The organism is Chryseobacterium sp. OSA05B, from assembly GCF_019970065.1.
Taxonomy (GTDB): domain Bacteria; phylum Bacteroidota; class Bacteroidia; order Flavobacteriales; family Weeksellaceae; genus Chryseobacterium.
In genome coordinates this window covers 634,385-692,055 of record NZ_JAHXYH010000003.1, presented here as the reverse complement: position 1 = coordinate 692,055, position 57,671 = coordinate 634,385, and the positions used below count along the sequence as shown (strand labels likewise).

The 57,671-nt window shown below is 38.4% G+C and carries 53 protein-coding genes (2 of these 53 running past the window's edge); 30 read left to right on the top strand and 23 right to left on the bottom strand.

Annotated elements, in window-relative coordinates:
• Positions 1-275: the start of an alpha-L-fucosidase gene (locus LC419_RS15350; protein ID WP_223608185.1), read on the bottom strand. 1,570 nt of this gene lie to the left of the window's left edge; 275 of the gene's 1,845 nt are visible here — the first part of the coding sequence; it begins with the start codon at positions 273-275; its stop codon lies off the left edge, out of view.
• A gap of 191 nt (positions 276-466) precedes the next feature.
• Here LC419_RS15350 and LC419_RS15345 point away from each other — a divergent pair, with 191 nt between their 5' ends.
• From LC419_RS15345 to LC419_RS15330, 4 genes are all read left to right on the top strand, one after another.
• Positions 467-676, top strand: coding sequence for a hypothetical protein (locus tag LC419_RS15345; protein ID WP_223608184.1), 210 nt, complete (start codon positions 467-469; stop codon positions 674-676).
• A 3-nt stretch (positions 677-679) separates the two neighbouring features.
• Positions 680-1,771, top strand: a complete 1,092-nt coding sequence (locus LC419_RS15340) for a DUF692 family multinuclear iron-containing protein (RefSeq protein ID WP_223608183.1) — start codon at positions 680-682, stop codon at positions 1,769-1,771.
• Positions 1,772-1,811: 40 nt separating this feature from the next.
• The gene (locus LC419_RS15335) at positions 1,812-2,303 is read left to right on the top strand and encodes a DUF1772 domain-containing protein (RefSeq protein ID WP_223608182.1); all 492 of its coding nucleotides are present in this window, start codon (positions 1,812-1,814) and stop codon (positions 2,301-2,303) included.
• A gap of 317 nt (positions 2,304-2,620) precedes the next feature.
• Positions 2,621-3,250 carry a DUF4082 domain-containing protein gene (locus LC419_RS15330; protein ID WP_223608181.1) on the top strand — a complete coding sequence of 210 codons (630 nt, stop codon included), beginning with the start codon at positions 2,621-2,623 and terminating at the stop codon, positions 3,248-3,250.
• 71 nt (positions 3,251-3,321) lie between these two features.
• Here LC419_RS15330 and rpe read toward each other — a convergent pair whose 3' ends face one another.
• Both rpe and LC419_RS15320 read right to left on the bottom strand, forming a co-directional pair.
• Positions 3,322-3,972 (bottom strand): ribulose-phosphate 3-epimerase, encoded by a 651-nt coding sequence (gene rpe, locus LC419_RS15325; RefSeq protein WP_223608180.1) that lies wholly within the window; start codon positions 3,970-3,972, stop codon positions 3,322-3,324.
• 133 nt (positions 3,973-4,105) lie between these two features.
• On the bottom strand, positions 4,106-5,179 hold the full coding sequence (locus LC419_RS15320; protein WP_223608179.1) for a M42 family peptidase: 1,074 nt from the start codon (positions 5,177-5,179) through the stop codon (positions 4,106-4,108).
• Between the two features lie 51 nt (positions 5,180-5,230).
• Here LC419_RS15320 and LC419_RS15315 point away from each other — a divergent pair, with 51 nt between their 5' ends.
• On the top strand, positions 5,231-5,935 hold the full coding sequence (locus LC419_RS15315; protein WP_223608178.1) for a DUF4294 domain-containing protein: 705 nt from the start codon (positions 5,231-5,233) through the stop codon (positions 5,933-5,935).
• A gap of 30 nt (positions 5,936-5,965) precedes the next feature.
• On the opposite strand, the gene LC419_RS15310 is transcribed toward LC419_RS15315, so the two are convergent.
• Entirely contained in the window at positions 5,966-6,382 is a 417-nt protein-coding gene (locus tag LC419_RS15310; RefSeq protein WP_090024773.1) for an NUDIX domain-containing protein, read from the bottom strand.
• Positions 6,383-6,482: 100 nt separating this feature from the next.
• Positions 6,483-7,181: a tRNA (5-methylaminomethyl-2-thiouridine)(34)-methyltransferase MnmD gene (gene mnmD / locus LC419_RS15305; RefSeq protein ID WP_223608177.1), complete on the bottom strand. Its 699-nt coding sequence runs from the start codon at positions 7,179-7,181 to the stop codon at positions 6,483-6,485.
• 85 nt (positions 7,182-7,266) lie between these two features.
• Here mnmD and LC419_RS15300 point away from each other — a divergent pair, with 85 nt between their 5' ends.
• From LC419_RS15300 to LC419_RS15275, 6 genes are all read left to right on the top strand, one after another.
• On the top strand, positions 7,267-8,340 hold the full coding sequence (locus LC419_RS15300) for a branched-chain amino acid aminotransferase (RefSeq protein ID WP_223608176.1): 1,074 nt from the start codon (positions 7,267-7,269) through the stop codon (positions 8,338-8,340).
• A 105-nt stretch (positions 8,341-8,445) separates the two neighbouring features.
• Positions 8,446-9,726 carry a spondin domain-containing protein gene (locus tag LC419_RS15295; RefSeq protein ID WP_223608175.1) on the top strand — a complete coding sequence of 427 codons (1,281 nt, stop codon included), beginning with the start codon at positions 8,446-8,448 and terminating at the stop codon, positions 9,724-9,726.
• Between the two features lie 800 nt (positions 9,727-10,526).
• A complete protein-coding gene (locus LC419_RS15290; RefSeq protein ID WP_034727537.1) occupies positions 10,527-11,039 on the top strand; it encodes an FKBP-type peptidyl-prolyl cis-trans isomerase in 513 nt (170 codons plus the stop codon).
• Positions 11,040-11,120: 81 nt separating this feature from the next.
• Positions 11,121-12,161: a peptidylprolyl isomerase gene (locus tag LC419_RS15285; protein WP_223608247.1), complete on the top strand. Its 1,041-nt coding sequence runs from the start codon at positions 11,121-11,123 to the stop codon at positions 12,159-12,161.
• Between the two features lie 136 nt (positions 12,162-12,297).
• The gene (locus LC419_RS15280) at positions 12,298-14,091 is read left to right on the top strand and encodes an ATP-dependent endonuclease (RefSeq protein ID WP_223608174.1); all 1,794 of its coding nucleotides are present in this window, start codon (positions 12,298-12,300) and stop codon (positions 14,089-14,091) included.
• A gap of 76 nt (positions 14,092-14,167) precedes the next feature.
• On the top strand, positions 14,168-15,334 hold the full coding sequence (locus tag LC419_RS15275; RefSeq protein ID WP_223608173.1) for a retropepsin-like aspartic protease: 1,167 nt from the start codon (positions 14,168-14,170) through the stop codon (positions 15,332-15,334).
• Positions 15,335-15,702: 368 nt separating this feature from the next.
• Here LC419_RS15275 and LC419_RS15270 read toward each other — a convergent pair whose 3' ends face one another.
• A complete protein-coding gene (locus LC419_RS15270; RefSeq protein ID WP_223608172.1) occupies positions 15,703-15,966 on the bottom strand; it encodes a hypothetical protein in 264 nt (87 codons plus the stop codon).
• A 189-nt stretch (positions 15,967-16,155) separates the two neighbouring features.
• On the opposite strand from LC419_RS15270, the gene LC419_RS15265 reads away from it, so the two are divergent.
• Together LC419_RS15265 and LC419_RS15260 are read left to right on the top strand one after the other, a co-directional pair.
• Positions 16,156-16,353, top strand: coding sequence for a hypothetical protein (locus LC419_RS15265; RefSeq protein ID WP_223608171.1), 198 nt, complete (start codon positions 16,156-16,158; stop codon positions 16,351-16,353).
• Positions 16,354-16,457: 104 nt separating this feature from the next.
• Entirely contained in the window at positions 16,458-16,970 is a 513-nt protein-coding gene (locus tag LC419_RS15260; protein ID WP_223608170.1) for a hypothetical protein, read from the top strand.
• 304 nt (positions 16,971-17,274) lie between these two features.
• On the opposite strand, the gene LC419_RS15255 is transcribed toward LC419_RS15260, so the two are convergent.
• The 7 genes from LC419_RS15255 to LC419_RS15225 all read right to left on the bottom strand — a co-directional run bounded on the left by LC419_RS15255 (position 17,275) and on the right by LC419_RS15225 (position 25,329).
• Entirely contained in the window at positions 17,275-18,633 is a 1,359-nt protein-coding gene (locus LC419_RS15255) for a M20/M25/M40 family metallo-hydrolase (protein WP_223608169.1), read from the bottom strand.
• A gap of 3 nt (positions 18,634-18,636) precedes the next feature.
• The gene (locus tag LC419_RS15250; RefSeq protein WP_223608168.1) at positions 18,637-19,995 is read right to left on the bottom strand and encodes a M28 family peptidase; all 1,359 of its coding nucleotides are present in this window, start codon (positions 19,993-19,995) and stop codon (positions 18,637-18,639) included.
• 1 nt (position 19,996) lies between these two features.
• The gene (locus LC419_RS15245; RefSeq protein WP_223608167.1) at positions 19,997-21,400 is read right to left on the bottom strand and encodes a M20/M25/M40 family metallo-hydrolase; all 1,404 of its coding nucleotides are present in this window, start codon (positions 21,398-21,400) and stop codon (positions 19,997-19,999) included.
• A gap of 55 nt (positions 21,401-21,455) precedes the next feature.
• Positions 21,456-22,700, bottom strand: a complete 1,245-nt coding sequence (locus LC419_RS15240) for a DUF1015 domain-containing protein (protein ID WP_223608166.1) — start codon at positions 22,698-22,700, stop codon at positions 21,456-21,458.
• A gap of 3 nt (positions 22,701-22,703) precedes the next feature.
• Positions 22,704-23,669: a D-2-hydroxyacid dehydrogenase gene (locus tag LC419_RS15235; protein ID WP_223608165.1), complete on the bottom strand. Its 966-nt coding sequence runs from the start codon at positions 23,667-23,669 to the stop codon at positions 22,704-22,706.
• A gap of 123 nt (positions 23,670-23,792) precedes the next feature.
• Positions 23,793-24,857 (bottom strand): 3-phosphoserine/phosphohydroxythreonine transaminase, encoded by a 1,065-nt coding sequence (gene serC, locus LC419_RS15230; protein WP_223608164.1) that lies wholly within the window; start codon positions 24,855-24,857, stop codon positions 23,793-23,795.
• 121 nt (positions 24,858-24,978) lie between these two features.
• On the bottom strand, positions 24,979-25,329 hold the full coding sequence (locus LC419_RS15225; RefSeq protein WP_062652257.1) for a 4Fe-4S dicluster domain-containing protein: 351 nt from the start codon (positions 25,327-25,329) through the stop codon (positions 24,979-24,981).
• Positions 25,330-25,388: 59 nt separating this feature from the next.
• Here LC419_RS15225 and LC419_RS15220 point away from each other — a divergent pair, with 59 nt between their 5' ends.
• From LC419_RS15220 to LC419_RS15210, 3 genes are read left to right on the top strand one after another with little or no spacing between them, the layout of a single operon-like run.
• Positions 25,389-26,423 (top strand): acyl-CoA reductase, encoded by a 1,035-nt coding sequence (locus tag LC419_RS15220; protein ID WP_223608163.1) that lies wholly within the window; start codon positions 25,389-25,391, stop codon positions 26,421-26,423.
• A 46-nt stretch (positions 26,424-26,469) separates the two neighbouring features.
• Positions 26,470-26,913 carry a peptidylprolyl isomerase gene (locus LC419_RS15215; RefSeq protein ID WP_223608162.1) on the top strand — a complete coding sequence of 148 codons (444 nt, stop codon included), beginning with the start codon at positions 26,470-26,472 and terminating at the stop codon, positions 26,911-26,913.
• 28 nt (positions 26,914-26,941) lie between these two features.
• Complete coding sequence (locus LC419_RS15210) at positions 26,942-27,631, top strand: Bax inhibitor-1 family protein (RefSeq protein ID WP_223608161.1); 690 nt, start codon at positions 26,942-26,944, stop codon at positions 27,629-27,631.
• Between the two features lie 475 nt (positions 27,632-28,106).
• On the opposite strand, the gene LC419_RS15205 is transcribed toward LC419_RS15210, so the two are convergent.
• The 4 genes from LC419_RS15205 to LC419_RS15190 all read right to left on the bottom strand — a co-directional run bounded on the left by LC419_RS15205 (position 28,107) and on the right by LC419_RS15190 (position 30,832).
• Positions 28,107-28,355 carry a hypothetical protein gene (locus LC419_RS15205; RefSeq protein ID WP_034727575.1) on the bottom strand — a complete coding sequence of 83 codons (249 nt, stop codon included), beginning with the start codon at positions 28,353-28,355 and terminating at the stop codon, positions 28,107-28,109.
• Positions 28,355-28,663 carry a co-chaperone YbbN gene (locus LC419_RS15200; protein ID WP_034727578.1) on the bottom strand — a complete coding sequence of 103 codons (309 nt, stop codon included), beginning with the start codon at positions 28,661-28,663 and terminating at the stop codon, positions 28,355-28,357. Before LC419_RS15200 ends, LC419_RS15205 begins: the two co-directional genes overlap by 1 nt.
• A gap of 161 nt (positions 28,664-28,824) precedes the next feature.
• Positions 28,825-29,457 carry a peroxiredoxin gene (locus tag LC419_RS15195; RefSeq protein WP_034727580.1) on the bottom strand — a complete coding sequence of 211 codons (633 nt, stop codon included), beginning with the start codon at positions 29,455-29,457 and terminating at the stop codon, positions 28,825-28,827.
• Positions 29,458-29,635: 178 nt separating this feature from the next.
• Entirely contained in the window at positions 29,636-30,832 is a 1,197-nt protein-coding gene (locus tag LC419_RS15190; protein ID WP_223608160.1) for a pyridoxal phosphate-dependent aminotransferase, read from the bottom strand.
• A gap of 165 nt (positions 30,833-30,997) precedes the next feature.
• Between LC419_RS15190 and LC419_RS15185 the strand changes: the two genes are divergently transcribed.
• The 6 genes from LC419_RS15185 to LC419_RS15160 all read left to right on the top strand — a co-directional run bounded on the left by LC419_RS15185 (position 30,998) and on the right by LC419_RS15160 (position 37,727).
• Positions 30,998-31,825, top strand: a complete 828-nt coding sequence (locus tag LC419_RS15185; protein ID WP_223608159.1) for a GLPGLI family protein — start codon at positions 30,998-31,000, stop codon at positions 31,823-31,825.
• Between the two features lie 143 nt (positions 31,826-31,968).
• A complete protein-coding gene (locus LC419_RS15180; RefSeq protein WP_223608158.1) occupies positions 31,969-33,306 on the top strand; it encodes a M20/M25/M40 family metallo-hydrolase in 1,338 nt (445 codons plus the stop codon).
• Positions 33,307-33,395: 89 nt separating this feature from the next.
• Positions 33,396-34,031, top strand: a complete 636-nt coding sequence (gene rsmG / locus LC419_RS15175) for a 16S rRNA (guanine(527)-N(7))-methyltransferase RsmG (protein ID WP_223608157.1) — start codon at positions 33,396-33,398, stop codon at positions 34,029-34,031.
• Between the two features lie 62 nt (positions 34,032-34,093).
• Positions 34,094-34,498, top strand: a complete 405-nt coding sequence (locus LC419_RS15170; protein WP_223608156.1) for a hypothetical protein — start codon at positions 34,094-34,096, stop codon at positions 34,496-34,498.
• A gap of 2 nt (positions 34,499-34,500) precedes the next feature.
• A complete protein-coding gene (locus LC419_RS15165; RefSeq protein ID WP_223608155.1) occupies positions 34,501-35,037 on the top strand; it encodes a DUF922 domain-containing protein in 537 nt (178 codons plus the stop codon).
• Positions 35,034-37,727: a PD-(D/E)XK nuclease family protein gene (locus LC419_RS15160; RefSeq protein ID WP_223608154.1), complete on the top strand. Its 2,694-nt coding sequence runs from the start codon at positions 35,034-35,036 to the stop codon at positions 37,725-37,727. Before LC419_RS15165 ends, LC419_RS15160 begins: the two co-directional genes overlap by 4 nt.
• Before the next feature lie 65 nt (positions 37,728-37,792).
• On the opposite strand, the gene LC419_RS15155 is transcribed toward LC419_RS15160, so the two are convergent.
• The 4 genes from LC419_RS15155 to LC419_RS15140 all read right to left on the bottom strand — a co-directional run bounded on the left by LC419_RS15155 (position 37,793) and on the right by LC419_RS15140 (position 43,211).
• The gene (locus LC419_RS15155) at positions 37,793-39,742 is read right to left on the bottom strand and encodes a T9SS type A sorting domain-containing protein (RefSeq protein WP_223608153.1); all 1,950 of its coding nucleotides are present in this window, start codon (positions 39,740-39,742) and stop codon (positions 37,793-37,795) included.
• 162 nt (positions 39,743-39,904) lie between these two features.
• Entirely contained in the window at positions 39,905-41,083 is a 1,179-nt protein-coding gene (locus tag LC419_RS15150) for an acyl-CoA dehydrogenase family protein (RefSeq protein ID WP_223608152.1), read from the bottom strand.
• Between the two features lie 128 nt (positions 41,084-41,211).
• On the bottom strand, positions 41,212-42,000 hold the full coding sequence (locus LC419_RS15145; RefSeq protein WP_090024748.1) for an NUDIX domain-containing protein: 789 nt from the start codon (positions 41,998-42,000) through the stop codon (positions 41,212-41,214).
• Positions 42,001-42,023: 23 nt separating this feature from the next.
• A complete protein-coding gene (locus tag LC419_RS15140; RefSeq protein WP_223608151.1) occupies positions 42,024-43,211 on the bottom strand; it encodes a sugar MFS transporter in 1,188 nt (395 codons plus the stop codon).
• A gap of 177 nt (positions 43,212-43,388) precedes the next feature.
• Here LC419_RS15140 and LC419_RS15135 point away from each other — a divergent pair, with 177 nt between their 5' ends.
• The 6 genes from LC419_RS15135 (at position 43,389) to LC419_RS15110 (ending at position 53,997) form a co-directional block, all read left to right on the top strand.
• On the top strand, positions 43,389-46,310 hold the full coding sequence (locus LC419_RS15135; RefSeq protein WP_223608150.1) for a TonB-dependent receptor: 2,922 nt from the start codon (positions 43,389-43,391) through the stop codon (positions 46,308-46,310).
• A gap of 11 nt (positions 46,311-46,321) precedes the next feature.
• On the top strand, positions 46,322-47,866 hold the full coding sequence (locus tag LC419_RS15130; RefSeq protein WP_223608149.1) for a RagB/SusD family nutrient uptake outer membrane protein: 1,545 nt from the start codon (positions 46,322-46,324) through the stop codon (positions 47,864-47,866).
• Positions 47,867-47,869: 3 nt separating this feature from the next.
• Positions 47,870-49,297: a glycoside hydrolase family 30 beta sandwich domain-containing protein gene (locus LC419_RS15125; protein WP_223608148.1), complete on the top strand. Its 1,428-nt coding sequence runs from the start codon at positions 47,870-47,872 to the stop codon at positions 49,295-49,297.
• Between the two features lie 9 nt (positions 49,298-49,306).
• Positions 49,307-51,529: a beta-glucosidase BglX gene (gene bglX / locus LC419_RS15120; protein ID WP_223608147.1), complete on the top strand. Its 2,223-nt coding sequence runs from the start codon at positions 49,307-49,309 to the stop codon at positions 51,527-51,529.
• 175 nt (positions 51,530-51,704) lie between these two features.
• A complete protein-coding gene (locus LC419_RS15115; protein ID WP_223608146.1) occupies positions 51,705-52,514 on the top strand; it encodes a family 16 glycosylhydrolase in 810 nt (269 codons plus the stop codon).
• A gap of 43 nt (positions 52,515-52,557) precedes the next feature.
• The gene (locus LC419_RS15110; RefSeq protein ID WP_223608145.1) at positions 52,558-53,997 is read left to right on the top strand and encodes a glycoside hydrolase family 30 beta sandwich domain-containing protein; all 1,440 of its coding nucleotides are present in this window, start codon (positions 52,558-52,560) and stop codon (positions 53,995-53,997) included.
• A gap of 367 nt (positions 53,998-54,364) precedes the next feature.
• Here the strand turns inward: LC419_RS15110 and LC419_RS15105 are convergent, their stop codons facing one another.
• Together LC419_RS15105 and LC419_RS15100 are read right to left on the bottom strand one after the other, a co-directional pair.
• On the bottom strand, positions 54,365-55,180 hold the full coding sequence (locus tag LC419_RS15105) for an enoyl-ACP reductase (protein WP_223608144.1): 816 nt from the start codon (positions 55,178-55,180) through the stop codon (positions 54,365-54,367).
• A 120-nt stretch (positions 55,181-55,300) separates the two neighbouring features.
• The gene (locus LC419_RS15100; RefSeq protein WP_223608143.1) at positions 55,301-55,600 is read right to left on the bottom strand and encodes a hypothetical protein; all 300 of its coding nucleotides are present in this window, start codon (positions 55,598-55,600) and stop codon (positions 55,301-55,303) included.
• Between the two features lie 138 nt (positions 55,601-55,738).
• Here LC419_RS15100 and LC419_RS15095 point away from each other — a divergent pair, with 138 nt between their 5' ends.
• Complete coding sequence (locus LC419_RS15095; RefSeq protein ID WP_223608142.1) at positions 55,739-56,296, top strand: DNA-3-methyladenine glycosylase I; 558 nt, start codon at positions 55,739-55,741, stop codon at positions 56,294-56,296.
• A 268-nt stretch (positions 56,297-56,564) separates the two neighbouring features.
• Positions 56,565-57,671, top strand: the 5' portion of a protein-coding gene (locus LC419_RS15090; protein ID WP_223608141.1) for a hypothetical protein. 261 nt of this gene lie beyond the right edge of the window; 1,107 of the gene's 1,368 nt are visible here — the first part of the coding sequence; the start codon lies at positions 56,565-56,567; the stop codon falls past the right edge of the window.

Here is a 57,671-nt window from a genome sequence, read left to right as displayed (position 1 = left end):
TTGATCAAATTTGTCCATTTATCAGGGCTGTATTGGGAGGCTGAAAACCCGTTCAATTGTTTCATGTAATTCTCATGACTGATATAATTATTGAAGAATGACCATGATTCAGAAATTCCATCCACAGAATAAATGCCCCAGTGGATAAAAATCCCCAGTTTGGCATTTTTAAACCATTCCATTTTTGTGTCGGTTGTGGCCTTTGTTTGGGCTTGAATGGTACATGATAGAGATAATAATCCTAAGAAAAAGGCCTGGATCCTCCTGTTTTTCATTTTCCTTTTTAATTTAAACCTTAAATATAAACAAGAAGATCTGATTTTCGGATAATGAAGTTGAATCTTAGCTTTAATAATGAAAATATGAAGTCTAAACTTTAAATTTAGAAATAATATACATGAAATTATTGTATTTTTAGCATAATCATAAATGGAACACTTATTGTAAGTTTCATTAAAAATAGAGTATGAAAATTCCAACATTAGTAATGGCCAGTTTATTGGCTGTAAGTGTATCCGGACAAACGACGAAACCTGTGAAGAAGGGAACCAAGTCCGTGAAAAAAGTTAAAAAAATGGATTCTCCCAAGACGGTAAAAGCTGAACCGGTAAAGGTAGTGAAAAAAGACACTATTCTGAAATACGGAAGCGGATGTCCGGCCTGTGGAATGGGGTAATCTATGAAAAAGCCGTTGTTAGGGTTGTCTATGATGCCGGAAGCAGATTTTGTTTCCGCGATACTTCCTGTCTTACAGAGTCATTCTGTGGAGGTATTGGAGTGGTCATTTGATGCCTTTTACGATGTGGCAGAACCGGAATGGCTTTCGGGTCTCCTGGATTTTTACGCGGGAAATAACAGGCTTTTAGGCCATGGCGTTTACTATTCTCTTTTCGATGCGAAATGGACGGACCGGCAGGAAATCTGGCTTAAGAAATTAAAAGAAGAAGTAAGCCGAAGAAAATACAGGCATATTACTGAACATTTTGGTTTTATGAATACTGAAAACTTTCACCAGGGTGTTCCGCTACCGGTTCCATTGCTTCCCAAAACCCTTGAGATTGGAAAAGACAGATTGAGCAGGCTTCAGGATGCGATAGAAATCCCCGTGGGAGTAGAAAATCTTGCGTTCTCATTTTCAATAGATGATGTAAAAGAGCAGGGCGAATTTCTGGATAAACTGGTAGAGGATATTGATGGCTTTCTTATTCTGGATCTTCATAATATCTACTGTCAGTCCTGCAATTTTGAAGTTGATATGATGGAAATGATCAGGCTCTATCCGTTAGGAAAAGTGAAAGAAATTCATCTTTCGGGAGGAAGCTGGCAGGAAAGTGCTTACGGGAAGAAGCCGGTAAGGAGAGATACGCATGATGACCGCATTCCGGAAGAAATACTAAAGATACTTCCTGAAGTTCTGATTCAATGTCATCCTGAGTATGTTATTATTGAAAGGCTAGGACATACATTAAATACAGAGGTCGATAAAGAGTTTTTTTTCGATGATTTTAACCGGGTTAAAGAAATTATCGAATTTTCAGATGAACCGGTTGGTGATGAGAAAATTTGGAACAGAAAAAATAGGACTTACTCAAAACCTGTTGAAGATCTGTTGCTTCATGATGAGCAGACAGAACTGACCAGGCTGTTGTTTGAAGGAAATGGTACCGAAGCTATTAAAAACAGTGATTTTCATTATTTCAAACCGGAAGACTGGGATGAAGAAATGATCGTTACTGCACAGCAAATTATCAAAAAATGGAATCCTTACTAGGATTTCTTTTGCTATCTATCACAAATCAAAATATATGAAAATGACAACGGTATTTTTACTAATTACTGCCGTGCTTACGGCTTTGATCGCTGGGCTTTTCTATGCCTATTCATGCTCTGTAGTCCTTGGACTGGGAAAACTTTCGGATACGGAATATCTGAAGTCTATGCAGAGTATTAACCGGGAAATCCTTAATCCGGTATTTTTTCTGAGTTTTATGGGAACTGCAGTTCTGCTTCCGGTAACAACTTTTCTGTTCCGTGGAGACCAGCCGGCTTTTATCTTTCTTCTGTTGGCATCCGCAGCTTATCTGATAGGCGTTTTTGGAGTAACGATTGCCGGAAATGTTCCTTTGAATGATATGCTGGATAAGTTTGATATCACCGGATCTACAGCGGATGCAGTAGAGCAGATGCGCGACAGTTTTGAGAACAGGTGGAATCTTTTAAACAATGTGAGAACTGTATTTTCGGTGATAAGTATTGCTTTGGTGGCCTCTGCATGCATCTGGAGCAAGCATTTGCAGCAATAATTTAAATGATTACGTAGAAATACTGAATGGTATAATTCAGTATTTCTACGGATGCATCATATAGGGTTTTATTAGGACTTTTACATAAGTAATAGCACTGGGAATCTAAAGCACTAAAGTCTTACGACAAAAAAACTAATAACCACATAAGCTCAAATTCCGCAAGAAGAAAGGTAGCTCGAAAGAGCTGCCTTTTTGTTTTTTATCACAATAATGCAAAAACCGGTGCAATAACTCCTCTCAATAAGTGTTTTTCCTGATGTTTTACTTTCGGGTTATTTTAATCTTTGCCCTATCAATTATTAAAATTAAAACCCATGAAACATTTAGAAGTATTTTTCGCTTTGAGATCGTTATCTCTCAAAAATTTATGTAAAGCCATAGCCCTAAGCTCAGTACTGATAACCGCAAGCTGCAGTAAAGATGAAGATGAGCCCATTCCGCAACCCATCGTATACGCTGAAGAGAATCCATTAAATAAATACCATGAAACTACAGGATTTACCACAGTATCCAATTTTGTCAATGCCGGGAATTATGAATTCGGTCTCGTATTTTCTCCTAATGTAAAGGGAAAGATCAATGCCATTACCGTAAAACTGCCGGATGTAAATCCAAACTTGAAAATTACCATCTGGGATTATACTTCTAAAACCGTCTTAAGAACGGAAATGGTGAATGTAGCGGCATCAAACACCTTACTCACGAAAGCGATTGAAGCATTGGCTTTGGAAAAAGACAAAAAGTATATGATTACGATGAATTCCAATGACTGGTACAAGAAGAATAAACCCGATAATACCAATGCGATTTATCCGGTTACTGCAGGAAATATAAAATTCCTGGAATACAGATGGCTGTCCACTTCGTCTCAGGTTTTCCCAACCAATATCTCATTGGATTACAACGGAGGAGATTTAAGCTTTAATTTTCAACAGGTAGACTAATAACCGATATATTTTTAAAAAGAAAAGGCAGCTGATTCAGCTGCCTTTTCGTATGAATACGTTTAAAACGTTTAAATTTTGAGTAATTCAATGGTTCTCTCCGGGCTTTCTGCAGAGAAAACTGCATTTCCGGCAACAAGTACGTCTGCACCTGCGTCGAATAGTTTTGAAGCGTTTTCAAGATTGACTCCGCCATCAATTTCAATTAAAGCTGTAGAGTTATTGCTCAGGATAAGATCTTTGGTTTCCGCAATTTTTTTGTACGTGTTTTCAATGAATTTCTGTCCTCCGAATCCGGGATTTACACTCATTAAAAGAACAAGATCTACATCAGCGATGATATCTTCAAGCATCAATACCGGCGTTGAAGGATTTAAAACAACCCCTGCTTTTGCCCCTCTGCTCTGGATATGGTGAATCGTTCTGTGAAGATGCGTACATGCTTCGTAATGTATAGAGATCAGGTCTGCACCGTGATTAATGAATTCATCTACATACTTATCCGGTTCTACGATCATCAAATGAACGTCTACGAATTTTTTAGCATGCTGCTGAACCGTTTTCATGACAGGAAAACCAAATGAAATGTTGGGTACAAATCTTCCGTCCATCACATCGATGTGGAACCAGTCTGCCTGGGATGCATTCAGCATTTCAATATCTCTTTGCAGATTCCCAAAGTCTGCGGATAAAAGGGAAGGAGCAATAAGCTTCGTTTTCATTTTTACTTTTTATACTTTTTACTTAGATGTAAGATGTAAGATGTAAGATGCAAGATATCAGATGTCAGACTTTTAAAGCAGACAAGTAACTTATTAATGTCTGGAGTCTGATGTCTGAAATCTGGTATCTCAATTAATGATACTTCAGTTTCATCTCCGGCTTAATCTTCAGAAGTGTTTCGTAGATCAGCTTGATCACGTTGCCTACATCTTCTTTAGAGACCATTTCTACCGTTGTATGCATGTAGCGCAAAGGTAAGGAAATTAATGCACTTGGTACGCCGCCGTTAGAGTGGGCAAAGGCATCGGTATCGGTTCCTGTAGACCTGCTGGCAGCGGCTCTCTGGAAAGGAATTTTCTTGGATTTTGCAGTGTCAATAATCAGTTCTCTGATCGTATGGTGAACGCTTGGTGCAAAGAAAACCACAGGTCCGTCGCCGCACTTCTGATCACCTTCTTTCTTCTTTTCGATCATTGGGGTAGTGGTATCATGGGTAACGTCTGTAACGATGGCGATATTTGGTTTAATCGTATCAGCGATCATATCTGCTCCATATAAACCTACTTCTTCCTGTACGGAATTGGTGATATACAGCCCGAATGGAATTGTTTTTTTGTTTTCTTTTAAAAGTCTGGCCACTTCCGCGATCATAAAGCCTCCGATTCTGTTGTCCAATGCTCTGCAGACAAAATATCTGTCGTTCATTTCAAAGAATTCGTCCGGATAAGTGATCATACATCCTACATAAATTCCCATTTCCTCTACCTCCTTCTTGGAAACTGCACCGCAGTCGATGAAGATATTTTCAATTTTCGGAACCGGTTCATTTTGGTTGGTTCTGGTGTGGATGGCCGGCCATCCGAAGACTCCTTTTACAATTCCGTTTTCACCATGGATATGAACGACTTTTGAAGGCGCAATGGTTTGATCCGAGCCTCCGTTTCGAATTACATAGATCAATCCGTCATCTGTAATGTAATTGACGTACCAAGAGATCTCATCGGCATGAGCTTCAATTACTACTTTAAATTCGGCCTCCGGATTGACTATCCCATAGCAAGTTCCGTAATGATCCACTTCGATTTTATCTACATAAGGTCTGATGTAGTCCATCCATATTTTTTGTCCTTTATGTTCGTAACCTGTTGGTGAAGAAGTGTTTAGATAATTTTCTAAAAATTTTAAAGATTTCTTTTCAAATTTCATAAAAGGGAATGATTTTTGCGTGTAATTTTTGTTATTATAAGTGTAAAAATAATGAATTTTACTAAGATTGTCTGTCTTTTTATCTTCTTTTTGGGAGTCAGTGTTTTTGGTCAGAAGGATTCTATTGTAGCAAAACCTCTCAACCAATATCCTGCTGAATCTTTAAAAACTGATGAGTTCGGTAATAAGTACTATTATGATGAACGTCAAAAGATCAAGGTTTACGAAATTAATGGCGAACCTGTAGTAGTGCTTGACGAGTTGGTTCTTGTCAATAAACCGCGGTTTAATAATCAGTTGGATAAAAATTACTATTATTTCCTTAATAAGAAGCTGAACAGGGTATATCCGCTGTTTCTCACTGCACTTCAGCAGTACAGAGATATTCAGGCTGACATGAATGATCTGGACAGTAAGGCTAAAAGAAAATTTGTAAGAGAAAGGCAAAATATACTTGCAGACCAGTATGAAAAACAGCTGAGAGATCTTACAACAACAGAAGGTCAGGTTTTTGCAAAATTGATGAACAGGGCTACCGGCCAGAGTGTTTACGAAATTATTAAAGAACTAAGAGGAGGGTTTAATGCCTTCTGGTGGAATATCAAAGGAAAGATGGCAGACATTGATCTTAAAGACCGTTATAATCCGCACAAGAACAGAACAGACGAGTTCATAGAATCATTGCTGCAGTCCAATTGGAATTCAGGGTATTTACAACCTTATCCCGGAGCCGCAGATTTTAAAATCAAAAAGTAAAAAATCAATATAAAAATTCCTGTAAGTAGCTTACAGGAATTTTTCTTTTAATTTATCAAATACGATTCTGTCGATCGGAAGTGGAAAAGGATTGTCCGGTGTGTCGATATCGATCCATTCTGTTTTTTCAATACACGGATCAAGGATCAGGAAATCTTCTTCGGTGGTGATATTGACTATATAATATATGGTAAGCAGCTGTTCATTTTCTCTGAAACGGGAAACCAGGAAGTCTTCCTGCGTATAAAAATGTTCCACGACTTCTATCTTTACATTCAGCTCTTCATCAAATTCACGGTGAAGACATTCTATAAGGCCTTCCCCGAATTCCAGACCTCCTCCCGGAAATTTCATTAAAGGTTCACCGGCATATTCTTCAAACAGCGTCAGTACTTTTTTATCTTTTACTGCACACGCATACACTCTAATGTTGATCTTATCAATCATATATACTATTTTGTATAGCTAAAATAAGGAAATAAGTGGAAAGGGCCAATAAAGGAATTTGCAAATTTGTCTGTGGGCTCCATGGGCTTGCTTTCGCTTCCTAGCTTTCAATGTTTTCCTGATCTTCCATTTTTATAGCGTTAATCATCTCGCGTTTCCCTGGAGGCCCTTGTTTCTTCTCAACTTTAAAATGAAGCTCCTGGAGGATTCTTCTGACGCTTCCTTTGGATGAGTAAGTTGTTAACAAACCGTTAACGGACATTTTGTCGGCAACCATTTCAAACAGAGGTTTTTCCCAAAGGTCAGGCTGTACTCTCGCTCCAAAACAGTCGAAATAGACAAGGTTGATTTTTGGTAAGTCTATGGTTTTCAGGTCAAAGAAGTCGCATTCTATCTTTTTTAGATTAAAACCGGTAATGATTTCAGTGGATTTTCCCCATTCAGCCTGATGAATTTTTTGATAAATATTCTTGAATTCCGGGTTATCAAAATGCTCAAAGTAGGCGAGATCATTAATTTCAGATTCATTTATGGGGTATTTTTCCAGTGAAAAATAGTTGATGACATGATTTTTGTCAGTTTTTAAATATTCATTAATTGTCACCAAAACATTCAAACCTGTTCCAAAACCGAGTTCTAGAATATTAATTTCGTAATCATTTAATTGATTTAATCCATTTTTGATAAACACATGTTCTGCTTCCTGAAGCGCTCCATGATGAGAATGGTAGTTTTCATTTAATTCATTGATAAACAATGTTTTACTACCGTCGTTCGTGGTCTTAATCTCTCTTTTCAAGCTATTTTTTTGTCAAATTTACTCCAAAATTTTTATATTTAGAAAATTATGTTAAATTTGTAGAACATCGTAAAAATTTTTAAAAATGATAATTCAAAAAACTGAAAACTCCAGACTTTCGGACTTTGATCCGAACAATTTTTCATTTGGAAGTACTTTTATTGACCATATGGTGATATGTGAGTATGAAAATGGAAAATGGGGTGATGTAAAATTGGTTCCTTACGGTCCTATACCATTTACTCCGGCCATGATGGGTGTAAACTACGGACAAGCTTGTTTTGAAGGTATGAAAGCTTATAAAGACAAAGACGGGCAGGTTTTCCTTTTCAGGCCAGAAAAGAATTTTGAACGCATCAATAAATCAGCAAGCCGTCTGGCAATGCCTGAAGTAACTGAGGAAATGTTTTTAGACGGATTAAAGGCATTAGTGGATATCGACAGAAACTGGATTCCACAGGGAGAAGGAATGTCTTTATATATCAGACCTTTGATTTTTGCTACGGAGGAAGCTCTGAAAGCAAGAGTTGCTAATAAATATATGTTTGCCATCGTTGCAACACCGGCAAAAAGTTACTATTCAGAACCTGTTTCTGTAAAAATTTCAGATCATTATTCAAGAGCTGCCAGCGGAGGAGTAGGTTCAGCTAAAGCAGCAGGGAACTATGCCGCTTCTTTCTATCCTACACAGCTTGCTATCGAAGAAGGATATGAGCAGATCATCTGGACGGATGACGCTACCCACGAATATTTCGAGGAAAGTGGAACAATGAACGTATTTGTAAGAATTAACGATACGATCTATACACCACCAACTTCTGAAAAAATCCTTGACGGAGTAACAAGAGACAGCTTCATCCAATTGGCTAAGAAAAGAGGAATTGAAGTGAAAATAGAGCCTGTAGCAGTGAAAACTGTGGTAGAAGCTCAGAAAAACGGAACATTGAAAGAAGTTTGGGGTGTTGGAACAGCAGTGGTAACGACTATATTCCAGGCTTTGGGATATCAGGGCGTGAAGCTTGAACTTCCAAGACTATCTGATGAGGAAAGCTATGCAGCTCTTCTTAAAAAAGATCTTACAGACCTTCAGAACAACCTTAGCGAAGATCCATTCGGATGGAGAGTTGTGGTTGAAAAAGATGTTTTGGAGACTGTTTAATGTAAACATTATTTGATTCAATAATAGGACCGGCGGAAATTTATTCTGCCGGTTTTTTTATTTTCTCGTTAAATATTGGTAATTTTTCAGAAAATTTAGAATACTATGCAATTTGTAAAGTTCAAACGACCTCTTGGTCTGCTTTCTTTAATGAGCGTTTTAGCTTTTTCCTCATGCAGCAGTGATGATGATGGTGAGATGGCAGTCAATGACTCAGCCGTAATCACGGTAGAAAATGTCATTGAAAGTAAATCTCTGTCACAGTTCGGAACTTTCCAGAATGCGGGATCATCACCTGTTCTCAATCCGGGAGAATCCACTTCTTTTAGTTTTTACGCAGGAAAAGGACAGACGGTAAGTTTTGCAGCGATGTACGGAAACAGTAATGATCTGTTTTTTGCGCCTGCCAATCCGGGCATAAAATTGTACCGGGACAATGGTGATCCGGTTACGGGGAACGTTTCTTCACAGATCAGACTTTGGGATAACGGGACACGTATCAATCAGCCTACAGGTCCTGCTGTTACGCATCCAGGCGTTGCGGAAACTACTCCAAAGAATATTATAGAAACTGCATTGACGACTCCTGCTTCACAATTGCTGAAAGCTGAACTGACTCATGACGGAGGCACGAAATTTACTTTGAAACTGACCAATACCTCTGGCGGTACAGCTAATGAAACGCCTATCAGTGCTGGTGTATGGGCAATATCTCATAGCTCAGGAACGACCATTGTAAAAGAAGATCCTATTTTTTCATCAGGAAAACTGTCAGCCAACGGATTGACCGATCTTGCTGAAACCGGAAAAGTAACCCCTTTAACCCAGTATCTTACCGGTATTACAGGTCCTGCGTCTGCTTTCTCGCCGGTTTTGGTCGTAGTATACAGCGGTAATGATAATCCTATCTTTAAAACAGGAGAAAATGACCGCGGACAAGGTCTGAAGGAGCTTTCCCAACAAGGGAATGCAGATGTTCTGGCGAATTTCCTTAAAACAAAACCCGGCGTAAAAGAAGTATTTGTTCTTAAAGATCAGGCGACCAATATTTTACAGCCCAGAATCAACGGTAACAATGGCGGTAAAGCCTCGCAGACGATTTCGGCTCGTAAAGGAGACCGTATTGCATTAGTGATGATGTACGGACAATCCAATGACTGGTTCATTGCAGCTACTAATAATGGAGTAGACGGTTCAACAAGAGGAGATATCTCTTCCATCATGGGGCTTTTTGACAGCGGAACACTGGTGAGCTCTTATCCAGGTGCTCATATCGGATCCCAGCCGGCGCAAACGGAAAGCCAGCCGGTAGAGCAGCTAGCCAACCCGAACCCTTTCAATACACTTCCTTCGCTGCCACAGATGATTAAAGTGACCATTCAATAATATTTGAATTAGATAAAATATAGAATCACCTCTTTACGGGGTGATTTTTTGGTTTAAATAACCTGAGTTTGAAATAAGAACCAAGAACCAAGAACCAAGATACAAGATACAAGATACAAGAGTCATGACATCGAATAAGAAATTTAGATGATATGACTTAAAAAAAGATAAAAATAAAACCGCATAGAAAAGCATTTGAGCTTTTTAAGGATAAGGCAGTAGAAAATATTTTCAATCATCTGTGTTCCTGTTTGAAATCAGTGGTGAAAAATAATAGCTACAAAGTAGTGATAAAAGTTTTTTTACATATTAGTTATTTTTAATTTGGATGGATTTGGGAAAGAAAAGTCAATAGAAATTCAAAAGTAAGGATTTGCGTCATCTGTGAAATCTGCGGGAGATTTTTTGAACCACTAAGATCAATGAAAAGCATAAGGGAAATTAAGAGAAAACCAATAGATTTTTTTGAGCTATATATCGCTTAAGGCGAAGCTCATCTTAAATATTCTTAAAACTAAAAAAGACTTAATGGTTTAAAAAAGTTCCTCGCAGATCAAACAAATTCAGCCTATTTTCTGTAAAACCTAAGTGTATTTTTTTTTGCGGTAGAACCATTAAATTTTAAATAAATTTCAACGTTTCAAAAAAACTTTTATGGTTAAAATTTTTAAAACCTTGATTTTTTTAATCTTTAAATCATCTATAACCCCATCCTCCGGAAATACTTCATCATTTTCTCCAAAATTTTTTAAAACCGATTGAACAATATTTCCCCGAAATGCGTATTTTCGCAAAAGTTTATGAAAAAATTACTCTTCATATCAGCAGTATGCCTGCTAAGCTGCAACCGGAAAGCACCCGAGGCACATCCTCCCGTTGGCGGAGTATTGAGCCAGAAAGATTTGGATGTTTCCAAGGAAAGGATGAGGAATCTGAATACGATAGAACGAGGCCAGATCCAGGATTGGATCAAGGGTCAGTCTGTGAAGTATTATCCTACGCAGCTTAATTACTGGGTAACGGTTGAAGGTTTTGATCAGAGAACAAGAAGGGCAGATGATACGCCGATCTCTTATTCTTATGATCTGTATGATTTTGATGAAACCAAGATCTACGATAAACCTTTTGAAAGAAGAGATGCCAGATTCGGGCATTTTGATGAACTGAAAGCGGTAGAGAATGCTTTGCGTTTTATGCATGATGGAGAGGAAGTAACGCTTTTGGTCCCTTCTTCACTGGCCTACGGGACTTTTGGAGACGAAAAGAATATAGACAACGATATACCATTAATCATAAAATTAAAAGCTCTATAAATAATGAAATTGTTTAACAAGAATATAATTCTGGCAGCGGCAAGTATCTCGCTGATGAGTTGTACCCCAATCTATAAAAAAATGAACGTAGACAAAGAAACTTACGAAGGTCTTAATGACGGACTTTATGCAAATCTTCAGACTTCTAAAGGAAACCTGATCGTGCAGTTCGAAGACAAAAAAGCACCAGTAACTGTAGCCAATTTTATCGGTCTTGCAGAAGGGAAAATAGATAACAAAGCTAAGGCGAAAGGAGTTCCTTATTACGACGGAACTATTTTCCACAGAGTGATCAAAGATTTCATGATTCAGGGAGGTGATCCTCAGGGAACAGGAATGGGAGATCCCGGATATAAATTCGAGGACGAGAAAAACGACCTTAAACATACAGGAAAAGGAATCCTTTCTATGGCGAATTCCGGACCTAACACGAACGGTTCCCAGTTCTTCATCACTGAAGTAGCTACTCCTTGGTTAGACGGAAGACACACGATCTTCGGAAAAGTAGTGAAAGGTAACGATGTAATTGATGCGATCGCTAATGTAGAAAAAGGGGCTCAGGACAAGCCTAAAACAGATATCGTTTTAGAGAAAGTTTCTATTTTCGGAAAAGGTGATGCTTACAAAAACTACGATGCAGCAAAAACTTTCACGGAAGGAAAAGCTAAAATCGCAGAAAACAATAAAGCATACATCGCTAAAGAAGAAGCTGACAAAAAGAAAAAAGAAGAAGAATTCAAAGCGAACCAGGACAAAATGGTAGAAAACCTTAAAGCTGGAATGCAGAAAACTGAATCAGGATTATACTACAAAATCACAAAAACAGTAGCAGGTGCAAAAGCTCCTAAATCTGGTGACAATGTATCTGTACACTATGCAGGTAAATTAATCGACGGTACAGAATTCGATTCTTCATTCAAAAGAAACGAGCCTATCGAAATTCCAATCGGAATGGGAAGAGTAATCAAAGGATGGGATGAAGGAATCCTATTGCTTAAAGAAGGCGAAACAGCTACCTTATTGATCCCACCGGCTATGGCTTACGGAGAAAGAGGAGCAGGAGGAGTTATTCCACCAAACGCCTGGTTAGTTTTCGATGTTGAGCTTGTGAAAGTACAGTAATTGAGAATTTAAAATATGAAAGCCGTCCGTGAGGACGGCTTTTTTTTGTTTTTATATTGGAAATTCCGTAGAAATACGGATAGCCGTAATTTTCTCTGTTTTTATATTTATAATTTAGAGTATAAAAGATTATTAAATGAAATTACATTCCTTAAAAATTTCTGGGTATAAAAGACTAAAAGAAATTCAAGTATTATTTGGTGATGCGACATTTTTAATTGGACAAAACAATTGTGGGAAAAGCTCTATATTAAAAGCAGTCGATATACTTTTGTCAGGAAAGAAGCAATTGACAACAAATGATTATCACTCAATATTGGATGGAGAAAAGGGTGAAATAAAAGTTGATACAAATGTTATTACTCTTGAAGCTGAATTTAGAAACTTACCAATTGAGTCAAATAAATGGAGAGGTTTTAAGGGACGCATTTTTAATTATGAGATAGCGGAAGGTTCTCAAGAAACAGGATTGTCAGTTGTATATAGAAAAACTTACGAGTTGGGAAAGGATGTGATCATTGAATTTAAATCGAAAGTAAGAAAGATAAAAGAAGATTTTGAAAGCTGCAAAAAGCCTCAAGACTTTATTGATAAGGGTATTGAAGGAAGTTTGATGCAAAACTATTTTACTGAGCTTGATAAAAATATAACTATTAAGCAACTAGAGAAATTAGAAGAAATTGATGAAATTTGGGAAGTATCGGATGAGGAAACTTGGTTCAAAAACCCAGGAGGAATTCCAGGGAATGTACTTAAAATGTTACCAAGGTTCTTGTTAATTCCCATTGATGTTGGGGCTCATGAAATACAAGGAGCAGGAAATGGGGTGTTAAATAAAACACTAACTGAACTATTTGAAACTGTGCGAGAAAATTCAGATAACTTTAAGGGGGCTCAAGGATATCTTGAAAGCCTAGCAAAGGAACTAGACCCTTCTGATAATGAATCTGAATTTGGTAAAATGATGACTGATTTGAATAACGTACTTTCAAGTATTTTCCCAGATTCTAAGCTGCATGCTAGTACAAACTTGAGTGAGCCTTCGACTTTGAAACCATCTTTTAAAGTTGAAATGTCAAGTAATATTAAAACAGCAGTTGATGACCAAGGAACAGGAATGATTAGAGCAGCTGTTTTTGGAATGTTAAGATATAGACAAATGTGGTTGTCAAAAAAAGAAGATGAACATGCTCGATCAATTATAATATGCTTTGAAGAGCCTGAAACATATTTGCATCCAAGTGCAGCAAATCAAATGAGAGATGCTATATATGAGCTAAGTTCAGGATTATCCCAAATTGTTGCTTCAACACATTCGCCTTATCTAATAGATATCTCTAGAAAACCGAGACAAATTCTAAATAGACTACATAACAATAATAACCATGTAGATTGCCACACTTTCAGTGTAAGTGAGAAGTTTATTAAACTACAAGAAGATGATAAACAATATGTAAAAATGATTCTTAAAATTGATAATTATATTTCTCGAATATTTTTTACCAAGAATGTTATTATTATTGAAGGAGATACTGAGGATGTTTTGATTAAAGAAAGCTTAAGAAGATTAGACCGATCAAAATATTTAAAGATTTTGGCTGATTTTGAAGTGATAAAAGCAAGAGGGAAAGCAACGATAATTAGTTTAGTTAAATATTTGAAGTCCTTAGGAATCGATCCAATTGTAATTCATGACAATGACTTGAATGTTGCAAATGCTGCTAGATTTAATCAAAATATTTTAGAGGCTGTAGGAAATAAAGGAAAGATAATAAAAATGGATAACACGATAGAAGATGAAATTGGATATAAGTCAACGTATGAAAAACCATTTCATGCTTATAAACAAACTGAAAATTGGAAAGATTGGGACGATTTGCCTGAAAACTGGAAAAATAAGATGATAGAGATTTTTGCACCATACATTTAATTTTGGAAAATCTATTTACTAGTAATAAAATTTCTTTTAAATTACAAATTTCCCTACTTTCGTGTAAAGTAATTTCATGAAAAAAATCCTCTACACCCTTCTCATTCTCTCCACAACCACCATTTCCGCCCAAGGAAAGAAATTCTTCAAAAGTGGGGAAGTGCAGCTTCAGAATCCGGTAGAAAAAATTAACCTGAGATTTGCGAATGATCTGCCTTTTGTACAGGTAAGCATCAACGGGAAGTCCTACAATTTTCTTTTTGATACCGGTGCTCCTACCGTGATTTCTACGGCGGTTTATACTGAACTGGGCTTAGAGAAAAAACACAGAAGTACCGTAAAGGATTCACAGAAAAATAAACACGAACAGATTTTTACCATTCTGCCGGAAATGACTGTTGATAAAGCTGTTTTCAAGGATGTAGGTGCTGTGGTGATGGATTTCAGTATTTCTGAACTGAGCTGTTTTAAAATAGACGGTATTCTGGGAGCTAACCAAATGGCCAAGCTGTTCTGGAAAATCAATTACTCGGAAAACTCAATGGAAGCGTCAAAAGATCTTGCTCAGTTTAATCCTGCAGACTTTGATATTGTTATTCCTTTCAGTCCTAGAGCGCAGAAAACCCCTGTCGTAGAAACCGATTTACAGGGCAAAAAAATTGATCTCACTTTCGATACCGGATTTTCCGGAAGATTAAAAATCGCAGATAACGCGTATAATGCAGAAAAAGCTTTAAAGAGTGTAGAAGTATACGGAACGAACTCAGTGGGCGCTTACGGGGCTGCAAAGCCTGCTCCGGGCTATATTTTCAGGACAGCAGGTTTGTCTTTGGGCAACGAAAGCTTTTCAAATGAAATTATCGCCACCGGAAGCACAAGCCTGATCGGAAATGATTTCTTTAAAAACTTTATTTTCATCCTCGACTGGACCGGAAATAAAATCTACATGAAACGCATCAAAAATGAACCCGCCAAACTGGAGTCTTTCGGCTTCGGATACCGCTTTATAGATGCAAAACCTACCGTTGCTTTCGTATTCCAGGAAGAGAACTTCCCACTGAAAGTAGGAGATGCAATCATCAGCATCAACAATACCAATCTGGAAAATCTGGACAAAGATGGTGCTTGCCACTATTTCCTGAACAGAGTTGAAAGCGGGCAGAATGCCATCAATGTGAAGATCAGACGAGATGGAAAGGTGATGGAGGTGAAATTGGAGAAGAAGGAGTTTCTGAAAGTGTGATTTGATGTTTGAGTGTTTGAGAGTTTTAGGGTTTTAGGGTTTTAGGGTTCGTGCGTATATGCCTTTTGTGGTTGAAAAAATATAAAAGTCTTTAGATTGTACCAATATTTTTAAACTTTAACTATTAATATTTTAATCTTTTAATAGTGTTTAAGGTAAGCTTTACTTTAAGTGGAATCGCTTAAAAAAATCGTTTGATTTTTGTCTTAATTTTCCTTATTATCTTCATTGATCTTAATGGTTTAAAATAATTCAATCTGGAAAATCTGCAGGAGGTTAAAAATATATGGAAATCACACAAAGCCGTAGATCATAAAAAAAACCGTTCAAATTGCTTGAACGGTTTTCTAGTAAAATTGAAATTAAAGTTATGCGTGTCTGGATTTCTTCCTCATTTGGGAAGAATTCATTTTTCTGGTAAGGGAGCTGATAAATACAAGTCCAAATCCCAGATAAGCTGCAAATGCAGTTAGATATACTACTAAGCTGTTAAAGCCTGGTTTGGTAGCATAGATAAAATATACCAATACGGAAAAAACAGCAAAGCTTAACAGGAGCATCAGGCTCCAGATATTCATTTTTGCGGCATCTTCATTTCTCTTAAAAATCATTTCAAAAAAGTCTCTCATCATAATCACTTTTTAAGGGTTATACATCTTTTTTCCGCTCTTCGATAGAACGGTCCGGAATTATTCCGTTATACATTAATAGCGCACGGATCATGGTTATACTTGGCTAAGGTCATGATCATATGGCCGTTTGATTGTCTTACATCAGGGTATACTTTAAGCTACCCAGAAAGTTTTAATTAAGAAGCAGTATTGAATCCGAATAAAGGATCCATGAGCTTTGACACCGTACACAGGTTCATCGTAAAAATGGAATTGATAAGAGGTTTATCGCTTCCGTTGTATACGGTATCTAAGGAAAAAGGAGGATATCAATATGATGATAGCCTTATTCCGGCTCAGCGGAAACTGAATATTCCGCGGAAACTTTTTCTCATCGTTTGTGCTTAAATAATTTTTTTTCAATGATTTAGCTTGCGAATTTCATGCCAAAGTGAAGTTTTTAGCTTGTTTTTGTTGTTAAGTAACTTTAAGTTTGCATAAATCTACCATAAGTGACTCCGGAAAGTTTAGAAGAAAATATACAGAGTATTGCTGCCAGACTTATAAAACTGGCAGAAGAACAATGTTGGAATAAAATATCCCATCAACTTACTTTTATCGTTTCAGATTTTAATGAATTCGGAGAAGACTTTCAGGAAAGGCGACAATTGAGGAATAAGATCAACAGATATAAAGCACCGTTGCCATTAGATGCTGTTATTGAAGTAGTAAAGAAAGAGTATCAGGATCTGTATGATATTAATCTTTACATTTTTAAAGCATTACGGAAAGAAACGATTATCGAAATTCAGTATTACAGAAAATCAAATATGGAGCCCGATGATTATGAGAAAATAAAAGATAATCCCCCAATGCTTCATGCTAAAATTACCAAGCCCGGTTATTCTTTGGAAGGAGAGAAGTTTGATGTTAACTGGGAATCGGGTGGTGGATTGAGGCATTACTGGAAAAGTATTCTTTATGAATTCAAATACAGAAGAATGATGAAAAAGCTGAAAAAGTAAGAACGGTATAAAATCTGTGAAATTATTTAACCACAAAAGTCTCAAAAGTTTTTTAACACTTTAGCTATTTTTAAGGTGAATACTTCGAAAACAGGGAGTTCACATAAGTCTTTTAAAAATCAAAGATTTTTTTACTTACAATACGTAAATCTGCGCGATCTGAGGAATCTGCGGGAGATTTTTCAGACAAAGATTAAATAAAAAAATCAACAAGTTAATCATGGAAAGTCGTTAGTTTCTTCAAAATCAACTTGTTGACAGTATCTTTCACTTGTAAAGGCAAAAGTATTTTAAAGGTAAAATCTTACCAGTTCTTATCAATCATATAAACAATCTGCGTCATCGCCGTAGCACCCAAAAGAAGCTCTCTTCTGTTCACCTTTTCAAATGTATCCTCTTCTGTGTGGTGGATGTCAAAATACCTCTGGGAATCAGGAACTAATTCAGCCGTAGGAACTCCCATATCGTGAAGCGGGTAAATATCCGTCCCCGAATATCTGCCTTCAAAATTGTAAACGCCATAAGGCAGGAACAATCCAGCCCAGCTTTTGATCTGATTTCTTTTTTGGTCATCCATTTCCAGAGAAATACCTCTAGGAGCAAAACCTCCGGCATCAGATTCCAGGGCAAAAAGATGTTTCTCGTTTTTTTCTTTCACTGTTTTTCCATACTGGATGCCACCTTTTACACCGTTTTCTTCATTAGCGAAACAAACAACTCTGATCGTATGATTGTTTTTAAGGCCTAATTTTTTAAACGTTCTTAGAACTTCAATGCTCTGAACAATTCCGGCACCGTCGTCATGTGCTCCTTCCCCTACATCCCACGAATCGAGATGTCCTCCGACTACGATCACGCTCTGGTCTTTTTTACCCGTTATTTCACCAATAACAGAATGGGAGAGCTTCTCGTCCTTCATTCCACAATTGGAGTTCAGTTTTGCGGTTATTTTCTGCGATTTTAAAAGCGCTTCAAGCTCGTCTGCTGTTGTACTTCCGATAGCTATAGCCGGAATCTTCAACACTTTATCCTCATAGCGCATCGCTCCGGTGTGTGGAACATCGTCAAAAGCTGAGGACAGGGATCTTACTATGGCAAATTTTCCGCCTTTTTTAGCCGTTAATGAAGCAGCCGTTACCCTGTATTTGGCAGCATCGCCGTAGCCTCTGAATGTTTCCACAAAAGACTGATTGAAAGCATAGTTAAAGAACACAATCTTATCCTTTACTTGATCTGCCGAAAGCTTGTCATATTCTTCCATAGATTTCACGATGATAATCTCACCGGAAACATCTTTTCCGCCTGTTCCTTCTGAATTTCCAAGGGAAAGCATCTTCAGGTTTTTCCATTTTCCGTCTGGTGTTTTGATCTGCAGGGATTCTTTTCCTCTGGTCCATACCGGAACCATTACTTCCTGAAGCCATACTTTATCGGCACCGGCATCACGAAGCTTCTGTTCTGCCCATTTTACAGCTTTATCGTACGCTGTGGAACCGCTGAGACGGTGGCCAATGTTTTTGCTTAAATCCCTAAGCTCTGTGTAGCCTTTTCCGTTGTTCAGGATTTCCGTAGAAATTTTACTGAACTGTATCGAATCTTCTTTAGACTGGCCAAAAGCAGCCATTCCTAAAAATAATAATGAAGTTCCAATTATCTTTTTCATAGTTTACCAGTTTTTATCGATCATATAAATAAGTTGAGTCATGACCGCTGCACCCAGAAGGAGCTCTCTGCGGTTGACTTTTTCAAAGGTGTCTTCTTCCGTATGGTGAATGTCAAAATAACGTTGAGGATCAGGAACTAGTTCTGCCGTAGGAACTCCCATTTCATGCAGCGGAGCAATATCTGAACCTGAGTATTTTCCCTCAAAATTATAGACTCCGTAAGGCAGGAACAGATTAACCCAGCTTTGGATCTGTTTTCTGTTGTTGTCATTCATTTCCAGGGAGATTCCTCTCGGAGAAAAACCTCCGGCGTCAGATTCTATCGCAAAAAGATGCTTTTCATTGCTTTCTTTTGCTGTTTTTCCGTATTGCTTTCCACCTTTTGTACCGTTTTCTTCATTGGCAAAACAGACCGCTCTGATAGTATGGTTATTTTGAATGCCTAATTTCTTAAACGTTCGTAAAACCTCAATACTCTGCACTATGCCGGCACCATCGTCATGAGCGCCTTCCCCTACATCCCAGGAATCGAGATGTCCCCCGACTACGATAACGCTCTGGTCCTTTTTACCCATGATTTCACCAATCACAGAATGGGAAAGTTTCTCACCTTTCATGCCACAGTTAGAGTTGAGTTTTGCTATAACTTTTTTGTCTTTTAATAATAATTCCAACTCATCAGCTGTTGTATTTCCGATAGTCACAGCAGGAACTTTTGAAATATTATCATCATACCGCATATTACCGGTGTGGGGAATATCGTCAAATGCTGATGATAAAGATCTTATGACCGCAAACTTTCCGCCTTTCTGAGCCGTTAAATTAGCCGCCGAACGTCGGTAAGCTGAGGCTTCTCTGTAAGAAATAAAAGTTTGCACATGTGATTGATTAAAAGGGTAGTTAAAGAATACAATCTTATCCTTTACTTGATATGCAGGAAGCTTGTCATATTCTTCTAAAGATCTTACCATAATAATCTCGCCCGATACATCTTTTCCGCCTGTCCCTTCAGAATTTCCCAGCGAAAGCATTTTTAGTTTCTTCCATGTTCCATCCGTTGTTTTGATCTGCAAAGATTCTTTTCCTCTGACCCAAACCGGAATCATCACTTCCTGAAGCCATACTTTATCAGCTCCGGCATCACGTAATTTCTGTTCTGCCCATTTCACCGATTTTTCATAAGTTTCACTTCCGCTCAGACGGTTTCCAATGTTTTTGGTAAGGTCTTTTAAGTCGGTATAGCCTTTTCCGTTGTTCAGGATTTCTGTTGAGATCTTACTGAACTGGATGGAGTCTTCTTTTGACTGCCCGAAAACAGCCATTCCTGCTAATAAAAGGGAAAGAATGACAGTCTTTTTCATGCTACCAGTTTTTATCGATCATAAAGATGAGCTGTGTCATGGCAACAGCACCCAAAAGAAGTTCTCTTTTGTTCACTTTATCAAAAGTATCTTGTTCAGAGTGATGGAAATCGAAGTACCTTTGAGTATCTACCACCAGTTCAGCCAAAGGAATATCCAGCTTTTTCAGTGGTGATATATCCTGAATAGCTTCAGTCTGGTCAAAATCATAAATCCCGTAAGGAAGGAAATAATTCTTCCATTCGAAAATCTGCTTTCGTCTTTGTGGCGGCATATCTAATGAAAATCCTCTTGGTGAATAGCCTCCCGCATCTGTTCCTAAAGCAAAAACATGTTTTTCATCCCTTTTTTTCACATAGGCTGCATACATCTCGCGTCCTTGTCCTCCGTTTTCGCTGTTGGCATAAAAGACAACTCTTATCGTATGATTATTTTCAACACCAAGCGCTTTGAATGTTCTTAAAACTTCAATGCACTGTGCAATACCGGTTCCGTCATCAACAGCGCCTTCCCCAAAATCCCACGAGTCTAATTGAGCTCCTAAAACGATTACTTTAGCATCCTTTTTACCTTGAATTTCAGCAATAATATTGGGATTGGTGGTATCGCCCTTTGACTGTGCAGTCATATTTATTTTGGCAGTAACCTTTTGATTTTTAAGTAATTTTTCTAATTCGTCAGCAGATCTTACTCCAATGGATAGGGCAGGAATTCTTACTTTGTCATCAGGTTCGTAATACACCATTTTTGCATGGGGTGTATCATCCATTGCAGTTGTTAATGATCTTATAATTAAGGCTTTTGCTCCTGTTTTTGCAATCACGGAAGCTGAAATTAATTTGGATTTTGCGGTTGCTAGATAAGAATCATTTGTATTAATGATCTTTGGATCCATTGGAAGATTAGCGAAAACTATTTTACCTTTCAATTGCCCTACGGACATGGCATTAAGTTCGGAAGTTGAATTGATTAAGACAATATCCCCCGTGAGATCTTTTCCGCCTGTTCCTTCAGAATTTCCGAAAGAGAGCATTCTGATGTTTTTCCAATCCCCATTAGCCGTTTTTATCTCCAGGGATTCTTTTCCCCTAATCCATACCGGAGCTTTAGCTTCCATTCTCCAGATCATTTCAATGCCGATAGATTTGAGCTTTTTTTCTGCCCATTCCACCGCTTTTATATAACCGGAAGTCCCACTGAATCGTGGACCGATTCCTTTGGTAAGCTCGCCGAGATTTTCATAAGCTGCGCCGTTGGTCATGATCTCGTCCGAGATCTTTTTAAATTCATCGTGATAGTTGAATTTCGCCGTGGTCGCCTTTTTTACAGGTTTTTTCTGTGGCTTTTTTTGAGAAAATAAAAATCCACTCAAAAAGAGTGGAAGTATAATGAAGATTTTTTTCATTTTTTATTTACCTTTCTTTTTCCGCTTATAAAAGTAGGGAAAAATTAGTAATTTATTAAGGTTTCATATCGTACATTAACAGTGCTGTAACCAATTTCGGTTCGATGAATGTACATTTTGGAGGCATGCTCAGCTTCAGGTCTGAAATTTTAATCATATCATTGAAACTCACCGGATAGATTCCGAAGCCTACTTTTCCTTCACCATTGTCTATTTTTTCCTTTAAATAATTAATACCCTGAAGGTTGGAAGTTCCTTTTGCGTAGGAGATCTTCTCAGAGCTGTCCGAATTTTCTATTTTAAGGATATTTTTGAAAATGTATTTGTCTAAAAGATGGTGGTCAAGATTGTCCAGCGACATCTCTCTTGAACGGAGATCATGCTTCACGTGAAGCGAGTAGAACTTACCGTCCAGGTACATTGAAATATGGAATTTCTGAGAAGGGAAATAAGATGTTTCGCCTTTTTCGTGGATTAGGAAGTACTGGTCCAGCTCTTTTAAAAATTCTTCACTGGAAAGTCCGTTAAGATCACTCAAAATCCTGTTGTAATCGTGAATCTTGATGGACTGGTTGGATACGATGAAACTGTATACAAAATTATAGGCTTCCGTACCGTTGTGTCTCTTGTTTTTCTCTTTATGATGCTTGGCATTCAGGGCGGTAGATCCGATCCTGTGGTGGCCATCTGCAATGTAGAAAGAGTCGATCTGATCGATTACTTCTTTGAATTGCTGAAGTTTCAGACGGTTGTCTATTCTCCATATTTTATGTCTGATCCCGATAGAATCGATATGGTTGAAAATAGGAACATTCTTCTCTTCATGATTCATCAGAAGTTCAATCTTGGAATTCGAAGGGTAGGTAAGAAGCACCGGTTCAGCCTGAAGGCTTACTTTTTCCAGATAATGAGCCAGTTTTTCCTTTTTCTGAGGAATGGTACTTTCATGTCTTTTGATCTTTCCGTTCCAGAAATCTTCAATACTGGCTAATCCAAGCAAGCCTCTGAAAATCTGTTTGTTGGGATAGATCTGCTCATAAAGATAGTACGCAGAACTGTCCTGGATCAGTTTCTTTTCATCCAGAAGTTCTTCAAACGTTGAACGGATCTTCCTTAAATTCCGGTCAATATCTTTGGATTTACTTACAACATAGGGTTTAATCATGTTGATGTAAGTATTTTCAACTTGAGCTTTCTCTGCAATCTCCTCTTGGGTGAAATTGTCCAGCGGATGCGTAGGGAAAGTGCTCTCAAAGTCTTTATGAGGTCTGATTCCACGGAAAGGTTTAAAAACAGGCATATTTTATCTTATGGTTTCTTTTTGTAGCTTAATAATTTGTTCTGCAAGTTCTGCGCCGATTTTTTCCTGAGCATCCACTGTGTTTCCTCCTACGTGCGGAGAAAGGGATAGTGCAGGGTTCATCAGCAAAGGTAGTTCCGGACTTGGCTCGTTTTCAAAAACGTCCAGTGCCGCTCCCGCCACTTTTTCAGATTCGATGAAATCCAGAAGAGTTACTTCATTGATGACACCGCCTCTTGCAGTATTCACGATGTAGACGCCGTCTTTCATTTTTTCAAACTGAGGCGTGTCTATGATATATTCATTCGTTTTTGGGGTATTGATGCTGATGAAGTCGGTATCTTTAAGGAAAGCATCCATATCATTGGTGGAAGTGATCTCAAAATTTAGACTTTGTCCGTCAAAAAAGTCCAGGGTAAGAACTTTTGTCTTCGGGTTTTTTGTCAATACTTTGATTTTCATTCCCAGTGCGATTCCTATTTTCACCACTTCCTGACCTATACTTCCAAAGCCGATCACTCCAAGTGTTTTTCCTGAAAGTTCATATGCTTTACTGAATGACTTTTTCATGGCATTGAAATGAGTTTCCCCTTCCAATGGCATCAGCCGGTTCGATTCGTGAAGGAATCTTGCCAATGCGAAAAAGTGTCCGAAAACAAGTTCAGCTACTGATTTTGAAGATGCTGTAGGCGTGTTGATCACTTTGATGCCTTTGCTTTTAGCATAGTCTACGTCAATATTATCCATTCCGATACCTCCGCGTCCTATGATTTTTAGGCTGGGGCATGCATCGATCATGTCCTGTCTTACTTTCGTCGCGCTTCTTACCAAAAGAATATCCACGTTGTTTTCATTAATGAAATTGATCACGTGGTCCTGTGCCACTCTATTGGGCAGGACTTCAAATCCTGCTTCTGTAAGGGCCAGTTCTCCTGTTTTTGAGATTCCGTCGTTTGCTAAAACTTTCATGTGTTATTTAGATTTAAAGATTGAAAAATTCAGCTGTTTAATCAGTATTAAATCGGGGCGCAAATTAATAAATTTTTATTAACTGCTCTCAATCTTTCAATCTTTGAATTTTTTATGCTTAAATTATTTAATTGATCTCATTACGTCAACAAGAACCTGCACACTTTCAATAGGTAAAGCATTGTATAAGCTAGCTCTGTATCCGCCCAGACTTCTGTGTCCGTTCAGTCCGCTGATTCCTGCAGCTTTCCATGCATTGTCAAATTCTTCTTTTTTGCTTTCGTCGATCAGTTTAAAAGAAACATTCATAAGAGAACGGTCTTCTTTTACGCAGAACGTTTCAAAAAGAGGATTGCTGTCAATCTCATCGTACAACAGTTTTGCTTTCGCTTCATTTCTTGCTTCTGCTGCTGCAATACCACCATTCTTCTCTAAGTACTTTAACGTAAGAAGGGAAGCATAAACCGGGAAAACCGGAGGTGTATTGTACATAGATTCTTTAGAGATGTGCTGAGAATAATCAAGGATAGACAACATGTTTTCTCTTCCTGTCTTTCCAAGAATTTCTTTTTTGATCACTACCAAAGTTACCCCTGCAGGTCCCATGTTTTTCTGAGCCCCGGCATAGATCAGATCAAATTTAGAAAAATCCAGCTGTCTTGAAAAAATATCAGAACTCATATCGCAAACCATCAGCGTATCCACTTCCGGGAAAGATTTCATCTGAGTTCCGTAGATGGTATTGTTTGAGGTACAGTGGAAATAATCATATTCTGAACCTACCATATAATCTTTAGGAATGAAAGAATAGTTTTCTTCTTTGGAAGAACCTACCACATCTACAGTTCCTAGTTTTTTAGCTTCTTTTACAGCACCTGCCGCCCAAGTTCCCGTATCGGTGTAAGCAGCTTTTCCGCCTACTTTCAACAGGTTGTAAGGAACCATCGCAAACTGCAGGCTTGCACCGCCTCCTAAATAAAGTACTTCATAATCATCGCCAAGGTTCATCAGTCTTTTCACAATGGCACGCGCTTCGTCCATTACAGCAACAAAATCCTTGCTTCTGTGCGAAATTTCAAGAAGAGACAATCCAATACCGTTAAAATCTAAAATAGCTTCTGCTGATTTTTCGAATACCTCCTGAGGTAAGATGCATGGCCCTGCGCTGAAGTTGTGCTTTTTGCTCATATTTTTACTTTTTTGGTTGTGCAAGAATTTTACGGACTTGCGGTTTTGTTATTGATATTTTACTAGATTCTTTGAGATTTGTAGTTAAAAAAACCGCCTCAACGCTGAGACGGAGCCTTTATTATTCACCGTGTAAGAAAGCTTTTTTGTTAAGCAGCGCTTCATCAGATTCTACGTGGTCTTCATCAGGAACACAACAATCTACCGGGCAAACCGCTGCACACTGAGGTTCTTCATGGAATCCTTTACATTCCGTACATTTATCGGTTACAATGAAATATACATCATCACTCACAGGTTCCTGCGGCGAATCTGCGTCTACAGTAAGTCCTGACGGCATGGTCACGGTACCTGCCAGAGCGGTACCTTCAGAAGCTTTCCAGTCTACGGCCCCTTCATATATGGCATTATTTGGGCATTCCGGTTCACAGGCACCGCAATTAATGCATTCATCAGTTATTTTAATAGCCATCGCTAATTTTTTTTAAATTTGCACAAAATTACAAAATATTCCCCAATTTAAAAGTAATAATGAATATCGAAAATCAAGTTTTAGGACTTATTAAGTTAAGCGAGTATATAAAAGAGTTTTTAGCAAAGGATTCCGCGGATTATAATGATCATGATAACGAGTTTGAATCGCTGTTGAAAAGGTCTGAAATAGAAAATCCGTGGTTTACCATGGAAAATCAGAAGTTTGCGCTCACAGAGTGGACTCATCTTCTGACTCAGGAAAATATAAATAACTGGATCGGAAATTATTCCGTTTCCAAAGTTCCCAAAAGAGTAGGACTGATTCTGGCAGGGAATATTCCTCTGGTTGGGCTTCACGATGTGATATCCGTGGTCTTAAGCGGTCATATTCCATTGATCAAATTATCTTCAAAGGACAAGCGGATGGTTCCGTTCCTTTTGGAAAAATGGAATGAATTTTCCGGAGGTGCCATTCAGTTTGAATTTGTTGAAAAATTGGAGAATTTTGATGCGGTAATCGCGACGGGAAGTAACAATACTGCGAGATATCTTGAGTATTATTTCAAAAACCATCTAAGCATCATCAGAAAGAACAGAACGTCTGCTGCCGTTCTGAAAGGAGATGAGACTCCTGAAGAACTTCAGCTTCTGGCCGAAGATATTTTCAGATATTTCGGACTTGGATGCAGAAATGTGACAAGAATTTTTATTCCGGAGGATTTTGTAATCGACAGATTGTTTGAAAGTTTTACAGGATTCGAAGATATTATCAACCATCATAAGTATGCCAACAATTATGATTACAACAGAGCGGTTTACCTTCTGAACCGTGATCTGTTCTGGGATAATAACTTTGTGATGCTGAAAGAGGATGATAAGCTTTTCAGTCCGCTTTCCGTGATCAATTTCAGCAGATACTCATCACTTGATGAAGTGAAAAATTTTATCACTGAGAATGAGCAGGATATTCAATGTATCGTAGCCAAAGATGAGCTTGGATTGGATTCCATTCCTTTTGGAGAGGCTCAGCATCCGGCTCTGGATACCTATGCCGATAATGTGGATACAATGAAATTTTTGGAAGTGGTCTGATTTTCGTATCTTAACTCACTTATTTCACCAAATACCAAAATAGATTATGAAGAAAATATTTTTAGGACTTACGTTGCTTGCGGCACAGCTGATGTTTGCTCAGAAAGTGACCGGAGTTAAGGTTGAAAAGGCGCAAAAAGAGGTGCCTTCACAGCTGAGCAAAGAGAAGATTAATTTGTATAATGACAATTTTCTCAAGTTTGTTGAAGCACTTAAATCTTCTGACCGACCGGCTATAGATGCGCTTCTTTCAGATAAAGTGAAAGAAATCGTGACGGATGATGTTCTGAAAAAGGTGAAGGAAGGCTTTGAAGTGAACAAAAAGCTGGAAATTTTAAAAACGGGCTACCACAAATTAATGGACGGGTCCAGTTTGCCTAGCATCAATTATAAATACGCCGGAGAGTCTTCCTCAAAAGAGGTAATTATGGCCGTATTTGAAGAGGATGGAAAGATCCTTGGAGTGCTGCCGGCGAAGAAAGATAAATAATTAATTCAAACAATAAAAAATACTAACTATGATGACAGATGTGTTAGTTGCTCATTCCTCGGATGTGGAAAAGGCGGCTTTTTACAGAAAAACGTACTTACATGTTGCTTTATCAATCCTTGCATTTATCGGGGTTGAAACTATTTTATTGAAAACGGTTCCGGTAGAAATTATTGCGATGATGTTCGGGCAGAAATATACATGGCTGCTGATCATCGGTGTTTTCTGGCTGGCTTCTATGCTGGCTTCCAAATGGTCGCTTTCGCAGAGCAGAACCACACAGTATTTCGGATTAGGTTTTTACATCATTCTGGAAGCTCTGATCTTTATGCCCATGCTTTATATAGCAGCGGGAATGCAGGGTGGAGGAAATATTATTTTCCAGGCTGCGATGCTTACGATTGCGATGTTTGCAGGACTTTCACTGATCGCATTTACTTCTAAAAGAGATTTTTCATTCTTAAGAAATATCATTATTATCGGAGGTTTTCTTTCGATTGGATTGATTGTAGCGGGAGCTATTTTCGGATTCAATTTAGGGCTTTGGTTCTCAGTAGGAATGATGGTATTGGCTTCTGCAAGTATCCTGTATGAAACCAGCAAGCTTAAAAATGTTTATACAACGGGACAATATGTGGGAGCTTCTTTACAGCTTTTCGCCTCTATTATGCTGTTGTTCTGGTATATTCTTAGAATCTTTATGAGCAGAAGAAGTTAATTCCAGTTATAAGTTTTAAGTGATGAATGATGAATTTTAGACATTATTCTAACTTCAGTATACAATCCTGGTGATTCATTCATAAGGATTTTTTTATTTGTAATTTTTAAATCTTTGAATGCTTCAATCTTTCAATTTTTAACCACAAATAGCACAAATGATTCCACAAATATCACAATTGACAGGCTAGAATATTTGTGTCATTAGTGTAAAAAATTAGTGTCATTAGTGTTTTAATAAAACATTTGAACCCAAAAAAATCCTGATGACATTCATCGGGATTTTTAATAGGATTCTTTAATCTATATAAACAACGGCAACCGCATCAGCAATGGCATATTACAGAAGCTTTGAAGCACGTGTTATCAATTAAAATTAAAGAATGGAGAAAATATAGTATCGAGGAAAGCCTCAGTAGTATTGTATTTTAATCTTTTATTAATTAAATCTTTAAATGATCAAATAAAGAAAAAAACTATTTATCAATAGATCCTAAGACCTTCTGTGCAAAAGAATTTAAAGCGTCTTTTTCGCTCATTCCGTTCTGAACGCTGGCGTGTACTTCCAAAGCACCACAGATATTGGTGATCAGTTCTCCTGCTACGTTTAGATCTTCTTCACTGGTTCCTCTGAATTCGCAGAAGCTTTCTAAAACCTCTAACGTTTTTTCAAGGTTCTCAGGAGTCTGGTTCTGATAAAACTGTCTGATTACGGGTAATTTCATTATTGTAATTCGTTAAAAAGGTTAATTAAACTTTCTGCCTGGTTGCTCTGTACCTGGTTTACCAATTCACCGTTTTTGAAAACTGCGAAAGTAGGAAGGTTGTCTACGGTAGCTAATTTTCGGCTTTCAGGAAGCTTTTCAGCATCTACGTACAGAAATGGAATTTCTTCGTTTTCTGAGGCTAATTTTTTGAATTTAGGCTTCATGATTCTGCAGTTTCCGCACCATGTGGCGCCATACTGAACCACTACTTTTTCATTATCGTTAACGATATTTTGTAAGGTATCTTCTGTTAATTCTGTGTACATGTTGTTGATGTGTTAATGAGATGATTTGATGATGTGTTATTTGAAAGGTGTCAATAAGCAAATTGGGTATTTTGCCTGATCTGTAAAAAGGAATGAGATAATTTGAAATGATCAGCAAAGTTCATCGGCAAATTATCTCATTGCCATATTAACACATTATATTAGTTCTTAGCTAAGTATTCTGCAGTAGAAGTTCTGTCTGCTTTCATAGCATCTTTTCCTTCTTCCCAGTTGGCAGGACATACTTCACCGTGTTTCTGAACGTGTGTGTAAGCGTCGATCAGTCTTAAATATTCTTTCACGTTTCTTCCTAATGGCATATCGTTTACAGACTCATGGAAGATTTTTCCAGTTTCGTCGATAAGATAAGTTGCTCTGTACGTTACATTAGAACCTGTGAAAGTTTCCTCTCCATCTTCATTATATTCGAAATCCTGGTCTACGATTCCTAAGATGTTAGCCAGCTGTCTGTGAGTGTCAGCTAAAAGCGGGTAAGTTACCCCTTCGATACCTCCGTTATCTTTTGCTGTGTTCAACCATGCAAAGTGTACCTCGTTAGTATCACAAGAAGCACCGATTACTTTAGTGTTTCTTTTAGCGAATTCACCTAAAGCATCCTGGAAAGCGTGAAGCTCTGTAGGGCATACGAAAGTGAAATCTTTTGGATACCAGAATAAGATTACTTTTTGCTGGTTAGAAGTAGCTTCTTCAAGGATGTTGATTCTAAGATCGTCACCCATTTCAGACATAGCATCGATTGTTACATTTGGGAATTTTTTTCCTACTAAAGACATAATTTTCTGTTTTTATATTTAAATTTCTAGTGCAAATATATAAATATTCCATCTATCGAACAAATGAATATCGATAAATAAAATCTATAATTGTTTTTAATGTTTTTAAAGAAAAAAGCCCTGAAATCAGAGCTTTTTGTTTAGTTTATATTAAATTTTTAACAAGTCTAAATTAAATTTATGAATTGAAAGGGGCCAACAATTCCTTGATTCTTTTCATCGCTTCTCTAAGGTCTTCTTCAGAAGCTGCGTAAGAGAAACGGATGCATTCAGGACTTCCGAAAGAAACTCCGCCTACGCAGCCTACATGAGCGTGCTCCAGTAAGAACATAGCGAAATCATCAGAATCTTTAATCTCCGTACCATTCAGTGTTTTTCCGATATAATGGGAAACATCCGGGAAGAAGTAGAAAGCTGCTTTTGGAAGCACCACTTTAAATCCTGGAATTTCTTTCATGAGATCATAGACAATATCTCTCCTTTTCTGGAAAGCATCGATCATGTATTTGTATTCCGAAGGATCTGTTTTTAAAGCGGTAATGGAAGCTCTCTGTGCCATTGTATTGGCTCCGCTGGTCATTTGCCCCTGGATCTTTTCACAAGCTTTAGCCAGCCATTCCGGACAGGCTGAATACCCGATTCTCCACCCTGTCATCGCAAATGCCTTAGACATTCCGTTGATCACGGCAGTCTGCTCATATACTTCCGGGAACTGAGCGATAGAAGTGGTTTTCGTTTCGTAATTGATGTACTCATAGATCTCATCTGAAATCACGGTCACATGAGGATGTTTGGCAATGACTTTCGCCATAGACTTAAGCTCGTCATACGTATAATACCCACCGGATGGGTTACACGGAGAACTGAAAAGAATCGCTTTTGTTTTATCTGTGATAAATTCTTCAAGCTGCTCAGCCGTTATTTTGAAATCTGTAACATAAGAAGTCGGAAGCATGACGGAAGTTCCGCCCATCATTTTCACCATTTCATCGTAGCTTACCCAATATGGAGCAGGAAGCAGTACTGCATCACCGTCATTGATCACTGATGCTAGTACATTCAGGATCGCCTGTTTGGCTCCGTTGGAAACGCAGATCTGCGAAGGCTTATATTCAAGATTGTTGTCTCTTTTTAATTTATAGGCTACTGCTTCACGAAGTTCAAGAAACCCTGGAACAGGAGAGTAGTGGCTGTAATTTTGGTTGATGGCATCAAAAGCGGCCTGTTTTATATTATCCGGCACATCAAAATCCGGTTCGCCGAGGGTAAGACTGATCACATCAATGCCGGCGGCCTTCATTTCTCTTGCTTTGTTTGACATGACGAAAGTCTGTGAGTAACCTAATCTCTTTACTCTATCTGAAAGTTTATCCATGTGGGTCTTTTTGAATTTTAACAAATATATAATAAAAACGTTTCGCCGGGAAATAAAAGTGAGGCCGGAAAAAAAGATTTTTGTCAGGTTTCAATTTATTCACTAGATTTGGAAATGGCTGATTCAGCCTGTGTTCAGGAGTGTTTTAACAATATATCATTAACAATGTACAGACTTTTGTTTCTATTATGGGCTTCTTTTTTTTCTGCCCAGAGCTACCGTTTTGTTTACGAATACAAAATGAAACCCGATGCCGCGAAGAAAGATTCAGTAATAATGGATTATATGAATCTCGATACGGACGGGAAAAAGTCGTATTTCCAGAATGGAGTAAAATATGAACGGGATTCTACTTATAACGCGGATAAAAGCTATCCGGCTCTTTTGAAAAGCAGGCAGTACGACCGTAATTTGAATTATACTGTAGAAAAAGATTATGCTAAAAAGACGATTAATTTTTACGACAAATACAAAACCGTAAGCATTATAACCTCGGATAATGAAGCTCCGAAGTGGAACATTGAGAACGATTTCAAAAAAATCAATAATATGAACTGTCAGAAAGCAGTAGCCGATTATAAAGGCAGAAAATGGGAAGCGTGGTTCAGCAAAGATTTTCCGGTAAATGACGGTCCTTATAAATTCAGCGGACTTCCAGGGCTTGTTGTCTCTGTGAAAGACAGCGAAAATGATCACGTTTTTGATTTGGTTCAAATTAAAAAAATAAGTACAGTGACTTCTTTTGTTCCTAAAAATAATAAGCAGATGACCCATACTGAATACAGAAAGCTTATTAAGAACTACACCTTCACATCGGCGGATGATATTGCGGGGATGAATGTAGATTCCAAAACAGGTGTCATCGGGCTGGAACTGAAAGACGGTTATGTAACCAAACTGGATTACAATGAACTCAAGAAAAGCGGAAAACAGATGGATGCTTTGATTGCGAAGAAATTAATGATGACCAATAACCCCATTGAAAAAGATTAAAAATAAACAGAGGCTGCCTAAAGGCAGTCTTTTTTATGTCCGTACAACAGTTTAACAAAATTTGATCTTTGTAAAAATCTTGTATGAAATGGTATTAGGGAAATCCTATATTTTGTATATTTAATCCTTCTTATATCCATCCTATGAAATATTCTCTTCTTCTGTTGCTGATTCCTTTTGTCGGTTTTTCACAGACCCGTTCAAAAGACGATGAAATAAAGAAATACGTTTCTGAAGTAAGTTCAGATTCTTTACAATCCTATATCAACAAGCTTGTCGGATTTCATACCAGGCATACTTTAAGCGCAGTAGATGATAAGAATCAGGGTATAGGAGCGGCAAGGAACTGGGTGCTCGGAAAATTTAAAGAATATGCCAAAAATTCCGGCGGGAGAATGGAAGTGTATCTTCAGCAGGAAGATATTCAGCCCGATGGAAAAAGGTTAGACAAGGTGACCAATCTGGGAAATCCTGTGGCTTTTCTGAAAGGCACAGATCCCAATGATAAAAGAATTTTCCTGATTTCCGCGCACCTGGATTCACGGGTGACGGATGTAATGAACAGGACCTCATTTGCTCCCGGCGCCAATGATGACGGCAGTGGAGTAAGCGCAGTCATAGAATCGGCAAGAATTCTTAGCAGGTCTTCATTTCCGGCTTCTGTTATTTTCGTGACTTTTTCGGGAGAAGAACAGTCGTTGCTTGGATCTAAACTTCTGGCAGAGAAAGCTAAAAAAGAAAACCTGCAGATAGAAGCTGTCCTGAATAATGATATGATCGGAAATCCTAAAGCCGGAGAAACCGGAGAAGTCAATAACCGGACCCTGAGGGTTTTCAGTGAAGGATTGCCTTACGCAGGGCTTGATAAAAAAGCTATGAGCATAAGAAATATCGGCCTTGAGAATGATGGCGAATCCCGGCAATTAGCCCGTTATATCAAAGAAATTGCAGAAAAATATGTGAAAGGACTTGAAGTAAAACTGATTTACAGAAACGACAGGTTCCTGCGCGGAGGCGATCATTCCAGCTTTGTCAATGAAGGCTTTCCTTCTGTGAGACTTACTGAATATTATGAAAATTATGACCATCAGCATCAGGATGTAAGAGTAGAAAATAACAAACAATATGGTGATCTTCCCGAGTTTATAGACTACAACTATCTGAAAAGAAATGTGGCCGCAAATATTGCCGTTCTGGCCAGTCTTGCCAAAGCCACTTCAAAACCGGAACGGGTAGAAATAAAAGTCAAGGAACTCACCAATTCTACCACGTTGCAGTGGGAAAAGCCAAAATCTGGGATGCCGGCAGGATATTTTATTCTCGTGAGAGAAACGGATAGTCCTGTATGGCAGAAAAAGATATGGACTAAAGAACTGACCATTAAAATTCCGCTTTCCAAGGATAACTATATTTTTGCTGTACAGACTGTCGATCAGTTCGGAAATCTGAGCATTCCTGTTATTCCGGGTATTGCGAGATAATCAGAAAAGATAAATTAAAGTCCGGCCTGGACAACTCGATTTGAATACAATAGAAATAAAACTTATTTTTGCGGATTATAATAATTCATATGGCAGCGACGTTACTATTAAAATACTTTCCGGATCTTACAGAGAAGCAGATCGAGCAGTTTAACCAATTGGAAAAACTGTATAATGAATGGAATGAAAAAATCAATGTGATCTCCAGAAAAGATATGGAATCGCTGTATGAAAAGCACGTTCTGCATTCTTTGGGAATTGCGAAAGTAATGGAATTTGCTCCCGGTACAAAAGTTCTGGACATCGGAACCGGCGGAGGTTTCCCGGGGATTCCACTGGCGATTTTGTTTCCGGAGACCCAATTTACGCTGGTAGATTCTATCGGGAAGAAGATCACTGTGGTGAAAGCAGTGGCAGAAGGAATTGGACTGACGAATCTTACGGCTATTCACGGAAGAGCGGAAAAGGTGAAAGAAAAATTCCATTTTGTAGTGAGTCGAGCAGTAACCCAAATGCCGGAATTCCTGAGATGGCTGAAAGGAAAGTTTGAAAAAGAACAGATCAATCCCAAACATAACGGAGTTTTATATTTAAAAGGCGGAGATCTTGCTGAAGAACTGGCCGGAATTAAATGTGAAATATTCAATCTTAAAAACTATTTTGATGAAGAGTTTTTTGATACTAAAAAAGTGATTTATGTATCAAAAGGTAATTTTAGTTCTTAATTTTATAAAATTGAAAGATAATTTTTGCTGAATTTTTATTAATAATCGGTAAATTAGAGGGTATGAAAAATCTTTTGAAATTTGGATTTTCCGTATTGTTTTCAGGACTGGTTTTTGTCTCCTGTGAAGATGATGATTACCAGACCATACAGTCCATAGCCAAAATAAAGATCGACAGTGTGAAGGTCATGAAAGATACCATGGATGTGTATACAATACAGAGCATTAAGACGTATTCTACTTATCCGTCCCAATGTGAAGGGTTTTACGGATATGATTATATTCAAGACAGCAGCCTTGGAAGATCTGTTACCGCTTACAAATATACTGCCGAAGGCCCTTGCGCGCAATCTGCTCATGTAGGAGCAAGCCAGATCAATTTTAGTCCGCGACAGACCGGAACTTATACTTTTAAGTTTTGGAACGGAGGCAACAACTGGATCACCAAAACAATTGTAGTTGAATAATAATGAAACTGATTTCACTTTTTTGCCTGCTTGCTGTAAATACCCTGTTTGGACAGAAAATAATCTGGCAGGAAGATAGGAAACTGGTTTGGGATGACTTTAAAAGTCCGGTAAACAGGAAAAATAATCCTGATGTAGCCGCCTACACCCATTGCGGCTGGGAATATTCTGTAGTGAAATCTACCAATCCCAAATCTCCTGTGAAAATTGAAATCACGGCTATTTTCAATGTAGACAGATCCTGGAAAGATACCAGAAAGATGAATGACTATATCCTCCTTCATGAGCAGAAACATTTCGATATCGCTGAACTATTTGCCCGGAGATTCAGGAAAGAAGTGGAGGAACGGATTAAGACCTCCGGTGATTACGATAAAAATTTTAAAGCACTGTATCAAAAAATATCAAACGATTATAAGAATTTTCAGATCTCCTATGACAAGATCACAGAGCATGGGATGAATAAAGAAAAACAGGCAGAATATAATGCCCTCATCGCCGAACAAATAGACCACTTAAAAAGCTATAAAGCCTCTTGAAATTCCTCAATAAGATTATCCACGAACTGCTGGCCCAAAATCCGGACCTGTCTGAGTTTAACATCGTTCTGCCCGGAAAGCGTCCCATCGTATTCATCAGGCAGATTCTGGAAGAAAATAATTATTCAGGATTCCTTCCCAACTTTTTTACGGTAGAAGAGCTGATCGACAGGATTGCAGATAAACAGCCGGTTCAGGGGATCTCTCTGTGGCTTTTTGCTTTCGATGTCTACCGAAACCTTGGTCTTATCCCGAAAGATGATTTTGCAGACTTTTTAAAGTGGTTTCCAACCCTTCAGAAGGACTGGGATGATATCCTGAAGTTCTCTGATAGTGATGAAGCCGTTCTGCAGTATATGTTTGATGAAGAACGGATCAAAGAGTGGGCCCAGGATCTGGGCGAAGATGATGACGTTCCGCGTAAGAAATTTCTTAATTTCTGGCAGAATATGAACATTTTTCTTCCTATCTTAAAGAAAAAACTGAAAGAAAAGAATTGGGCAACTTCCGGGATGATTCACGAAACCGCCAAAGCGAAGATTGTAGATTTTGCTAAAAACACTTCCGAACATTTTGTTTTCTGTGGTTTCAATGCCTTTACGCCAGTGGAAGAGAAGCTGGTAAGAAGCCTGCTGCAGTGGAATAAAGCGCAGTGTTTTTTCCAAGCGGACCGTTATTATTTTGATGATGAAAGACAGGAAGCAGGAAAATTCCTCCGAAACCATAAAATGTGGAAAGAATTTGATGATGACAGGGCTTTTCAGTGGATTGAGGATGATTTTAACCAGCCTAAAAATATAAAAGTCTATGAAGTTTCCGGCAATGTAACGCAGACGAAAGTGCTGCCTGAAATTTTTAAGGAAATTGAAAACAAGACCTATTCCAATACGGCAGTGGTGTTGCTGGATGAAAATTTACTTCCTGCCAGTCTGGATGTGATGTATGAGGTTGATAATCTGAATATAACCATGGGATTTCCGCTGAAGAATCTTTCCTTTTCCAATGCGGTAAAACAGCTTTTTTATCTTCAGAAACAACTGGAGAAAAACAAGTCTTCCTATTACTACAGAGATATTTTCCCAATCCTTGAAGAGCTTCCGAAATCCGCTGAAGATGAAACGATTATCAGTAATTTTAGGACGAAAATAGAGGAGAGGAATATTGTTTATATATCAAGAAAGCTTTTAGAAGAACTTCTGAGTGGTCTTTCGTACTATGGTCTTCTTAAAAAAGCGGATCACACCGGAGTTTATCTGGATATGCTGATCAGTTTCTGCCGCGATATCAAGTGGCTGGAAATCGATGATATTCAGTATGAAAACGTTTCCCACTTTGAAAATGCCTTCAGGATCATTAAAAACCAGGTGAGTCCATATGATTTTGAAATTAAAATGGAAACGCTGGAAATTCTGATCAACCAGCATGTGAATTCTGAAAGTATAGATTTTCAGGGGGAACCACTCCGCGGACTTCAGATCATGGGGCTTCTTGAAACCCGTCTCTTAAACTTTGAAAACGTGATTATGCTTTCCGTGAATGAAGGGAAGCTTCCGTTGGGGAATTCGCAGAACACCTATATTCCGTTTGATATCAGAAGGTATTTTGATCTTCATACGTTCCTGGAAAATGACAGTATTTACGCCTATCACTTTTACAGACTTATTCAGGATTCTCAAAATGTCCATTTGCTGTACAATGCACTCAGCTCCGGAGTGAATACCGGTGAGAAGAGCCGCTTTATTACACAGATAGAAATGGAGAGTTCCCACCCGATAGAACATCTTATTATTGAGAATTCTTCCGAGCCGATTGCTTCCATGCCGATAGAAATCCAAAAGACGGAAATTGTAATGGAAAGACTTGAGAAGTGGAAAGAAAAAGTATCTGCATCTCATCTTACGAGCTACCTTTATAATCCAATTGATTTTTATCTTTCGAAGATATTAAAGACGTCGGAAACTGATGAAATTGAAGAAGAACTGTCGGTTAAAAACTACGGAAATTTAGTTCACTATTCACTTCAAGAAGTATATGAATTGCTTAAAGGTAAGGTTTTAAAAGAAAAGGATTTACAGAATTCAATTAAAGATATAGATCAATACATCAATGTGGCGATTGAAAAGCTGAAGCACCAGCCAGAGTTCTACGAAAAAGGAATGAATTACATCCACAGAGCGATCGCCAAAAAAGTGATTGAAAATGTTCTCAACCATGATCTGGAACTGGTGAAAAGCGGTAATACGCTGGAGATTTTAGACATTGAAAAAAGATTTGAAAATGTAGATTTTTATCTTGAGCCCAATGATAAAATCTCGTTCTTTGGGTTTATTGACAGAATAGATCGCCTGAATGGAACCTTGAGAATTATCGATTATAAGACCGCAAAAATCAAAAATCTTACGGTAAAAATAGACGAAAACAACGTCACGGACTATTTCCATAACAGTGAAAGAAAACAGGCTCTGCAGCTTTGTATTTATCATTATGTGGTACAGAATCTTCCGGAATTCTGGGGACTTCCTATCGAAACGGGAATCTGGAGTTTTGCAGAAGCTAAAAAAGGAGTCGTTTCATTACAGTTTGAGAAAGGAAGTATTGATGATGCGATGATGTCTGTGAAAAATCTGATTCTCGAAATTCTGAATCCCGATCTCAGCTTTATTGAAAATATCAAGACGTATTCGAATTAAAAAAATGCACCTCATTGCTGAAGTGCACTCAATTTGAAATGAAGAAATATATAAGTGTGATTGTCTTATAGTTTTACTTTTTTGTTAGTGATTTTTCCGCTCGCATCACTCATTTGAACTACATAAATTCCTGTTTCCAGGCTTTTTGATTCAAATTCTGATTTGTTGACTTCCTGTTGCAGAATCAGTGCACCGGAAATGCTGTAGATGCTGATGTTCTTAATGCCATTGTCTGCTCTTGCAACGATCTGACGGTTTCTCGTAAATATTTCAGATTTATTGGCTAATGAACGGTTTGTCAGTGTTTTTTTGAACTGCAGATTGTAATATTGAGTCACGATTTCGAATGTATTGTTTTGATTTTCAATGTCTTTTATGCTGATTCCTCCATCTGAAGCGTATTGTTCCTGAGATACTGTTTTTAACAGGTTTTTATTTTCATCAAAAACATTAACTGCAATAAGTTCTTCCTGAGGCAGTTTCAGTTTTAAAAGATCATTGTTTTCAGACTGTATAAGCTCATTTTCAGGAACTTCTATAGGTGTACTTTTGACATAAGGAAGTAATTTCTGATCATTGTTTTCCTGTATCTTAAGCAGATAAACACCATCTTTCAATGCCGATAAATTGTTTCCTGCCGCTGATTTGCTTGCTGCTTCTTCCTGATTGAAATCTGTAATGCCAACCAGCTTCATGTTTCCAAGATCCGGTTTTAATTGAGAAGAGTAGAGCGAAGTTACGGTTTCCGGGTTAGTATTTCCCTGCTGTTTTGAAGTCAAAATAGCCCACTGGTTCAGAAGACCTCCGCTTCTGAGGGTGTTGAATTTCGCATTGGATGCCAGAGTAAAAGGAACAATTCCTCCCACATGTCCCAAAGGTCCCCAAAAGAATGAATCCAGTTTGTATTTGTTCAGATCCCACCAGGCGTAGTAGCCACGCTGTACATCAATGGTTTTAGTGGTATTCTCAGGCGGAATAGCAAGATCCACCGAAGAATGTCCTAAAGTCATTGGCGTCTTGTTATACCAGTCATACACATCCTTTGGTTTCATGCATCGTCTGAGGTTATTGTTTGGATTATTGGTGACGTCATTGATGAAATTCTGAGTGAAAAGATTTCTCCAGATGACAGGGCCCCAAAGAAGGCCTCCGTTGTCCTGAACGACATGATAGTTGTATTTATCCAGATATTCCGGAGAGATAACCTCTGAAATACTGGTATTGTAAGTTTTAAACCCGGTATTGTTGCAGGTGTGAAGTACATTGGCAAGGAAAGAAGTGAACGGATAAAAATCTTTTTCCAGAACTCCTTTGTTTAAAGTGACGCCTGAAAAATCATAAGGTCCGTCTCCCATATAGGCATACTTGAATTTCAGATTGGTAGGATTCGAAGTATTTAGTTTTTTTAAGGTCGACATCGCAGCATGAGCCCCTTGAGAATAACCTGCCAGGAAATATTCATCATAACGTTTGATTCCCTGTTGAGCTAAAACTTTGTTGGCTGCAGTAACGAAATCTATCGTTGCTCCTGCTTCTGTAGCATAATCTACATACGGGTGAACTCCATCTCCTGTTCCCATACCAACGTAGTCAGGAGCCATTAAAATATATCCGTTAAGGACGTAAGAAAGTTCTACAACAAAACCAGCGGTTAAAGCCCCTTTAAAGTTGGAAGGAACATTATCCCTGCTGTCTGTCGTTCCGTGGTCAGAAACGACGGTAGAGAGCTTAAAATTGACGTTGGGGTACATCAGGAGTCCCGTAGCTTTTACGAGGACGTTATTTTCATTTTTTGTGTAATAGGTAATTTTGTACCCTTTAAGGCCTACATTGAACCCATTAAGGTAACTGACGAAATCAGGAGCATTCTGCTCGCCGAGGCTGTTGGCTATAAAATTAACAACACCCTGCGGAGTCAGATCCAGTTTTTGTTCAACGTTCACAAGATCTCCTGCCTGTTGGGCAAAAAAGAACGGAGCCGTTAAACCTAATAAAAGCGTGGATAGTTTTTTCATATCAATATTTTTTATTGAGATTAAATTAAATATTTTCAACAAAACCGTTAGAATATTAATACATCAATAATTATTCATTGAATACAAGTTCCCTGCAAAGTGAGTAAAAGAAGGAGTCCGGCCATTCGGCCGGACTCCTTTCCCTTATATTTTAGCTTTTAATTAAAAAGCGTTGATTCCTGTAATATCTAAACCGGTGATCAGTAAGTGTACATCATGTGTACCTTCGTAAGTGATCACAGATTCAAGGTTGGCTGCGTGTCTCATCATCGGGAATTCACCCATGATTCCCATTCCGCCAAGGATCTGTCTTGATTCTCTTGCAATATCAATCGCCATTTTCACGTTGTTACGTTTAGCCATTGAGATCTGTGCAGGACTTGCCTTGTGGTCATTTTTAAGATTTCCTAACTGAAGACAAAGCAATTGTGCTTTGGTGATTTCCGTTAAGAATTCAGCTAATTTCTTCTGCTGAAGCTGGAAAGAACCGATTGGCTTTCCGAACTGCTTTCTTTCTTTGGAATATTGAACGGCTGTACAGTAGCAGTCAATCGCTGCGCCGATTACGCCCCAGGAAATACCATATCTTGCAGAATTCAGACAAGATAAAGGTCCTTTCAGCCCGGTTACACCCGGAAGTAAGTTTTCTTTAGGAACTTTTACGTCATTAAATACCAGTTCTCCGGTTTTCGATGCTCTTAAGCTCCATTTATTATGAGTTTCAGGCGTTGTAAAGCCCTCCATTCCTCTTTCAACGATCAGTCCCTGAATTTTTCCTTCTTCGTTTTTTGCCCAGATTACGGCAATGTCGCAGATAGGGGAATTCGTGATCCACATTTTGGCACCGTTCAGAAGGTAATGGTCACCCATATCTTTGAAATACGTTTCCATAGAGCTTGGGTCAGACCCGTGGTTAGGCTCTGTCAATCCGAAAGAACCTATCATTTCTCCCGCCGCAAGATGAGGAAGATATTTTTTCTTCTGTTCCTCAGAACCGAATTCATTAATTGGGAACATCACCAGCGAGCTCTGTACCGAAGCAGCAGAACGCACCGCTGAATCTCCTCTTTCCAATTCCTGCATAATCAAACCGTAAGAAATCTGATCTAACCCTGAACCGCCGTATTCAACTGGAATATATGGACCTAAAGCCCCGATTTTCCCCAATTCTTTCATTAAGCCCGGAATATCGGTATGATTTTGCGCGGCCTGATCAATCTGCGGCATTACAAAACTCTCCACCCAATCTCTTACCGATTGACGGATCAGTTTGTGTTCTTCAGTAAGTAAAGCATCAATTCCGTAGTAGTCTGGAATGCTTGTAAGAGGATAATATGACATGATTTTTTGATTTGTCTAAAAGTAATACTTTTCGTGTGGTTTGAAAAATTTTTTTGAAAATCTTTATTGCCTTTGATTTTCAGTTAGATAAATAAAGGTAGGGAGGATTTTACTCAAAATAAGGTCTCCTAAGATTCCTCATCATTAGAGATAGGATACTGATTGGCAGCATTGTGTACTTTACTTTTGAACTTATACAGATACGGAGCTTTGTTCGCTGAACCATCGTAAAGCTTCTCCAACCTGTCCAGAATATTTAAGCTTAATATTTTGCGCTGGAAATTGTTTCTCCTGAATTTCTGTCCCAAAATAGTTTCATACAGCGACTGAAGATCTTTCATGGTAAATTTCTCAGGGAGAAGATTGCTGGCAGCCACCTCGGTATTGATATTCATACGAAGGTATTCAAGGCCGGTTTCTATGACCCTGTCATGATCAAAAGCCATCTTGGGCAATTTATTGACCTCGAACCATTCACAGCTTTCGTTGAAGGCATCCGGAAAAGTATTAGCAATGGAAAAATCGATAAGGCTGCAATATCCCACTGTAATGAACCTTTGAAAGATCCAGTGATCTTTGGGAACCTCAATTCCTTTATTATTAAGAAGAATCTGGTGTACATTATTCTCCGTACGGTCGATTCTCCCAAATGTATGGAACTGTTTCAGGAAAAGGTTTTGAAGGTGGGTCCTTTCATATAAGACTCTGGCAGCAGCTTCACGGAGATCCTCATCATTAAAAACAAAACCGCCCGGAAGCGACCACAGATCCAGATCGTGGTACTTTAAAAGCAAAACCTTCAAAATATTATTGTGAAAACCAAATATTGTGCAGTCAACAGATACGTGTGCTACAAAATCTTTTGTATCAATAAGTTCCTGAAGGGTTTCTTTGTTTTTTGTGTCTTTGATTTTCATGGGAGTAAAAATAAAATTATTTTCTATAATTTCTTTCCTGCAAGCTTAAAATATATTAAACTCACCGTAAAAAGCACAGAAACAGCAAGTAATATGTACAATGGATAGTAATTTAACAGCTGTTTTCCGAACAAAACGGCCATGATAATAGAACTGACGGAGCTACCCAGGGATGAAAAAATCACAATTAGGGATGTGAACAGGTTGATTTTTTCTTTGTCAATCTTAGCAATCATCTTTGAATTGATCACAGGGTAGAGCGGTGAAAGAAAAAGCCCGATGACAGGAAATAAAAACAAAATAATACTGGAATTGACAGAATCGAAATACTGGATTCCCAAGATTACGAGGAGCACTGCGATAATCATGGAAATACATAGGATATAATATCTGTTTAATGAAAACCTGTGGATGAGATTGGCCGTTACCGTTCTTCCCGCATAAGAAAAAAGGGCAAGAAAAGAAGTGGCCTGCAGCGCAAAGAATGAATTGACATTCAGATGGTTTTTGTAAAAGGAGGGAAGCCATGAATTAAATCCCTGTTCTACAAAAACGATAAAGAAAACAACGCCCAGAAATATTAAAGTGGCAGGAGTAGCAAATACTGAAAGTTCTGAAATAAGACTTTTACGCTCCGTTTTTTGGGCTTCTGAGATATTTAACTTAGAGAACAGATAGATCGTTACGGCACAAAGCACAGAAATAGACAGAAAACCGAATTTCCAGAACTCAGAATACTGACTCGAGATCAGCCATCCGAATCCGGTATTGACTACAAAAATTCCTATCATAAAGGAAGCTTCTACACTGTTCATCATTTTGGCAAGCGACTTCTCATCCGAAATATTATTCCTGATAATCCCGAAAACACAAATCTTACCGACCGCAAAACAAGTCCCGATAATCGCAAACCAAACTTTATAAAACCAAAAATCCTGAACAAAAGGGAGCAGGCATGAGCATATTCCAACAATAACCAAAGCTGAAATCAATGCTTTCTTAGTGCCCGTTTTGCTGATGAAATTTACGGCAAAAAGTGAAATAAATGCGATGGGCAGATCCTTGAATGATTCCAGAAAACCCAGCTTTTCATAAGTGATTTTTTCCTCCGAAAGTTGAAGAATCACAATGCCCATACAGTTTAAGACCATTGAGAAAATAAGGAAGGTCAGTTTCAGAGGAAGGGAGATCCGGGGAAGGTTGGCTGTCATTTTGGGGACTTTTTAGATTGAGTTTTTAAGATAATTTTAAGAATTATGACGCGAATATAGGGCTTTGAAGTCCCAAAAATAAACGAAAAATTAAAATAATTGTGAATACAATGTTAATTAATTAAAAAAAAATATATTTTTATTGTCTCAATTTGAGAATTAAAAAACTAACTGTATATGAATCTAAGAATATCAAGAAACCTGGGGGTGGTTGCTGTGCTGTATTTTACAGCAAATTTCAATGCCCAGACCGGCGTAAAGGACACAGTTCCGAAAGAGAATAAAATCGAGGAGGTCGTGATGATTGGTTACGGCAGTCAGAAAAAAAGCAATGTAACGGGAGCCATCTCAAGCATAAAAGCTTCCGACATTGAAAATTCTCCTACGGCGGGAAGACCTGAGCAAATCATGCAGGGGCGTGCTGCCGGTATAAGTGTAGTATCCAACTCAGGGCAACCTGGAACCGCCGCTACAGTACGTGTACGTGGAATCACAAGTTTTGGTGCCGGAAGTAATGATCCATTGTGGGTGGTAGACGGAATTGTAGTAGACAACATCGGATGGCTGAATCAATCTGACATTGAAGGAATGGAAATTCTGAAAGATGGTGCTTCTGCTGCTATTTATGGTGTTTCAGCTGCGAAAGGGGTCGTTTTGATTACGACTAAAAAAGGAGCAAAAGGAAGAATGAATCTTTCTTATAATGGTTTCTTTGGAGTGGGAAGTGCCGCAAAAAAGCTGGATCTTCTGAACGCAACACAATATGGGAATATCATGAATGAAGTGATTGCCAATGATAATATGTATAATAATGTCAATCCTCCTAATCCTCCCATGTTTGCTAATCCAAACGCATTGGGAACGGGAACGGATTGGCAGAAACAGATTTTCAATTCGGCACAGCGTCAGTCTCATGAATTTAGTATCAGTGGAGGAAACGATAAATCTACCTTCTATACTTCATTTGGATATTATGATCAGCAGGGTATTGTATTGAGAGATATTTCAAATTATAAGAGAATTAATGCCCGATTTAATTCAACACATAAAGTTTTTGACTTTTTAACCATAGGACAGACTTTTGCTTATACTAATACAAAGTCTCAGGGAATTAGTGATAATAATGAATTTGGGGGACCTTTAAGTTCTGCCATTAATCTCGATCCTGTTACCCCTGTTTTAGCTACAGATCTTAGTCAGCCGGTTTATACGAATAATCCCAATATTGTAAGGGATGCCAATGGAAACCCGTATGGAATTTCACCCTATGTGAGTAAAGAGATGTCTAATCCATTAGCATTTCAGGAAACGCAAAGAGGTAGATACAAATGGTCTGATGATATTGTGGCCAATGTTTTTGGTGAACTTAAAATAAATAAAAATCTTAATTTTAAAACTACCGTAAATGGTAAACTGTCTTATTGGGGAAATCAAGCCTTTACTCCATCAGCGTTTCTAAGTACCGCAAACAACAATCTATCTAATAGTTTGTTCAGAGAACTTCAAAAAAAATTCGAATGGAATACAGAGAACACCCTTACATATCAAAATAAATTTGGAGATCACAATTTAAGTGTTTTACTAGGTCAGGGGTATTACGAATATAACATTAGTTACGGACAGAATGCGACATTCAAAAATCTTCCGACGAATGATTGGCAAGAAGCTTCGTTTAATTTTGATGTTGGGGAATCTAATAAAACATCCAATGCATGGGATGGAAAACAAACCCATAAAGCGTCTTATTTTGCAAGAGTAGTTTACGATTATAATAACAGATATCTTTTCACAGGTACCATCCGTAGAGATGGATCATCAAAATTCGGAAGCAATAACCACTGGGGTAATTTTCCGGCCATGTCTTTAGGATGGAATGTTTCCAATGAAAGTTTCTGGCCGGAGAACAAAGTTGTTACCAGCTTTAAGTTGAGAGGTGGATACGGTGTATTGGGAAATGATGCCATTGATGATTTTGCATTTGCCAATTTCCTTGTTCCGGGTAGTAATTATACTTTCGGAGATAATATTATTCATGTAGGATATGCACCGAGTACATTGGAGAATCGTGATCTGAAGTGGGAAAGAACATCGCAATTTAACATTGCGGCAGATTTTAAGATTTTCAGAAACTTTGATGTAAGCGTTGATGTTTACAGAAAAAAGAGTACTGACATCTTGAGAAGAGTTGAGCTTCCCGGTTATCTGGGACTGAGCAAAAACCCTTTTAGAAATATTGGGGATATGAATAACGACGGGATTGAAGTGACTGTAGGCTATAAGAAGAACTGGGGTGATTTTGGAATATCTGCAAACGGTAATTTTGCCTACGTAAAAAATGAAATTTTAAGACTGGAAGGAAACAGAGAGTATGTTAATTTTGCTGGTTTCCAAACATTGGGTACTGTGTCCAGGTTACAGGTTGGAGAATCTTATGGTTCTTTTTATGGCTATAGAAATATTGGTGTGTTCCAAAATCAGGCAGAAATTGATGCTTACAGAAATTCAAACGGACAGCTACTTCAGGATAAGGCAAAACCGGGAGATTTTAAAAGAGAAGATGTCAATGGTGACGGAGTCATTGATATCAAGGACTACGTTAACTTAGGTAATTCTGTACCAAAATATACATTTGGTTTTACGCTAAACATGAATTATAAGAATTTTGATTTAATGGTATTTACACAGGGACAGGCCGGAAATAAAATTTTCCAGGGTTTGAGAAGGCTTGATATCCCGGAATCAAATTATCAGACCTCAATTTTAGACCGGTGGACCGGTGAGGGAACTTCTAATACAGTAGCAAGAGTAACCAAAGATGATCCTAACCAAAACTATACAGCAATGTCTGATTATTATTTGCAAAAAGGGGATTATCTGCGTATCAAATTAGTTCAGGTAGGCTATACACTTTCTAAAGATATCTCAAAAACGGTCGGAGTTTCCAAAATAAGATTTTATGTTACGGGAGAGAATCTGGTTACTTTCACGAAGTACACCGGTTATGATCCTGAAATTGCAGGAGCCGATACCTTTGGTATAGACAGGGCTTTCTATCCACAGGCAAGAACCTTCCTTTTTGGTGCTAATGTTCAATTTTAATCAGTAAAAAAATGAAAAACAAAAATTTTATATATAAAAGTATTTCCGTTTTAATGCTTACGGGAATTAGCTTTGGAGCTGTTTCTTGTAACGATAGTAATCTGGAAGATGTTAAAAATACAGGAACCTTCGATTCAAATAATTATTTTAAAAACGAAGAGCAGTCTTTCGCGGGCCTTGTTGCGACGTACGATATGATGAGAAAATATTCGGGCGGATTTGAAAATATGGTCACATTCTTCAATGGCGCTTCTGATGATTTCTATTCCGGTGGTGGAAATTCCTCGGATGGGGCAGGTATTCAGGGGTTTTCGAACTATACATTGAATCCGGTGATTATGCCGGCCAGCTATTGGAGAGATTATTATCAGGGAATTGCAAATGCAAATCTTTTATTGGATAGAATTCCCGATGCCAATATGAATGATCAGACAAGAAAAAGATTTATAGCAGAAGCAAAAGTCTTGAGGTCATTATATTATTTTGAGTTACTGAGAATGTTTAAAAATATTCCTTTAATAACAAAACCTGTTTTAGCAACAGACGATTACTATAATATTCCTCAGGAAGATCCGGCAAAAGTCTACGCACAGATAGAAAATGATATTTTGTCAGCAATTGGAGATCTGCCAATGACTATTGCTTCCAATAATCTCAACGAAATTGGTAGAATTACACAAGGTTCAGCGAGAGCGATCTTAGGGAAAATTTATTTGTATGATAAGAAAAACCCGGAAGCTGCTGCTCAATTTGAACAAGTCAACGGGACACCTGGCCAAACAAGCCAGTATGGATATAAGCTGGTTCCCAATTTTTCCAGCCTTTGGGTGATAGATAATAAATTTACGACAGAATCCATCTTGGAAGCAATGCATACCAATAAAGGAAACGGAATCTGGGATAACTGGGGATCTGGTAAAGATGAAGGGAATGCAGTCAATCAGATGGTGGGAATCATTTCTTATGGAACCAATACAAGCATTCCAAATAATGATGCGCCAAGTATTCATTCCGGCTGGGGGTTTAACCCTGTCACAGATGATCTGTTTAACTTTATGCAAGGTGATCCACGTCTTGATGCAACGATTTTTAACGCTAAAAGCTTAAAGCAACAAAATAAAATTAGTTATTCTCCCGGGTTTAGAGATACAGGGTATTTCCTGAATAAATATTTACCAAGAAAAGCTGATGAATCTACTCAACCGGGAAATACAGAACTTAATTTCCGTCAGAATTATATCGCCATTAGATTAGCAGACACCTATTTGATGGAAGCTGAAGCATTAGGCGGTGCAGGAGGAAGAGCTCAGGCATTATTGGATGCGGTGAGAGGCAGAGTAGGACTTACTTCAGTACCGGTTTCTATGCAGGCGATCAAAGATGAAAGAAGAAGAGAATTGGCAGGAGAAGGACACAGATGGTTCGATCTGGTAAGATGGGGAGATGCACCGGCTAAGTTGGGAACAAGAGGATTTAAGGCAGGCAAGAACGAAATTCTTCCCATTCCTTTTAATGAATTGATCAACACGGCTTTAAAACAAAATCCTCTCTATTAAAACATGAAGTTTCACAGTTTATATAGTTTCTTTTTTAAAGGTACCGCGCTGCTTTGCGGCGTGGTACTTTTTCCTTTATCGTGCGCTTCGGTAGGAGCTGATAAGGAAAGTGACGTGCAGTCCTGGCTTACCAAAGGCAATGAAAGTGTAAAATTACAACAGCAAACTCCGGTTAAATTTGGGGCGAATACCAACAGCTGGCAGAATATTGAAATTGATGACACTCAAAAGTTTCAATATGTTGACGGTTTTGGGTATACCCTGACAGGAGGAAGCGTAGAAGTAATCAACCGCCTTTCAGCGGCAAAGAGGAAAGCTTTACTGAACGAACTTTTCGGAAATGATAAAAATTCAATCTCCATCAGTTATCTGAGATTAAGCATCGGAGCTTCCGATCTTGATGGCAGGGTTTTCTCTTATGATGACCTTCCGGAAGGACAAACGGATCCGACTCTTTCAAAATTCAGTCTGGCAAATGAAAAGGAGCTGATTGCCATGTTGAAAGAGATTTTAGCGATTAATCCTAAAATTAAAATCATTGCAGCGCCCTGGTCACCTCCGGTTTGGATGAAAGATAGCGGGAAATCAAAAGGCGGAAGCTTAAAACCCGAATTCTACAGCGTATATGCTGACTATTTTGCAAAATACATCCTTGGAATGAAAAAAGAGGGAATTACCATTGATGCAGTCACGCCTCAGAATGAACCGCTTCATCCGGGAAATAATCCAAGTCTCTTGATGCTGTCTGAGCAGCAAAGAGATTTCATCAAAGGTCATTTAGGCCCGGTGTTTAAAAAGAATGGTATCAAAACAAAAATTGTAGTCTACGATCACAACTGCAACAAACCAGAATATGCCATTGATATTCTGAAAGATCCAGAGGCCTATCAATACATTGACGGCTCAGCCTTCCATTTATATGAGGGAGATATTTCAGCTTTAAGCACGGTGCACAACGCGTTTCCGGATAAAAATTTGTATTTTACCGAGCAGTGGACGGGATCGAAGGGCACTTTTAACGAAGACCTGAACTGGCACGTTAAAAATGTAATCATCGGTTCTATGAGAAACTGGAGCAGTATTGCTTTGGAATGGAATGTAGCGAATGATCCGCAGTACAAACCTCACACAGAGGGCGGATGTACGGAATGTAAAGGAGCAATAACCGTTTCGGACAGTGAAAATTTCACCAGAAATGTTTCCTATTACATCATTGCGCACGCTTCCAAATTCGTGCCTGCAGGTTCTCAGCGTATTGCTTCTACACAAACAGAAACCCTTTCTACGGCGGCATTTAAAACCCCGGCCGGAAAAACTGTATTGATTATCCAGAATGGAAACACTGCAGAAGAAAGTTTTAATATCAAATATAATGGAAAGACCGCTCCCGTCATTCTTTCAGGAAATTCGGCGGCGACTTATGTTTTTTAATATAATCGTATGAAAAAAGTATATTTCTTACTGGCCTGCTCAGCGCTGGGGATGAATGCTTACGGGCAGAAAACGGTGGATCAGAAAGTGGCTGAGCTGCTTTCTAAAATGACCCTGGAGGAAAAGGTAGGGCAAATGGTGCAGTACAGCGGATTTGAATATGCTACCGGACCTCAGAAATCCAATTCTGCAGCCGTTTTGGAAGAAATAAAAAAAGGAAAAGTAGGTTCTATGCTGAATGTAGCCGGTGCGGATGAAACGAGAGCTTTCCAGAAGCTGGCTCAACAATCCAGACTGAAAATTCCTTTACTGTTCGGGCAGGATGTTATTCACGGATACAGAACTACTTTTCCTGTCAATTTAGGTCAGGCAGCAAGTTGGGATCTGGGTTTGATAGAAAAATCAGAAAGAATTGCAGCGACAGAAGCCTCGGCATATGGTATTCACTGGACTTTTGCACCCATGGTGGATGTTGCCAGAGATCCGAGATGGGGCAGAGTAATGGAAGGTTCCGGAGAAGATACGTATCTGGGAACTCAAATTGGTTTGGCCCGAATTAAAGGATTTCAGGGTAAAGGTTTGGGAAGTCTTGATGCTGTAATGGCCTGTGCCAAACACTTTGCGGCTTATGGGGCAGCAGTCGGCGGAAGAGATTACAATTCTGTGGATATGAGTTTAAGACAACTGCATGAAATTTATTTGCCACCATTTAAAGCTGCGGCCAGTGCAGGAGTAGCCACATTCATGAATTCATTCAATGATATCAACGGAATCCCTGCCACAGCCAACCAGTACATTCAAAGAGAACTGTTAAAAGGAAAGTGGAATTACAAAGGTTTTGTGGTTTCAGACTGGGGAAGTATTGGGGAAATGATTCCTCACGGATATGCCAAAGATGCTAACGAAGCCGCTGAAAAAGCCATTTTTGGCGGAAGTGATATGGATATGGAAAGCCGCGTGTATATGACGGAACTTCCCAAATTGGTCAAGGAAGGAAAAGTAGATACAAAATGGGTAGATGATGCAGCAGGCAGGATTTTAGCTAAAAAATTCGATATGGGACTTTTCGATGATCCTTACCGATTCAGCAATGAAAAGAGACAGAAAGAACAGACTGATAATCAGGAAAACAGAAAGTTCGGAAGAGAATTCGGTTCTAAAAGTATTGTTCTTCTTAAAAACCAGGGAAATATTCTTCCGCTTTCAAAAACGTTGAAGACGGTTGCTCTAATCGGACCCTTCGGAAAAGAGACCGTTGCCAATCATGGATTTTGGTCCATTGCATTTAAAGATGACAATCAAAGGATCGTTTCGCAGTTTGACGGCATTAAAAATCAACTGGATAAAAATTCAACCTTATTATATGCAAAAGGCTGTAATGTCGATGATCAGGACAAATCTATGTTTGCAGAAGCAGTAGAAACAGCGAAAAAAGCAGACGTAGTCATTATGACTTTAGGTGAAGGTCATGCCATGAGCGGTGAAGCAAAAAGCAGAAGCAGCATTGGTTTTACAGGGGTTCAGGAAGAGTTGCTTAAAGAAATTGTAAAGACCGGAAAACCAATCGTTTTAATGATCAACGCCGGAAGACCTCTGATCTTCAACTGGGCTGCGGATCATATTCCGGCTATAACCTATAACTGGTGGCTGGGAACTGAAGCAGGAAATTCTATTGCTGATGTTCTGTTTGGAGCTGTGAATCCCGGTGGAAAACTTCCGATGAGCTTCCCGAGAACTGAAGGGCAGATCCCGGTTTATTACAATTATTACAATACGGGAAGACCTGCCAAAAACAATACAGACAGAAATTATGTTTCAGCCTACATCGATCTTGATAATGATCCTAAATTTCCGTTTGGCTACGGTTTGAGCTATACTGATTTTAAATATTCCGATATGGTTTTAAATTCTGCAAGCCTTAAAGGAAATCAGACATTGAATATCAGCGTGACGGTTTCCAATACCGGAAAATACGACGGGGAAGAAGTAGTGCAGCTGTATATCAGGGATCTATTCGGAAAAGTAGTGAGACCAGTGAAAGAATTAAAAGGCTTCCAAAAGGTGGTCATTAAAAAAGGAGAAAGCAGAAAAATAGATTTTAAACTGACTCCGGAAGATCTGAAATTCTTTGATGATGCATTGAATTTTGACTGGGAAAGCGGAGAATTCGACATCATGATCGGAACTGATTCTCAAAATGTACAGACCAAAAGAATCACTTGGACAAAATAAAATGTTAAACAGGAGCTTCAAACCTTTGCTAGAAAATATTTACAGAAAATAAATTCACAGATTAGAATTCAATAGAAAACGAAATATATTCAATAGGGGCGGACTTTAACCCGCTTAGCTTAATGCAACGAAAAAGAAAACGGCTTCAGCCAAAACCTGAAATATTGCTGCATCAATGAAAATCAAACTCCAACATATCATTCAACTCTGCGTCACCGGACTAATCCTATTGTCCGTGTCAGACTGCGCTTCCAACAGAGCAAATTTGGGGAAGAAACTGATCTGGAGTGATGAATTTAACGGAAAAGGTCTTCCGGATTCATTGAAGTGGAACTATGATGTAGGTGGAGATGGTTATGGAAATGATGAAGCTCAGTTTTACACCAAAAACAGACTTGAAAATGCCAGAATGGAAGGTGGAAATCTTGTTATTGAAGCCAGGAAAGAAAACTGGGAAAAGAATCAATATACATCCGCAAGGCTATTAACCAAAGGAAAATTCTCCTTTCAATATGGTACAATAGAAGTCCGAGCGAAACTTCCCAAAGGACGAGGAACCTGGCCGGCTATCTGGATGATGAGTGAAAAGATGAAGAAATGGCCGGATGATGGAGAACTGGATATCATGGAGCATGTAGGCTTCAATCAGGGGTTTGTTCATGCTTCGGTACATACCAAAAAGTACAATCATATTCAGGGAACACAGAAAACGGATACTTTGGTGGTAAAGGATGTAAGTGAGAAATTTCACGTCTATAAAGCAGATTGGACACCGGAAAAGATTGATGTCTATATCGACGGACATAAGTTTTTTACCTGTGAAAATAAAGAGAAGACTTATGAAGCTTGGCCTTTTGATCAGCCTTATTTTATTATTTTAAATCTGGCAATCGGTGGCTTCTGGGGAGGAAAAGAAGGAATTGACGATAGTATTTTTCCACAAAAATATTATATAGATTATGTAAGAGTTTATCAAAATAAATAATGAAGCGAGGGCGGTAAAGTCCAAAAACAGAAAGAAAAAGATTATGAAGAAACTAATTGTAAGCTGTCTGGCAGTAGGTGCATTTTTAAATGCCAATGCCCAGAATTACTGGAAGAAGAATGCAGGGAAGACAGCGAAAGTGATTTTAACCAGTTCCAAAACCAACGAAAAGATGGCAGACAAAGGAATGGTTAAATTTGAAAAATTTGGGCAACCTAAGGAAACAGACGCCTGTATCTTTGTGGATCCGGATTTTAAATACCAGAAACTGATTGGAATAGGCGGTGCCATTACTGACGCATCTGCCGAAACTTTTTATAAAATGCCGAAGAACAAGCAGAAAGAAATTCTGGAGGCTTACTTTGGAAAAAACGGACTGGGTTATACGGTAGTACGTACCAACATGAATTCATGTGATTTCTCCAGCGACTCCTACACCTACGTGGAAGACAATGATACGGCTTTAAAGACCTTCAATGTAGCCCATGACGAAAAATATAAGATCCCGATGATCAAAGAAGCTCAGAAAGCAATCGGGAAAGATTTCACGTTTTACTTTTCTCCGTGGAGTCCGCCGGCATGGATGAAGTCCAATAAAAGTCTGTACAAAGGAGGAAGACTGGAAAACCAGTATTACCAGACCTGGGCAGATTATTACATTAAATTCATCAAAGAATACGAAAAAAGAGGAATCAATATCTGGGGACTGACGGTACAGAATGAACCGATGGCCACCCAAAGCTGGGAGTCATGTATTTATTCTGCGGAGGAAGAAGGGGAGTTTCTTAAAAATAATTTAGGACCGACACTTTGGAAGAATGGTTACAAAGACAAAAAAGTAATGATCTGGGATCACAACAGAGATCTGATTTATCAAAGAGCAACGACCACGCTCAGCGATCCGGAAACTTCAAAATACGCCCACGGAATCGGGTACCACTGGTATGAAACCTGGAACAACAAAACGCAGCTTTTCGATAATTTAGCGGAAACTCAGAGGGCTTTTCCTGATAAATTCCTGGCCTTTACAGAAGGATGTAAAGAACAGTTCAAGATGTCCGGAATTTATGATGTAAGTCTGGGAGAATTGTACGGAAGAAATATGCTTAATGATTTTAACAAAGGAACCGCTTTATGGACCGACTGGAATATACTGCTGGATGAAACCGGAGGACCCAACCATGTAGGGAACTTCTGTTTTGCACCGATTATTGCAGATACAAAAACGGGAGAAGTGCATTATACTTATGAATATTACTATGTAGGTCACGTATCAAAGTATATTAAACCCAACGCTCAGAGAATCGGAAGTTCATCAAACAGAGCTGCCCTTACGTCTACAACGTTCATGAATGAAAACGGCCAGTTAGTCACCGTGATTATGAATGATTCTGAAAATGATATTGAAACCAACCTTTGGATCGAAGGAATGTCTGCCAAATTATCGGCACCGGCACATTCTATCCAAACGGTTATATTATAGATTTAAAAGGCTGGATGCTGTTAAATATTACGGAACTGTCAGTGAGTTTTTGCTCTGTCACACTGGCCTAGGAAGCTGTAGCGTTCAAAAAATTAAAATTTGATCCGTTAAAAAATTCCCGCTGTTTGAGTGCGGGCGAAATTTTGAACCGAAGCAGTAGTGAAGAATCCGCATGAGTTTGGGTATTTTAGGAGCAAGTTTTAATTTTTAGCGGAAGATTCCAGCCTTGAACTTTTGGTTCATTTTGTTTCAAGATAAAAGAACAAGCAGAAAAATAAAAAACTTCTTCATATTAACATTATTTTAAACAGAACCGGCGGCCTCTTTGAGGCCGCCGGTTTATTTTTGGTATAATCAATCAGATTAATTATTTACTTTCAGCGTCATATTTATCAACAACTTTCTGAGAAACCCCTGTATTACTGAAGCCCCCATCGTGGAATAAATTCTGCATGGTAACTTTTGTAGTGAGATCAGAGAACATGCTTACACAGTAGTTCGCACAGTCAAGCGCTGTAGCATTTCCCAGAGGAGACATATCGTCTGCATACCCTAAGAAACCACCGAAGCCTTTCACTCCGCTTCCTGCTGTAGTAGGTGTAGGAGATTGTGAAATTGTATTCACACGTACTTTTCTTGCTCCCCAATAATTTCCGAAAGATCTTGTGATGCTTTCCAGATAAGCTTTGTTGTCTGCCATATCATTATAATCCGGGAATGTTCTTTGTGCAGCAATATAAGTAAGGGCAAGGATGCTTCCCCACTCATTCATGCAGTCTTTTTCCCAGGCCACTCGCATTACTTTATGGAAAGAAACAGCAGAAATATCCCAGCCTTTTTCCAACCAGTCATAGTTCATTTCAGTATAATGCTTTCCTTTTCTTACATTTACGGACATGCCTATAGAATGAAGGATAAAATCTATTTTACCATATTTTGCAATAGCAGCATCAAAAAGTTTTTCAAGATCTTCCACAGAAGTAGCATCTGCACCTATCACTTCAGAACCTGTTTTTTCTGCTAAACCATTAAGTTCTCCCATTCTCAAAGCAATCGGAGCATTGGATAGGATAAATTCAGCACCTTCTTCATGACATCTTTCTGCAACTTTCCACGCGATAGATTGCTCATTAAGGGCTCCAAAAATAATTCCCTTTTTGCCTTTAAGTAGACCGTATGACATAATTTTTTAATGTTTATTTAAATACAAATGTAGCAATAATTTGTGTTTGCGACATAATAAAAATGGAGCCTTATTGATTTAAGACTCCATTTTTTTGAAAATATTTATATGACTGAAATTCTAATTGGTTTTCTTATTCCATTCTGCTTTTACATCTTCTGCTGCATCTTTGGTTTTTTCCCAGGCATCATTGGCTTTATCTTTAATATCATCCCATGTATCTGAAAAGTTGTTTTTCACTTTGTCTAGCCAATCTTCCTGAGTCGCTTCCTGATCATTATTTCTTTTTTCATTGATATAATCCTTTGCTTTATCCGCCAGATCTTCAATTTTCCACTTTGCATTGTCTGCTGCATTCTTTAAAGAATTTTCTGTGTTGTTTACTGCATCTTCCGCTTTGTTGTATTCTGAATTGTTCATAATATGTAATATTTTATTGTTGTGTACCAGTAATTAAACAAGAACCATTCCTAAAAACCGGAGCCACTGTTAAACTTTTCTTAATATTTTGTTATACTTTTCTAAATCAGCACTAACTTTAATTAAAAATGGAATGCCATGGAAAAAATACGTTGTCAATGGTGTGAGAAAGATGACCTTTACCGGAAATACCACGATGAAGAGTGGGGAAGACCTGTATATGACGACCCCACCATTTTTGAGTTTCTTGTGCTTGAAAGTTTTCAGGCAGGATTGAGCTGGTATACGATTCTTTCTAAAAGAGAAAATTTCAGAAAAGCTTTTGATGATTTTGATTATAAGAAAATTGCTCTTTATAATGAAGAGAAAATCGAAGAGCTTATGAACGACCCTGGAATTATAAGGAACCGGCTTAAAATAAAGGCTACAGTAACCAATTCACAGAAATTTCAGGAAGTACAGAAAGAATTTGGAAGTTTTTCGGTGTACATCTGGGATTTTGTTGGAGGAAAGCCAACGGATCATCAACCCCACGCTTTATCCGATGTTCCGGCTACTACAGAAATTTCAGACACTCTGGCAAAAGATCTGAAAAAAAGAGGTTTTAAATTTATGGGATCTACCGTGGTTTATGCACATATGCAGGCAACCGGAATGGTCAACGATCATATAGAAAGCTGTTTCATCAGAAAGTAAAAAATTCTGTTTTATTCAATTTTTAGTGATATTTTTTGTAAATAATATAATTAAATGTCTTGAAATTAAAATGTTAAAAGCTATTCATTGGCCATAAGGAGGGAATTGATGTTAGGTTAATACGGGGAAATGTTTCATTTAAAAGTGATTAAAGGATGGTTTACTCACTAACAAGTGTATTTATTATTGATTTAATAAAAAATATGGCATTTTATTAAAAATTTGTATATTTGCGCCCTCGAAAAATAAACGATCAGTATTACCGGTGATGCAAAACAAATTTAAACTTCAGCTCATTTCTCTTTTTTCATTCTTTACGATTTTAAATCACGCACAGGTGGGGATTGGAACTCCTAATCCAGACCCTTCAGCCATGCTACAGATCAATTCAAAGAATAAAGGAATGTTGCTTCCAAGTATTGCCCTTGCATCATCTACAGATCAGACTACGATTCAGAATCCTGCTGAAGGATTGATCGTCTGGAACAACGGATCGGGAACCTTAGCAGATACCGGGTTTTATTATTGGAGCAAATCCAGATGGAACATGATTTCTGCAAATGCCGGAAACGGAACCAGCGGCGGTGTGACTCCATTATCCGTATGGAATAACTCGGCAACCAACAGTGGGAACTCCGGCGGCGTGAATACGAATCTTTCTTTAGGAACCAATACCTCAGATGACCTGGTCTTTAAAGTGAATTCTACAGCAGTAGGAAGACTTGGGGTTAACAATTCAATAAGTTTCGGGACTGCAGCCAATGCGGCACAAAACGGTATTGCACTGGGGAATTCCAGCAGCGCTTATCAGGGAATTGCCATCGGAACCAATACTTCCGTTACAGCAAATGAATCTGTAGCATTAGGAGCCAATTCTAAAATTTCAGGATATCAGTCAACAGCGGTGGGCTTTAATGCTAAAGTAACCGTAAATGAGGCTACAGCATTAGGGAATTATGCCGATGCATCAGGTTTTCAATCGATTGCAGTGGGCTTTAATGCCAAAACAACCATCAACGATGCGACAGCTTTAGGGAAAAACTCCACGGCATCCGGTTTTCAGTCGACAGCGGTAGGGTACAATGCAAAAACAAATTCCAACAGCGAAACGGCGGTGGGATACAATACGATTACCAACAACCAGAATTCTACAGCAGTAGGATCAGGAGCCAATGCTTTGGGACAGTTTTCTACAGCTATAGGTTTTGGAGCTGCCACTTCACAGGCTAATGCCATTATTATCGGAAACAGTAATGCTAATGTTGGAATCGGTACTGGAATACCGAATACTTCAGTCAAATTAGATGTGAACGGACAGTACAAATTGGGTGAAAAGGGGAGTGTACAGAAAAATCAGATCAGTTTTGAAGCGTGG

Coding starts and splice junctions, on each gene's coding strand:
- LC419_RS15345 (WP_223608184.1), top strand. CDS start 467: ATGAAAATTCCAACATTAGTAATGGCCAGTTTATTGGCTGTAAGTGTA.
- LC419_RS15340 (WP_223608183.1), top strand. CDS start 680: ATGAAAAAGCCGTTGTTAGGGTTGTCTATGATGCCGGAAGCAGATTTT.
- LC419_RS15335 (WP_223608182.1), top strand. CDS start 1,812: ATGACAACGGTATTTTTACTAATTACTGCCGTGCTTACGGCTTTGATC.
- LC419_RS15330 (WP_223608181.1), top strand. CDS start 2,621: ATGAAACATTTAGAAGTATTTTTCGCTTTGAGATCGTTATCTCTCAAA.
- rpe (WP_223608180.1), bottom strand. CDS start 3,972: ATGAAAACGAAGCTTATTGCTCCTTCCCTTTTATCCGCAGACTTTGGG.
- LC419_RS15320 (WP_223608179.1), bottom strand. CDS start 5,179: ATGAAATTTGAAAAGAAATCTTTAAAATTTTTAGAAAATTATCTAAAC.
- LC419_RS15315 (WP_223608178.1), top strand. CDS start 5,231: ATGAATTTTACTAAGATTGTCTGTCTTTTTATCTTCTTTTTGGGAGTC.
- LC419_RS15310 (WP_090024773.1), bottom strand. CDS start 6,382: ATGATTGATAAGATCAACATTAGAGTGTATGCGTGTGCAGTAAAAGAT.
- LC419_RS15300 (WP_223608176.1), top strand. CDS start 7,267: ATGATAATTCAAAAAACTGAAAACTCCAGACTTTCGGACTTTGATCCG.
- LC419_RS15295 (WP_223608175.1), top strand. CDS start 8,446: ATGCAATTTGTAAAGTTCAAACGACCTCTTGGTCTGCTTTCTTTAATG.
- LC419_RS15290 (WP_034727537.1), top strand. CDS start 10,527: ATGAAAAAATTACTCTTCATATCAGCAGTATGCCTGCTAAGCTGCAAC.
- LC419_RS15285 (WP_223608247.1), top strand. CDS start 11,121: ATGAACGTAGACAAAGAAACTTACGAAGGTCTTAATGACGGACTTTAT.
- LC419_RS15280 (WP_223608174.1), top strand. CDS start 12,298: ATGAAATTACATTCCTTAAAAATTTCTGGGTATAAAAGACTAAAAGAA.
- LC419_RS15275 (WP_223608173.1), top strand. CDS start 14,168: ATGAAAAAAATCCTCTACACCCTTCTCATTCTCTCCACAACCACCATT.
- LC419_RS15270 (WP_223608172.1), bottom strand. CDS start 15,966: ATGATGAGAGACTTTTTTGAAATGATTTTTAAGAGAAATGAAGATGCC.
- LC419_RS15255 (WP_223608169.1), bottom strand. CDS start 18,633: ATGAAAAAGATAATTGGAACTTCATTATTATTTTTAGGAATGGCTGCT.
- LC419_RS15250 (WP_223608168.1), bottom strand. CDS start 19,995: ATGAAAAAGACTGTCATTCTTTCCCTTTTATTAGCAGGAATGGCTGTT.
- LC419_RS15245 (WP_223608167.1), bottom strand. CDS start 21,400: ATGAAAAAAATCTTCATTATACTTCCACTCTTTTTGAGTGGATTTTTA.
- LC419_RS15240 (WP_223608166.1), bottom strand. CDS start 22,700: ATGCCTGTTTTTAAACCTTTCCGTGGAATCAGACCTCATAAAGACTTT.
- LC419_RS15235 (WP_223608165.1), bottom strand. CDS start 23,669: ATGAAAGTTTTAGCAAACGACGGAATCTCAAAAACAGGAGAACTGGCC.
- serC (WP_223608164.1), bottom strand. CDS start 24,857: ATGAGCAAAAAGCACAACTTCAGCGCAGGGCCATGCATCTTACCTCAG.
- LC419_RS15225 (WP_062652257.1), bottom strand. CDS start 25,329: ATGGCTATTAAAATAACTGATGAATGCATTAATTGCGGTGCCTGTGAA.
- LC419_RS15220 (WP_223608163.1), top strand. CDS start 25,389: ATGAATATCGAAAATCAAGTTTTAGGACTTATTAAGTTAAGCGAGTAT.
- LC419_RS15215 (WP_223608162.1), top strand. CDS start 26,470: ATGAAGAAAATATTTTTAGGACTTACGTTGCTTGCGGCACAGCTGATG.
- LC419_RS15210 (WP_223608161.1), top strand. CDS start 26,942: ATGATGACAGATGTGTTAGTTGCTCATTCCTCGGATGTGGAAAAGGCG.
- LC419_RS15205 (WP_034727575.1), bottom strand. CDS start 28,355: ATGAAATTACCCGTAATCAGACAGTTTTATCAGAACCAGACTCCTGAG.
- LC419_RS15200 (WP_034727578.1), bottom strand. CDS start 28,663: ATGTACACAGAATTAACAGAAGATACCTTACAAAATATCGTTAACGAT.
- LC419_RS15195 (WP_034727580.1), bottom strand. CDS start 29,457: ATGTCTTTAGTAGGAAAAAAATTCCCAAATGTAACAATCGATGCTATG.
- LC419_RS15190 (WP_223608160.1), bottom strand. CDS start 30,832: ATGGATAAACTTTCAGATAGAGTAAAGAGATTAGGTTACTCACAGACT.
- LC419_RS15185 (WP_223608159.1), top strand. CDS start 30,998: ATGTACAGACTTTTGTTTCTATTATGGGCTTCTTTTTTTTCTGCCCAG.
- LC419_RS15180 (WP_223608158.1), top strand. CDS start 31,969: ATGAAATATTCTCTTCTTCTGTTGCTGATTCCTTTTGTCGGTTTTTCA.
- rsmG (WP_223608157.1), top strand. CDS start 33,396: ATGGCAGCGACGTTACTATTAAAATACTTTCCGGATCTTACAGAGAAG.
- LC419_RS15170 (WP_223608156.1), top strand. CDS start 34,094: ATGAAAAATCTTTTGAAATTTGGATTTTCCGTATTGTTTTCAGGACTG.
- LC419_RS15165 (WP_223608155.1), top strand. CDS start 34,501: ATGAAACTGATTTCACTTTTTTGCCTGCTTGCTGTAAATACCCTGTTT.
- LC419_RS15155 (WP_223608153.1), bottom strand. CDS start 39,742: ATGAAAAAACTATCCACGCTTTTATTAGGTTTAACGGCTCCGTTCTTT.
- LC419_RS15150 (WP_223608152.1), bottom strand. CDS start 41,083: ATGTCATATTATCCTCTTACAAGCATTCCAGACTACTACGGAATTGAT.
- LC419_RS15145 (WP_090024748.1), bottom strand. CDS start 42,000: ATGAAAATCAAAGACACAAAAAACAAAGAAACCCTTCAGGAACTTATT.
- LC419_RS15140 (WP_223608151.1), bottom strand. CDS start 43,211: ATGACAGCCAACCTTCCCCGGATCTCCCTTCCTCTGAAACTGACCTTC.
- LC419_RS15135 (WP_223608150.1), top strand. CDS start 43,389: ATGAATCTAAGAATATCAAGAAACCTGGGGGTGGTTGCTGTGCTGTAT.
- LC419_RS15130 (WP_223608149.1), top strand. CDS start 46,322: ATGAAAAACAAAAATTTTATATATAAAAGTATTTCCGTTTTAATGCTT.
- LC419_RS15125 (WP_223608148.1), top strand. CDS start 47,870: ATGAAGTTTCACAGTTTATATAGTTTCTTTTTTAAAGGTACCGCGCTG.
- bglX (WP_223608147.1), top strand. CDS start 49,307: ATGAAAAAAGTATATTTCTTACTGGCCTGCTCAGCGCTGGGGATGAAT.
- LC419_RS15115 (WP_223608146.1), top strand. CDS start 51,705: ATGAAAATCAAACTCCAACATATCATTCAACTCTGCGTCACCGGACTA.
- LC419_RS15110 (WP_223608145.1), top strand. CDS start 52,558: ATGAAGAAACTAATTGTAAGCTGTCTGGCAGTAGGTGCATTTTTAAAT.
- LC419_RS15105 (WP_223608144.1), bottom strand. CDS start 55,180: ATGTCATACGGTCTACTTAAAGGCAAAAAGGGAATTATTTTTGGAGCC.
- LC419_RS15100 (WP_223608143.1), bottom strand. CDS start 55,600: ATGAACAATTCAGAATACAACAAAGCGGAAGATGCAGTAAACAACACA.
- LC419_RS15095 (WP_223608142.1), top strand. CDS start 55,739: ATGGAAAAAATACGTTGTCAATGGTGTGAGAAAGATGACCTTTACCGG.